The 57,671-nt window shown below is 46.1% G+C and carries 50 protein-coding genes (1 of these 50 running past the window's edge); 31 read left to right on the plus strand and 19 right to left on the minus strand.

Going from position 1 to position 57,671, the window contains the following annotated elements; all coding sequences use genetic code 11:
- Positions 1 to 96: 96 nt before the first annotated feature.
- Genes AC1RNB_RS17230 through AC1RNB_RS17240 form a run of 3 tightly spaced genes read right to left on the minus strand, consistent with a single transcriptional unit; the run spans position 97 to position 2,196 of the window.
- Complete coding sequence (locus tag AC1RNB_RS17230) at positions 97 to 1,098, minus strand: DUF4097 family beta strand repeat-containing protein (protein WP_493084848.1); 1,002 nt, start codon at positions 1,096 to 1,098, stop codon at positions 97 to 99.
- Positions 1,073 to 1,642, minus strand: coding sequence for a hypothetical protein (locus AC1RNB_RS17235; RefSeq protein WP_493084849.1), 570 nt, complete (start codon positions 1,640 to 1,642; stop codon positions 1,073 to 1,075). Before AC1RNB_RS17235 ends, AC1RNB_RS17230 begins: the two co-directional genes overlap by 26 nt.
- Complete coding sequence (locus AC1RNB_RS17240; protein WP_493084851.1) at positions 1,639 to 2,196, minus strand: RNA polymerase sigma factor; 558 nt, start codon at positions 2,194 to 2,196, stop codon at positions 1,639 to 1,641. The genes AC1RNB_RS17235 and AC1RNB_RS17240 overlap by 4 nt, the downstream gene beginning before the upstream one ends.
- A gap of 335 nt (positions 2,197 to 2,531) precedes the next feature.
- On the opposite strand from AC1RNB_RS17240, the gene AC1RNB_RS17245 reads away from it, so the two are divergent.
- From AC1RNB_RS17245 to AC1RNB_RS17275, 7 genes are all read left to right on the plus strand, one after another.
- Entirely contained in the window at positions 2,532 to 3,722 is a 1,191-nt protein-coding gene (locus AC1RNB_RS17245) for an acyl-CoA dehydrogenase family protein (RefSeq protein ID WP_493084853.1), read from the plus strand.
- Between the two features lie 2 nt (positions 3,723 to 3,724).
- Positions 3,725 to 4,213, plus strand: a complete 489-nt coding sequence (locus tag AC1RNB_RS17250; protein ID WP_493084855.1) for a GNAT family N-acetyltransferase — start codon at positions 3,725 to 3,727, stop codon at positions 4,211 to 4,213.
- Positions 4,210 to 4,719 (plus strand): shikimate kinase, encoded by a 510-nt coding sequence (locus AC1RNB_RS17255; RefSeq protein WP_493084856.1) that lies wholly within the window; start codon positions 4,210 to 4,212, stop codon positions 4,717 to 4,719. Before AC1RNB_RS17250 ends, AC1RNB_RS17255 begins: the two co-directional genes overlap by 4 nt.
- Entirely contained in the window at positions 4,712 to 5,110 is a 399-nt protein-coding gene (locus AC1RNB_RS17260) for a DUF423 domain-containing protein (RefSeq protein ID WP_493084858.1), read from the plus strand. The genes AC1RNB_RS17255 and AC1RNB_RS17260 overlap by 8 nt, the downstream gene beginning before the upstream one ends.
- Positions 5,111 to 5,182: 72 nt before the next feature.
- Complete coding sequence (locus tag AC1RNB_RS17265) at positions 5,183 to 7,762, plus strand: FtsK/SpoIIIE family DNA translocase (protein ID WP_493084860.1); 2,580 nt, start codon at positions 5,183 to 5,185, stop codon at positions 7,760 to 7,762.
- Positions 7,763 to 7,872: 110 nt separating this feature from the next.
- Positions 7,873 to 8,502 carry an outer membrane lipoprotein periplasmic chaperone LolA1 gene (gene lolA1, locus AC1RNB_RS17270; RefSeq protein ID WP_493084861.1) on the plus strand — a complete coding sequence of 210 codons (630 nt, stop codon included), beginning with the start codon at positions 7,873 to 7,875 and terminating at the stop codon, positions 8,500 to 8,502.
- A 74-nt stretch (positions 8,503 to 8,576) separates the two neighbouring features.
- On the plus strand, positions 8,577 to 9,704 hold the full coding sequence (locus AC1RNB_RS17275; RefSeq protein WP_493084862.1) for an alpha/beta hydrolase-fold protein: 1,128 nt from the start codon (positions 8,577 to 8,579) through the stop codon (positions 9,702 to 9,704).
- 28 nt (positions 9,705 to 9,732) lie between these two features.
- On the opposite strand, the gene AC1RNB_RS17280 is transcribed toward AC1RNB_RS17275, so the two are convergent.
- A complete protein-coding gene (locus AC1RNB_RS17280) occupies positions 9,733 to 10,635 on the minus strand; it encodes a ribonuclease Z (RefSeq protein WP_493084864.1) in 903 nt (300 codons plus the stop codon).
- Positions 10,636 to 10,876: 241 nt separating this feature from the next.
- Between AC1RNB_RS17280 and rpsO the strand changes: the two genes are divergently transcribed.
- The 8 genes from rpsO (at position 10,877) to AC1RNB_RS17320 (ending at position 18,209) form a co-directional block, all read left to right on the plus strand.
- Positions 10,877 to 11,149 carry a 30S ribosomal protein S15 gene (rpsO, locus tag AC1RNB_RS17285; protein WP_493084866.1) on the plus strand — a complete coding sequence of 91 codons (273 nt, stop codon included), beginning with the start codon at positions 10,877 to 10,879 and terminating at the stop codon, positions 11,147 to 11,149.
- A gap of 155 nt (positions 11,150 to 11,304) precedes the next feature.
- Positions 11,305 to 13,461 carry a polyribonucleotide nucleotidyltransferase gene (gene pnp, locus AC1RNB_RS17290; protein ID WP_493084868.1) on the plus strand — a complete coding sequence of 719 codons (2,157 nt, stop codon included), beginning with the start codon at positions 11,305 to 11,307 and terminating at the stop codon, positions 13,459 to 13,461.
- 59 nt (positions 13,462 to 13,520) lie between these two features.
- The gene (gene prmA / locus AC1RNB_RS17295; protein WP_493084870.1) at positions 13,521 to 14,333 is read left to right on the plus strand and encodes a 50S ribosomal protein L11 methyltransferase; all 813 of its coding nucleotides are present in this window, start codon (positions 13,521 to 13,523) and stop codon (positions 14,331 to 14,333) included.
- Positions 14,334 to 14,408: 75 nt separating this feature from the next.
- Positions 14,409 to 15,059 carry a glycerol-3-phosphate 1-O-acyltransferase PlsY gene (plsY, locus tag AC1RNB_RS17300; protein ID WP_493084872.1) on the plus strand — a complete coding sequence of 217 codons (651 nt, stop codon included), beginning with the start codon at positions 14,409 to 14,411 and terminating at the stop codon, positions 15,057 to 15,059.
- 161 nt (positions 15,060 to 15,220) lie between these two features.
- Positions 15,221 to 16,021, plus strand: coding sequence for a M48 family metallopeptidase (locus tag AC1RNB_RS17305; RefSeq protein WP_493084874.1), 801 nt, complete (start codon positions 15,221 to 15,223; stop codon positions 16,019 to 16,021).
- Between the two features lie 49 nt (positions 16,022 to 16,070).
- Positions 16,071 to 16,874 carry a M48 family metallopeptidase gene (locus tag AC1RNB_RS17310; protein ID WP_493084876.1) on the plus strand — a complete coding sequence of 268 codons (804 nt, stop codon included), beginning with the start codon at positions 16,071 to 16,073 and terminating at the stop codon, positions 16,872 to 16,874.
- Between the two features lie 139 nt (positions 16,875 to 17,013).
- Complete coding sequence (locus tag AC1RNB_RS17315) at positions 17,014 to 17,679, plus strand: YdeI/OmpD-associated family protein (RefSeq protein WP_493084878.1); 666 nt, start codon at positions 17,014 to 17,016, stop codon at positions 17,677 to 17,679.
- Positions 17,679 to 18,209, plus strand: a complete 531-nt coding sequence (locus AC1RNB_RS17320) for a class IV adenylate cyclase (RefSeq protein ID WP_493084879.1) — start codon at positions 17,679 to 17,681, stop codon at positions 18,207 to 18,209. Before AC1RNB_RS17315 ends, AC1RNB_RS17320 begins: the two co-directional genes overlap by 1 nt.
- Positions 18,210 to 18,239: 30 nt before the next feature.
- Here AC1RNB_RS17320 and dnaG read toward each other — a convergent pair whose 3' ends face one another.
- Positions 18,240 to 20,174, minus strand: a complete 1,935-nt coding sequence (gene dnaG, locus AC1RNB_RS17325) for a DNA primase (protein ID WP_493084881.1) — start codon at positions 20,172 to 20,174, stop codon at positions 18,240 to 18,242.
- Between the two features lie 211 nt (positions 20,175 to 20,385).
- Between dnaG and AC1RNB_RS17330 the strand changes: the two genes are divergently transcribed.
- The 4 genes from AC1RNB_RS17330 to AC1RNB_RS17345 all read left to right on the plus strand — a co-directional run bounded on the left by AC1RNB_RS17330 (position 20,386) and on the right by AC1RNB_RS17345 (position 27,080).
- Complete coding sequence (locus AC1RNB_RS17330) at positions 20,386 to 21,132, plus strand: DeoR/GlpR family DNA-binding transcription regulator (protein WP_493084883.1); 747 nt, start codon at positions 20,386 to 20,388, stop codon at positions 21,130 to 21,132.
- Between the two features lie 306 nt (positions 21,133 to 21,438).
- On the plus strand, positions 21,439 to 24,585 hold the full coding sequence (locus AC1RNB_RS17335; protein ID WP_493084884.1) for a SusC/RagA family TonB-linked outer membrane protein: 3,147 nt from the start codon (positions 21,439 to 21,441) through the stop codon (positions 24,583 to 24,585).
- A gap of 36 nt (positions 24,586 to 24,621) precedes the next feature.
- Entirely contained in the window at positions 24,622 to 26,265 is a 1,644-nt protein-coding gene (locus tag AC1RNB_RS17340; RefSeq protein WP_493084886.1) for a SusD/RagB family nutrient-binding outer membrane lipoprotein, read from the plus strand.
- 23 nt (positions 26,266 to 26,288) lie between these two features.
- The gene (locus AC1RNB_RS17345) at positions 26,289 to 27,080 is read left to right on the plus strand and encodes a DUF4397 domain-containing protein (protein ID WP_493084888.1); all 792 of its coding nucleotides are present in this window, start codon (positions 26,289 to 26,291) and stop codon (positions 27,078 to 27,080) included.
- Positions 27,081 to 27,124: 44 nt separating this feature from the next.
- On the opposite strand, the gene AC1RNB_RS17350 is transcribed toward AC1RNB_RS17345, so the two are convergent.
- Both AC1RNB_RS17350 and AC1RNB_RS17355 read right to left on the minus strand, forming a co-directional pair.
- On the minus strand, positions 27,125 to 27,784 hold the full coding sequence (locus AC1RNB_RS17350; protein ID WP_493084889.1) for a J domain-containing protein: 660 nt from the start codon (positions 27,782 to 27,784) through the stop codon (positions 27,125 to 27,127).
- Positions 27,785 to 27,789: 5 nt separating this feature from the next.
- A complete protein-coding gene (locus AC1RNB_RS17355; protein ID WP_493084891.1) occupies positions 27,790 to 28,188 on the minus strand; it encodes an STAS domain-containing protein in 399 nt (132 codons plus the stop codon).
- Positions 28,189 to 28,383: 195 nt separating this feature from the next.
- Between AC1RNB_RS17355 and AC1RNB_RS17360 the strand changes: the two genes are divergently transcribed.
- The gene (locus AC1RNB_RS17360) at positions 28,384 to 30,939 is read left to right on the plus strand and encodes an ATP-dependent Clp protease ATP-binding subunit (RefSeq protein ID WP_493084893.1); all 2,556 of its coding nucleotides are present in this window, start codon (positions 28,384 to 28,386) and stop codon (positions 30,937 to 30,939) included.
- Between the two features lie 351 nt (positions 30,940 to 31,290).
- On the opposite strand, the gene AC1RNB_RS17365 is transcribed toward AC1RNB_RS17360, so the two are convergent.
- The 3 genes from AC1RNB_RS17365 to AC1RNB_RS17375 all read right to left on the minus strand — a co-directional run bounded on the left by AC1RNB_RS17365 (position 31,291) and on the right by AC1RNB_RS17375 (position 34,715).
- The gene (locus AC1RNB_RS17365) at positions 31,291 to 31,854 is read right to left on the minus strand and encodes a UbiX family flavin prenyltransferase (RefSeq protein WP_493084895.1); all 564 of its coding nucleotides are present in this window, start codon (positions 31,852 to 31,854) and stop codon (positions 31,291 to 31,293) included.
- A 96-nt stretch (positions 31,855 to 31,950) separates the two neighbouring features.
- Positions 31,951 to 33,606, minus strand: coding sequence for an alpha-glucan family phosphorylase (gene glgP / locus AC1RNB_RS17370; RefSeq protein WP_493084897.1), 1,656 nt, complete (start codon positions 33,604 to 33,606; stop codon positions 31,951 to 31,953).
- A 149-nt stretch (positions 33,607 to 33,755) separates the two neighbouring features.
- Positions 33,756 to 34,715 (minus strand): hypothetical protein, encoded by a 960-nt coding sequence (locus AC1RNB_RS17375; protein ID WP_493084899.1) that lies wholly within the window; start codon positions 34,713 to 34,715, stop codon positions 33,756 to 33,758.
- Between the two features lie 106 nt (positions 34,716 to 34,821).
- Between AC1RNB_RS17375 and AC1RNB_RS17380 the strand changes: the two genes are divergently transcribed.
- The 3 genes from AC1RNB_RS17380 to AC1RNB_RS17390 all read left to right on the plus strand — a co-directional run bounded on the left by AC1RNB_RS17380 (position 34,822) and on the right by AC1RNB_RS17390 (position 38,702).
- The gene (locus tag AC1RNB_RS17380; RefSeq protein WP_493084901.1) at positions 34,822 to 35,481 is read left to right on the plus strand and encodes a metal-dependent transcriptional regulator; all 660 of its coding nucleotides are present in this window, start codon (positions 34,822 to 34,824) and stop codon (positions 35,479 to 35,481) included.
- A gap of 2 nt (positions 35,482 to 35,483) precedes the next feature.
- Positions 35,484 to 37,373 carry an Nramp family divalent metal transporter gene (locus AC1RNB_RS17385; protein WP_493084903.1) on the plus strand — a complete coding sequence of 630 codons (1,890 nt, stop codon included), beginning with the start codon at positions 35,484 to 35,486 and terminating at the stop codon, positions 37,371 to 37,373.
- A gap of 96 nt (positions 37,374 to 37,469) precedes the next feature.
- Positions 37,470 to 38,702: an NADP-dependent isocitrate dehydrogenase gene (locus AC1RNB_RS17390; RefSeq protein WP_493084904.1), complete on the plus strand. Its 1,233-nt coding sequence runs from the start codon at positions 37,470 to 37,472 to the stop codon at positions 38,700 to 38,702.
- A 160-nt stretch (positions 38,703 to 38,862) separates the two neighbouring features.
- Here AC1RNB_RS17390 and pafA read toward each other — a convergent pair whose 3' ends face one another.
- A complete protein-coding gene (gene pafA / locus AC1RNB_RS17395; RefSeq protein ID WP_493084906.1) occupies positions 38,863 to 40,521 on the minus strand; it encodes an alkaline phosphatase PafA in 1,659 nt (552 codons plus the stop codon).
- A 150-nt stretch (positions 40,522 to 40,671) separates the two neighbouring features.
- On the opposite strand from pafA, the gene AC1RNB_RS17400 reads away from it, so the two are divergent.
- Both AC1RNB_RS17400 and AC1RNB_RS17405 read left to right on the plus strand, forming a co-directional pair.
- Positions 40,672 to 41,925, plus strand: a complete 1,254-nt coding sequence (locus AC1RNB_RS17400; protein ID WP_493084908.1) for an aminotransferase class I/II-fold pyridoxal phosphate-dependent enzyme — start codon at positions 40,672 to 40,674, stop codon at positions 41,923 to 41,925.
- A 124-nt stretch (positions 41,926 to 42,049) separates the two neighbouring features.
- On the plus strand, positions 42,050 to 42,439 hold the full coding sequence (locus AC1RNB_RS17405; protein WP_493084909.1) for a VOC family protein: 390 nt from the start codon (positions 42,050 to 42,052) through the stop codon (positions 42,437 to 42,439).
- A gap of 52 nt (positions 42,440 to 42,491) precedes the next feature.
- On the opposite strand, the gene AC1RNB_RS17410 is transcribed toward AC1RNB_RS17405, so the two are convergent.
- Both AC1RNB_RS17410 and AC1RNB_RS17415 read right to left on the minus strand, forming a co-directional pair.
- Complete coding sequence (locus tag AC1RNB_RS17410) at positions 42,492 to 43,334, minus strand: DUF2911 domain-containing protein (protein WP_493084911.1); 843 nt, start codon at positions 43,332 to 43,334, stop codon at positions 42,492 to 42,494.
- A 78-nt stretch (positions 43,335 to 43,412) separates the two neighbouring features.
- Positions 43,413 to 44,324: a site-specific tyrosine recombinase gene (locus tag AC1RNB_RS17415; RefSeq protein ID WP_493084913.1), complete on the minus strand. Its 912-nt coding sequence runs from the start codon at positions 44,322 to 44,324 to the stop codon at positions 43,413 to 43,415.
- Positions 44,325 to 44,429: 105 nt separating this feature from the next.
- Here AC1RNB_RS17415 and AC1RNB_RS17420 point away from each other — a divergent pair, with 105 nt between their 5' ends.
- Complete coding sequence (locus AC1RNB_RS17420; protein ID WP_493084915.1) at positions 44,430 to 44,927, plus strand: YkgJ family cysteine cluster protein; 498 nt, start codon at positions 44,430 to 44,432, stop codon at positions 44,925 to 44,927.
- Between the two features lie 68 nt (positions 44,928 to 44,995).
- On the opposite strand, the gene AC1RNB_RS17425 is transcribed toward AC1RNB_RS17420, so the two are convergent.
- Entirely contained in the window at positions 44,996 to 45,418 is a 423-nt protein-coding gene (locus tag AC1RNB_RS17425) for a GNAT family N-acetyltransferase (protein WP_493084917.1), read from the minus strand.
- Between the two features lie 130 nt (positions 45,419 to 45,548).
- Between AC1RNB_RS17425 and AC1RNB_RS17430 the strand changes: the two genes are divergently transcribed.
- The gene (locus AC1RNB_RS17430) at positions 45,549 to 47,141 is read left to right on the plus strand and encodes a M1 family metallopeptidase (protein ID WP_493084919.1); all 1,593 of its coding nucleotides are present in this window, start codon (positions 45,549 to 45,551) and stop codon (positions 47,139 to 47,141) included.
- A gap of 12 nt (positions 47,142 to 47,153) precedes the next feature.
- On the opposite strand, the gene AC1RNB_RS17435 is transcribed toward AC1RNB_RS17430, so the two are convergent.
- Positions 47,154 to 47,549 (minus strand): YraN family protein, encoded by a 396-nt coding sequence (locus AC1RNB_RS17435; RefSeq protein ID WP_493084921.1) that lies wholly within the window; start codon positions 47,547 to 47,549, stop codon positions 47,154 to 47,156.
- Positions 47,550 to 47,598: 49 nt separating this feature from the next.
- Here AC1RNB_RS17435 and manA point away from each other — a divergent pair, with 49 nt between their 5' ends.
- Positions 47,599 to 48,807 (plus strand): mannose-6-phosphate isomerase, class I, encoded by a 1,209-nt coding sequence (gene manA, locus AC1RNB_RS17440; RefSeq protein ID WP_493084923.1) that lies wholly within the window; start codon positions 47,599 to 47,601, stop codon positions 48,805 to 48,807.
- A 77-nt stretch (positions 48,808 to 48,884) separates the two neighbouring features.
- The gene (locus AC1RNB_RS17445) at positions 48,885 to 49,454 is read left to right on the plus strand and encodes a DUF6580 family putative transport protein (protein ID WP_493084924.1); all 570 of its coding nucleotides are present in this window, start codon (positions 48,885 to 48,887) and stop codon (positions 49,452 to 49,454) included.
- A gap of 77 nt (positions 49,455 to 49,531) precedes the next feature.
- Here AC1RNB_RS17445 and AC1RNB_RS17450 read toward each other — a convergent pair whose 3' ends face one another.
- From AC1RNB_RS17450 to AC1RNB_RS17465, 4 genes are all read right to left on the minus strand, one after another.
- A complete protein-coding gene (locus AC1RNB_RS17450) occupies positions 49,532 to 50,188 on the minus strand; it encodes a Dph6-related ATP pyrophosphatase (RefSeq protein ID WP_493084925.1) in 657 nt (218 codons plus the stop codon).
- Between the two features lie 10 nt (positions 50,189 to 50,198).
- Positions 50,199 to 50,681, minus strand: a complete 483-nt coding sequence (rnhA, locus tag AC1RNB_RS17455) for a ribonuclease HI (protein ID WP_493084927.1) — start codon at positions 50,679 to 50,681, stop codon at positions 50,199 to 50,201.
- A gap of 151 nt (positions 50,682 to 50,832) precedes the next feature.
- Positions 50,833 to 51,618, minus strand: coding sequence for a PhzF family phenazine biosynthesis protein (locus AC1RNB_RS17460; protein WP_493084928.1), 786 nt, complete (start codon positions 51,616 to 51,618; stop codon positions 50,833 to 50,835).
- Between the two features lie 89 nt (positions 51,619 to 51,707).
- Positions 51,708 to 53,336, minus strand: a complete 1,629-nt coding sequence (locus tag AC1RNB_RS17465) for an acyl-CoA carboxylase subunit beta (RefSeq protein WP_493084930.1) — start codon at positions 53,334 to 53,336, stop codon at positions 51,708 to 51,710.
- Positions 53,337 to 53,495: 159 nt separating this feature from the next.
- On the opposite strand from AC1RNB_RS17465, the gene AC1RNB_RS17470 reads away from it, so the two are divergent.
- Together AC1RNB_RS17470 and AC1RNB_RS17475 are read left to right on the plus strand one after the other, a co-directional pair.
- Positions 53,496 to 55,100: a GMC family oxidoreductase gene (locus tag AC1RNB_RS17470; RefSeq protein ID WP_493084931.1), complete on the plus strand. Its 1,605-nt coding sequence runs from the start codon at positions 53,496 to 53,498 to the stop codon at positions 55,098 to 55,100.
- A gap of 108 nt (positions 55,101 to 55,208) precedes the next feature.
- A protein-coding gene (locus AC1RNB_RS17475) for a 4-alpha-glucanotransferase (protein ID WP_493084932.1) crosses the window boundary here: on the plus strand, positions 55,209 to 57,671 show its 5' portion. It continues 522 nt past the right edge of the window; 2,463 of the gene's 2,985 nt are visible here — the first part of the coding sequence; the start codon lies at positions 55,209 to 55,211; the stop codon falls past the right edge of the window.

Below are 57,671 nucleotides of genomic sequence, written 5' to 3' on the forward strand. Positions count from 1 at the left end.
TAGCAGGAAAATACCCACTACCGTTTAATTACCTATTTTTATTCTTTATAACCGTATCGGATTTTTAGGACGACACAGGGCTTATTGGCAGTTGGGTTACGCTTTTGATTTTTTGCTTTTGTCTTTTGAATTGTCGTTCACATCAAATGAAATAGCATGACCCAGTGTTACTGTTCCGAAATTATTCTTGATATCAATTGGTGTGGCACCGGATCCGGATTTACCGGCATAACGCTTGTTCTGGTCAAAGTGCTGCTGGTCTTCTTTATCCTGGCGGGGAATCGAAAACTCGGTATCGTTACGGAAGCTGCCAAAACTGCTATTGATGGTATAGGAGGCGGAGATATTTTTCTCAACATCAAGATACACTTTGCTGAAGTTTACTTTCAGGTCCATTTTTTTCAGACTGTTATCTGCACCCAGTTTTACGCCACCTGATTGTTCCAGATCGGCACTGATATCACCGCTCAGATGCAACACCTGCGCTTTGGAAAAACGGATATCCAGTTTGCCGCCATTCATGCTTTCTACTGTGGCTTTACCAAACTCAACCCGGATTTTCTGGGGCTGGCTCAGTTTGCCTGCGGTTAAACTACCGAACTTACTGGTTAAGGTAGCAGCACCGTCAAAATCGCTGATGCTCATAGGACCAAAATCGTTGTTCGCATCCAGGGTAACTGTAGCAGGCAGGTAAACGGTATAATTGATTTTAAAGCTGGTGTTTTTCCCTTCTCTTTTATCACCATCATCATCACGTTTATTTTTATTGTGATTGAGATGTGTTTTGAAAAAGATCTCAGATCCTGTTTTGCCATCTTCAATACTGATCACATCTATCAGTTTCTGCGCATATTCATCCGTGCTGGCTTTTACGGTAATGCTTACATCCACTTTAATTTCATTTTTGCTCCAGGTACTGATCTTCATCTCGCCAAAAGAATTGTCGAGCGAGATCCTGTCGCCACTGCCAACCGCGTACGACTTGCTGTAAGTTTTACTTTTTTCACTCTCCAGGTCAGGGTTCAATACCGCCGCATTGGCTGATAAGCCGATGGTAATAGCCACCAGGGCACTAAATATTCTTTTTGATGCTTTCATGTTTGTTTTGTTTGATGGTTTGAAAAATGGATAGCTGCTGATTCAAAAGCTCCTGCTGCAGGCTGAGGTTCTGGATCATGGCTTCTAATAGTTGTTCTTTATTTGGGTTATTGTTCAATTCTTTTTCCAGTTCCTGGTAACTGCTGCTCAGCTGGTCTAAGGCACTGACAAATGTTTTGTATAAAACCGGGTTGGCTTTTTCAATTTCTTTAAGCCGGGCCTGTTTAATGGTGACTACTTTACTGATCTCATCCAGTTGTTGCTCGTATACCGGTTCCGCATTTGGTACAGATTGTGTGGTGGCCGGCGATAATTGTATCGTATTTTGCTCCACTGACTTCCGTTGCACGAGAAAGAAAAGGATAGCGGCATTGGCCAGTACCAATAAACTGGCAGCAATCTGTGTTCTGGTAAACAGGCGGAATACTTTTCTGACAGGTGTGGCCGGTTGTTTCTCAATCTCCTTCCAGAGATTCCTTTGTGGTAATTCCGTATCAAATTCCTCCCGGTGCCGGCTCACAAAATCCTCTAATCTGTTTTTCATATAGTCTGTTGTTGACGGATGATCTCTAATAATTTCTTTTTGGCTCGCATATACTGGGTGCGCACGGTTGCATGCGAAATACCCAGTAACCCTGCTATTTCTTCCTGTTTCAATCCCTCTAACAGGTGAAGCGATAAAACGGTCCGGTAGCCATCCGGTAATTCGCCGATACCTCTTTTAATACTGTCTACGCGGTACGTAAAATCAGATTCGTCTATTTCCGGTTCGTCATAAATGGCATACCCCTCAATCGATTCCTGGTCTACTTCCACCCATTTTTTCCGGTCGCGTTTTACTTTGTTGATCGATTTATTGATCACGATCCGCTTTAACCATGCACCAAAACTGGCTTCCTGTTTGTACGTATTCAGTGAGTAAAACGCATCCGTAAACGCTTCCTGCAGAATATCTTCTGCATCCGCCGTATTATTTACGATCCGTAAAGCGGTATTATACATGGCCCTCGCATAATGATCATACAAAAGCCGGTATCCGCTCATGTCTCCCTGTACACATCTGTCTACCAGGTTATTTACTGTTATGTCCAGGCTCAATTGCAAAGGTTTGATACAGGTTTTATAATAAAGTCACCAAAAGGATCAGAATGTTGCATGCCCTTGCAACGTTTTTCAGGGAACTTCGTTACAGAAGAGGTTTTCATAGCGGCAGACTTGTTACAAAAGGTGATATAATACGATGAATGGTGCCCGGCCCGGGCTTGCCGGAACGGATGCTGCCTACAAGAGTGCCATTGCCGCCGTAAGTTGGAAATCCGGCCGGCTGCACTTTGTTAAATAATTGGGCTGAAAAAAAAGCTTCGCTCACCCCTTATCTTTAAATTTGCCGTATCGAAGCTTGGATAAATAACAAAAACTCCAAACCCAACCTCATGGCCGCCAGAACAGACTTATTTCAATCTCCCGATTATTACATGCTGGATGAATTGTTTACGGAAGAGCATAAACTCATCCGCGAATCGGTTCGTAACTATGTGAAGAAAGAGATCTCACCCATTATTGAAGACTATGCCCAGAAAGCAGAATTTCCGGTGCAGATTGTAAAACAACTGGGCGATCTGGGTTGTTTCGGACCTACCGTGCCTGAACAGTATGGGGGGGGCGGATTGGATTATATCAGCTACGGACTCATGATGCAGGAACTGGAACGCGGCGATAGTGGTGTAAGAAGTACTGCCAGTGTGCAAGGCAGCCTGGTCATGTTTCCTATCTATGCCTATGGAAGTGAAGCGCAACGGAATAAATACCTCCCCAAACTGGCCAGCGGCGAATGGTTGGGTTGTTTTGGTTTAACGGAGCCCAATCACGGCAGTAACCCTGCCGGCATGTTAACGACCATCAAAGATGGCGGAGACGGTGTCAATGTAATTGTGAACGGCGCTAAAATGTGGATCAGCAATGCTCCCTTTGCACAGGTAGCTGTTGTATGGGGCCGGAACGATGCCGGCGAAATCCAGGGCATCATCCTCGAACGCGGAATGGAAGGGTTTTCCACACCCACTACCCACGGTAAATGGAGCCTCCGTGCCAGTGCCACCGGCGAACTGGTGTTTGATAATGTAAAAGTGCCCAAAGAAAATATTTTACCCAATGTTACCGGCTTAAAGGGGCCATTAGGCTGTTTATCCAAAGCCCGCTACGGTATTGCCTGGGGCGCCTTGGGTGCGGCCATGGATTGTTATGATACAGCCCTGCGTTACAGCCAGGAAAGGATCCAGTTCGACCGTCCCATCGGCGGATTTCAGCTGCAGCAGAAAAAACTGGCAGAAATGATTACCGAGATCACCAAAGGACAATTACTGGTATGGCGCCTCGGTGTATTGATGAACGAAGGGAAAGCTACTCCTGCACAGATCAGTATGGCCAAAAGAAACAGTTGCGAAATAGCCACTAGTATTGCCCGCGAAGCCAGGCAGATGCTGGGCGGCATGGGCATCACCGGCGAATACAGTATCATGCGCCACATGATGAACCTCGAAAGTGTGATCACCTACGAAGGGACCCACGATATTCACCTCCTGATCACGGGAATGGATGTTACCGGGCTGAATGCCTTTAAATAGGAATGATGGAGATTACGGTGTACCGGGAGGAGTTTGAAAACAGCATGATCAACCTGATCCTGTCAATTCAGAACGTTGAATTCGGCATCCCGGTCACCATCGAAGAGCAACCTGATCTGAAAGCGGTCAGCAGTTTTTATCAGACAGGGAAAGGTAATTTCTGGGTAGCAGTAGCCGAAGGGGAGGTTGTAGGCACAATCGGCCTCAAAGATATCGGAGAGAAAAGGGCCGCATTGCGTAAGATGTTTGTTCATCCCGGTTGGCGTGGTAAACAGACCGGTGTAGCAAAGCAGTTATTACAAACCGTATTTGATTGGGGAGAAGGAAAATCTTTAACAGATATCTACCTCGGCACCACCGATAAGTTTCTGGCAGCACACCGGTTTTATGAGAAAAATGGATTTGTCCGTATTGATCCGACAAAATTGCCGGCAGCTTTCCCTGTTATGAAAGTGGATACTATTTTTTATCATTATACATTCGTAAAGTGAGTAAGTTATTCCTCATCGGCATGATGGGCACCGGTAAAACCTACTGGTGTAAAAAACTGGCTAAAAAGCTGAAAGTGGGGGGGTATGACCTCGACTTCCTGATCGAGTCGCACGAGGAAAGAACCATTGCCGAAATCTTTGCCGAAGAAGGGGAAGCCTATTTCCGACGTGCCGAATCCAGGATACTGCATTGGTTCAAAGAGAAAAAATCTTTTGTGCTGGCCACCGGTGGAGGTACCCCCTGTTTTCATGAAAATATGCAGTGGATGAATGAACAGGGTATTACTATCTGGATTGATGAACCGGTAGAAGTGTTGGTAGCAAGACTGCAACCCGAAAAAGAGCACCGCCCCCTCATCAAAAACCTGTCGGATGCGGAATTGAAACAATTCCTGACAGACAAGCTGGTACAGCGTTATCCTTTTTATCACCAGGCAACCTATCATTTACAGGGCAATGCCATCAGTGATGCCGGTTTTGCCAAAATCCTCAAACAACATGCATAAACGATTTCTGATCATTGCGGCTATCATCGGTGCAGCTTCGGTGGCCATGGGGGCTTTCGGGGCACACCTGTTAAAGGAGCTGGTAAGCGAAAAATCACTGGCTACTTTTGAAACAGCGGTACGTTACCAGTTTTATCATGTATTCGCCATTGCACTCACAGGCATACTCTACCAGTCTTTTCCCAATACTGCCATTGTCCGCGCCGGCTATTTCTTTATAACGGGCATCTTTTTATTCAGCGGCTCCCTGTATCTCATAACCGTTTCGCCTCCTGAATACAGGTGGTTAGGTGCCATTACGCCTTTTGGCGGACTCTGTTTTATTACCGGCTGGCTCTTTCTCGTAGCGGGGATCCGCAGGGGCAACAGCAGGGAAAGTGGAAAACTGTAAGGCCTGCGGCCAGTTTTGCACATAGGCGCCCGGCTGTATATCTGCTTGGTGGCTTAGCTTATATTTGTTTCCATGGCCAATAGTCTCAGAAAGAAAACGCCACCACCACCTGATCCCGAAAAACTGACGGCCGATAAACCGGCAGAAGTAACCGTGACCGAAGTGGTTAAAGACGAACGTACTTCCAAGATCATGGGAGCGGTTTCGCTATTGCTCACTGTTTTCCTTTTTGTGTCACTCACTTCCTATCTCTTCACCTGGCAGGAAGACCAGGATAAGGTTCACCAGTTCGGTATCAAAATCTTTGCAACAGACGATGTAAGGGTAACCAACCTGTTGGGTGTACTGGGGGCCTATGTAGCACATACCTTGATCTATAAAGGGTTTGGTCTCGCTTCTTTTCTGTTCTGTACCACTTTTTTTGTACTCGGTGTGAATCTGCTTTTCGGGAAAAAGTTATTCAGCCTGCTGCGTAACCTGAAATATGTACTGGTGGGTTTACTCGTAATGAGTATGACACTATCCTTCGCCACCGGCGCCAGCGATTTTTCCTGGGGTGGCGCTGTGGGAGAATTGCTAACAGACTGGTCGATAAAATGGATCGGCAAAGTAGGAACAGGCGCGGCTTTGTTCCTCGCCATGTTCAGTTATTTTATCTGGCGCTTTAATCCCGTATTCACCTTGCCCGAATGGAAATTCGGTTCACCGAAAGCTGCGCAAAAAGAAATGATTCCTTTAACGGAAGATGATGAACAACCCGTGTTCCAGGAATGGAACGAAGACGGAGAGCCCGCCCACAAAGAAGCCCCGGAGGATGAGGAAGAACCCGCATTGCCCCAGAGCCAGAATAAAATGAAGCAGGAAGGGAAAGGCGTAGTGGTAATCATGCCCCAGGAGGAAGGCCTCGTGAACCCAATGAATGAGTTCGGAGTAGTGGAAAAAGAAGAAGACCTGGAAGATGAAGAACTGGAGGATGAAATAGAGGAAGAAGAAGAATTGGAAGAGGAAGAGCCTGAAGAAGAACATATCACTGTTATACAACCACAACCCACGCGCCAGGCAGCACCCAACCTCGAATTGGAGATCAAAGAAACCCCTGCCATAGAAGAAACCGAGGTGGTAGTGGCCAAACCGGGCTCACTTAATTCCAAATACGATGTTACCCTTGATCTGAAGGATTATAAATACCCCTCCCTTGATCTGCTGGAAACACATGGCAGCGAAAAGATCGTACACGATCCACAGGAACTCGAAACACACAAGAACCAGATCATTGCCACACTCAAGAACTATGATATTGCTATCCAGCGTATCGCAGCAACTGTGGGGCCCACCGTTACGCTTTACGAGATCGTACCCGCTCCAGGTGTCCGCATCAGCCGGATCAAAAACCTGGAAGATGATATTGCCCTGAGCCTTGCCGCCCTCGGCATCCGTATCATAGCACCCATACCCGGTAAGGGAACCATCGGTATTGAAGTGCCTAATGTGCGTAAATCGGTGGTAAGCATGCGCACCCTGCTGGCTTCCGAGAAATTCCAGAACAGCAATTTCTCCCTGCCCATCGCCATCGGTAAGAAGATCGATAATGAGAACTTCATTGTAGACCTGGCCAGTATGCCACACCTGTTAATGGCGGGTGCTACGGGGCAGGGTAAGTCGGTTGGATTGAATGCCATCCTCGTGTCACTTCTCTATAAAAAACATCCTTCCCAACTCAAATTTGTACTGGTAGATCCGAAGAAAGTGGAGTTGAGCCTCTACCGTCGCATCGAAAAACATTTTCTTGCCAAATTACCCGGCGAAGAAGAGTCCATCATTACCGATACCAAAAAAGTGGTGCATACCCTCAATGCTTTATGTATTGAGATGGACAACCGCTACGACCTCCTGAAAGAAGCGCATTGCCGTAATATCAAAGAATACAACGAAAAGTTCACTGCGCGAAAACTCAATCCCGATAAAGGGCACCAATACCTGCCCTTTATCGTGTTGGTGGTGGATGAGTTTGCCGACCTGATCATGACGGCGGGCAAAGAAGTGGAAATGCCGATCGCCCGTCTGGCCCAGCTGGCCCGTGCCATCGGCATTCACCTGATCATTGCTACCCAACGACCTTCTGTTAATATCATCACCGGAACCATCAAAGCCAATTTCCCGGCCCGTATCGGTTTTAAAGTATCCAGTAAGATCGATAGCCGTACCATCCTGGATGCAGGTGGCGCCGAGCAGTTGATCGGTAAAGGGGATATGCTCGTGAGTTACAATGGCGAGATCACCCGTTTACAGTGTGCGTTTGTAGATACACCCGAAGTAGAGCGTGTCTGCGAATTCATCGGCGACCAGCGGGGGTATCCGCAGGCATTCCTCTTACCGGAATATGTGGATGAAAAAGACCTGGAAGGAAAAGATTTTGACGCATCCAACCGCGATCCGCTGTTCGAAGATGCTGCCCGACTCATCGTACAAAGCCAGATGGGTTCCACTTCGCTGATTCAGCGCCGCATGAAACTGGGCTATAACCGGGCCGGCCGCCTCATGGACCAGCTGGAAGACGCCGGGGTAGTGGGCCCCAACCAGGGAAGCAAGGCCCGTGAAGTATTATTCAAAACCGATATGGAGCTGCAGGAATTCCTCGATTCTATGGTATAACCTGGTTTTACCGGGTAGGAGGAACTAAAAACCGATAATTTTAAACTTCAGAGCCCTACGGGAGTCATAAACAGGTGTAAGAACTATATTTGCGCCCTCAATTGATACTGATGAATAAATTCTATGCTTGCTTTCTCTCTATAGTACTGTTCTCTACCCTGGCCACGGCCCAGAACGATCCGGCTGCCAAAAAAGTGCTGGATGCGGTGGGTGCCAAAGTAAAAGCCTCCAAAGGCATTTCTGCTACCTGCACACTGAACTCTTTTACCAGCAAAGGCAAACCCAACGGCACCCAGAATATCACCCTGCAGATGAAAGGGGAGAAATACCAGCTCAAACAGGGGAAAACGGAGATCATCTGCGATGGAAGTAATGTGTACCGTTATGATGGAGAAAAAACGATCACCAAATCAGCCGTGGAAGAAGGTGCCCAGACTCTGAGTCCGCAAAAATTACTCTCGGGTGCCTACGACAAAGATTTTACGTATAAACTCGTATCCTCCAAAACGGCTTTTTACGAGATCGAAATGAAACCGATCGATAACCGAAAAAACTTCCAGCGTGTAAACCTGTTCATTGATAAGGTCAAAAACACTTTCTCCCGCGCCCGCATCCTCGACAAGAGCAACAATGTAACCGAGGTGAAAATTGCTAACCTGAACCTGAACGCAGTAGTGACAGATAAAATGTTTGTATTCAATAAAGCGAAATATCCGAAGGATGTAGAGATCCTGGATTAAGCTGCTGATAAAATTTAACAGGCCGGACCCGCAAAGTCCGGCTTTTTTGTGTCTACACTTTGTAATTTCAGCCTATGAAAGCAATCTTCTTTTTTTTGGGTTTGATGGCAGGCCTTACTGTATCTGCGCAGTTCACCGTTCGCCTCGTGGTTACCGATGTGGCCACAAAGAAGAACGATGACATTTATGTGTCGGGTAACTTCAATAACTGGAATCCCAAAGACGAAAAATTCAAACTGAAACCTTTTGGCGGAAACCGGAAAAGCCTCGTCATCAAAGACCTCGCTGCAGGCACTTATGCTTTCAAATTTACCCGCGGTGCTACAGATAAGTTTGAAACCACCGCCGATGGCCGCGACCTGGCCGACCGGGTGCTGGAAGTGAACGAAGACCTCTCGCAGGAATTCACCATCGCCGGCTGGAAGGATGATTATCCGGAAGTTCCTAAAAAGTATACGGCCAGTCCGCAGGTACGCATCATGGATACCGCTTTTTTGATCCCGCAACTCAACCGCACCAGACGGATCTGGGTGTATCTGCCTAAAGGATATGCCGGCTCTTCTAAAATCTATCCCGTATTATACCTGCAGGACGGCCAGAATCTTTTCAACGAAAAAACGGCCGCTTTTGGCGAGTGGGGCGTAGATGAATGTCTCGACAGCCTGCAGCAGAAAACCGGTAAAGAATGTATCGTGGTGGGCATCGATCATGGGGGCGATAAAAGGCTGACAGAATACAACCCCTACGACCACCCACAGTTCGGAAAAGGAGAGGGGGCAGCTTACGCGGCGTTTCTGGCCAAAACACTTAAACCCTATATCGATGCAAAATACCGTACCAAAAAAGGTCCGGAAAATACCTTTGTAGCAGGCAGTAGTATGGGTGCTTTGATCAGTCTGTACGCGGCTATCCAGTATCCCACTGTATTCAGCACAGCCGGTGTGTTTTCTCCTTCCATGGCACAGGCGCCGATGTTGTATACAGATGTCGAAAAGTTCACCACCGAATCTCAACCCAGATTTTACCTGTATGCCGGTGGAAAAGAATCCGCCACCATGGTCAGCGATCTGAAGAAACTCGGAGATATCCTCCAGAAGAAACAACGATTCAATATCCGAACCGTAGTAAGTCCCCTCGGCCAGCACAACGAAGCATCCTGGCGGCAGGAGTTTGCAGCGTTTTATCTGTGGCTCATGAATTAATTAGTAGTTAGAAATAATTAATTACTAATTATAACCTGTAGGTAACTCCTTCAATCGCCAGGTCCGTCTCCGCAAACACGGCCTGGGCTTCGTTTCTGAACTCGTCCAGTTTCTCGTATTTGCTGCTGAAATGGCCGATCAGTAATTTGCCTACACCTGCCCGCAATGCGATTGTTGCGGCCTGAACGGTGGTGGAATGGAAACGGGCTAACGCCCTTTCTGCGAGGTCTTTCAGGTAAGTGGCTTCATGGTACAATAGGGTTACGCCCTTTGTTTTATCAATCAGCGATTCGTCGAAACGGGTATCGGCACAAAACGCATAACTGCGTGCGGGTTTATTGGCAAGGGTAACCCATTCATTGCGGATCAGTTCGCCCTCCTTGGTTTCATAATCATCCCCGTCTTTCAGTCTTTCATAAAAAGCAGCCGGGATATCGTATTGCAATACTTTCACCTTATCAATCTTCCGGGGTTTTCTTTTTTCACGGATGATAAACCCCCAGCAGGGCACCCGGTGCTGGGTGGCAAAACATGCGACGCTGAATTTAGGGGTATCTACCAGCATACCTTCTGCTTCCAGCGGATGAAAGACCAGCGGGAAGGGCAGGTTGGTATCGGCTACTTTCAGTTGCAGATCAATAATGTCCTTTAATCCTGCCGGCGCATACAGATGCAGTTCCTGTTCGCGCCCAAGCAAACCCATACTGGTGATGAGACCGATGAGTCCGAAATAATGGTCGCCATGCAGGTGTGAAATGAAAATATGATGGATCTTGCTCCGCCTGATGCGGTACCGGGCTATCTGCATCTGGGTACCCTCACCGCAATCGATCAGGAATACCTGGTCGTTCAGGGTAACTACCTGCGCCGTAGGGTGCCGGTCATAGGCCGGGATGGCTGAATTATTGCCTAAAATGGTAACGCCGAACATGGATCAGATGAATTGGCTACAACATTAAGCAAATTAGCCTGTTATGCTCTGAAAATTGAGCAGATTTTGGTGGCAAGGCGGCAGGCTGTTGGGGGCAGTATGGGTTGTATAAGACACCGCGGTCCCCCCATTTCGCTAAAAACCCGCGCTGAAATGTATGATTTCCCATTTATTGTACTACTTTTGCACCCGATAAAAAAATAGAAGAAAACCATTCCGGAGTCTTTTTAAACATTTTGAGATGCCTTATTTAACAACAGAAAAGAAAGCAAGCATTTTTGCTGAATTCGGTGGCAACGCCACTAACACAGGTTCAATCGAAGGCCAGGTTGCCTTGCTGACTGAACGTATTTCACAGATTTCCAAGCATTTACAAGCCAACAAACACGACCACTCTACCCAGCGCGGACTGATGCAGATGGTAGGTAAACGCAAACGTTTACTCGCTTACATGCAAAAGCACAACCTGCAAGGTTACCGTGCTTTGATCGAGAAATTAGGCTTAAGAAAATAATTGTCTGGTATGACAAGTGCTATTCCCAACTGGTCTTTCTAAGCGGTTGGGAATAGTCATTTCTATTCATACCTGTTTCTGCTGGCCATTTCCTTAACCGGGAGGCTGAAACTGCGGTGTGTGCCGTGCGCTCTCCCTACTTACAAAATCAGATTATGTTATCACAACCAATCAGTGTTAGTTTCGATTTGGGTGGAGGCCGTGAGGTATTCATCGAAACCGGAAAATTAGCCCGTCAGGCCGATGGTGCTGTTACCGTACGCCAGGGCAACTGCGTTATCCTTGCTACCGTTGTAGCCAATAAAGAACCAAAAGAAGGACAGGATTTTTTCCCTTTAAGTGTTGATTACCAGGAAAAATTCGCTTCTGCGGGTCGTATTCCGGGTTCTTTCTTCAAAAGAGAAGCCCGTTTAAATGATTATGAGATCTTAACCAGCCGTTTGATAGACCGCGCCCTGCGCCCTTTGTTTCCGGAAGATTATCTCTGCGATGTGCAGGTGCTGATCAGCCTGATCTCCAGCGATGCGGAAGTATTGCCTGATTCACTGGCTTGTTTAGCCGCTTCAGCCGCCCTCGCGGTGTCTGATATTCCTATCAAGGAAATCATCAGTGAAGTAAGAATTGCCCGTCTGAATGGCAAATTCATTGTTAACCCAACCCGCTCTGAGCTGAAAGCCTCTGATCTGGAATTCCTGATCGCCGCTACCGAGAAGAACCTGATGATGGTGGAAGGGGAAGCCAAAGAATGTGCCGAAGCCGACCTCGTAAACGCACTGCAACTGGCTCACGATGCCATCCGCATCCAGATCAAAGCCCAGGCTGAATTACGTGCCAAAAAAGGCGTTACCACTAAGAGAGATTATAAAAAACCTGCCCAGGACGAAGCCGTTCGCGAAAAAGTGAATGCTTTTGCCAAAGACAGGGTATACGAAATTTCCAAAAAGGGTTCTTCCAAGAACGAGCGCTCTGAAGCTTACAGCCTGCTGAAAGACGAAGTAATTGCCAGTCTGGGAGAAGAAGCTACCGACCTGGAAAAGAAATTAGCCAAGAAATACTACGAAGACCTGAAATGGGAAGTGGTAAGAAATATGATGATTGATGACCGGATCCGTCTCGACGGCCGTCAGCTGGATCAGGTTCGTCCTTTGGCGATGGAAGTAGAACCCCTGCCTACTCCGCACGGTTCTGCTTTATTCACAAGAGGTGAAACTCAATCACTTACAACGGTTACTTTCGGAACTAAATTAGATGAACTGCTGGTAGAATCAGCCGCAAAATCAGAATACACCAAGTTCTTACTGCACTATAACTTCCCTCCATTCTCTACCGGTGAGGTAAAGATGATGCGTGGTGTGGGTCGTAGAGAAGTAGGTCATGGTAACCTGGCTATGCGCAGTCTGAAGCAGATGATGCCCGATACCAGTACTTATGCCTACACGGTACGTGTGGTAAGTGATATTCTCGAAAGTAACGGTTCTTCTTCGATGGCTACCGTTTGTGCCGGTTCACTGGCGCTGATGGATGCAGGTGTGCCTATACCTAAGCACGTAAGTGGTGTTGCTATGGGACTGGTTACCCGCGAAGATGGTAAATACGCGATCCTGACCGATATCCTGGGTGATGAAGATCATCTGGGTGATATGGACTTCAAAGTAACCGGTACCCGCGATGGTATCTGTGGCGTGCAGATGGACATTAAAGTGGATGGCCTGAGCATGGAAGTAATGATGGAAGCACTGGAACAGGCCCGTAAAGGCCGTTTACATATCCTGGATGCCATGTACGAGTGTATGCCGGCTGCCCGCTCTGAAGTGAAGCCACATGCCCCACGTATGATCAAACTGATCATCGATAAGGAGTTTATCGGTGCGGTGATCGGACCAGGTGGTAAAGTGATCCAGGAGATCCAGCGCGAAACAGGAGCTACGGTGAATATTGAAGAAGTAGGCAATACCGGAGAAGTAAGTATTTTCTCTGCCTCCAAAGAAAGCCTGGATAAGGCCGTAAGCTGGATCAAGGGTATTACTGCTACACCTGAAGTAGGCGATGTGTATGAAGGACCGGTAAAAGGCATCAAGGAATTCGGTGCTTTTGTTGAGTTCATGCCCGGCAAACAGGGCTTACTGCATATCAGTGAGATCAGCTGGAAGCGCCTCGAAACTATGGATGGCCTCTTCAAAGAAGGCGATATGGTGAAAGTGAAACTGGTAGGAGTGGATCCTAAGACCGGTAAATTTAAATTAAGCCGCAAGGCATTGATGCCAAAACCTGAGTTCAAACCGAAGGAAGGTGGCGAAAATGCGGAAGGATAAAATACACTGAATGGCCCCAACCGGGGCCATTCGCTTTTAATACCCCTGATAAAAAGCGTATGAGTAATTATTGTGAGATCAGTATTCCTGCAGAACCCGCCGTGCAGGAACTGCTGGTGGCCGAACTGGCCGAACTGGGCTTTGATGGTTTTGAGGAATCGGCCGATAACCTGAAAGCCTATATCCCGGAAGCTGGGTTACAGCAAGATGAGTTAAATATTTTATTGAATAAATATTCATTAAAATATTCTAAATCAATTATTAATAAACAAAATTGGAACCAGTTGTGGGAGTCTAATTTTGAGCCGGTACAGGTGGATGATTTTGTGGGTATACGGGCCGATTTTCACCCGCCCTTTACCGGTGTGGCGCATGAGATCGTGATCACCCCTAAAATGAGCTTCGGTACAGGTCACCACGCCACTACCTGGCAGGTGATGAAACTGATGCAGGAGCTGGACTTTAGCGGCAAAACCGTATTTGATTTCGGCACAGGCACAGGTATCCTCGCCATACTGGCCGAAAAACTGGGAGCTAAGGAGGTGCTGGCCGTAGATAATGACGACTGGTGTATCGAAAATACTTCAGAAAATATTTTAGTTAACTATTGTCAACATATTGATATTCAAAAAGTTGATATTTTAAAATTGGATCGACGGTTTGATATCATTCTCGCCAATATCAACCGCAACATTATCCTTGATAATATTGCGGAACTGGTAAAAGCCACCGTAGTTGGCGGAGAGGTTTTACTGAGTGGGTTGCTGGTATCGGACGAGGCCGATATCCGCGAAGCCTGCGGGGCACTCGGGCTGGCTCACCGTAAAACCGTGGAGAGGAATGGCTGGATCGCTCTATGGTTTTCGCGATAAGATTGTGATTTCTGATGTTAAAAAATCATTATCTTCAATTTCGTTATCTTTGTACCCCCAAACTTCAACCACCCAATGAACGAATTGTTGCTCATTGTTTTAGCTTATTGTATAGGATCGGTGCCAACGGCTGTCTGGATCAGCAAATCCCGCTTTGGTATTGATATCCGTGATTATGGCAGCGGTAACGCCGGCGCCACCAATACTTTCCGCGTACTGGGTTCCAAATGGGGAACCATTGTGATGATGGTAGATATCCTGAAAGGGGTGATCGCTACTTCGCTATATATCCTGTTACCTGTTTACCTGACCGACGAACTGCACCGTACCAACCTCATGATCGGCTTAGGTCTGGCGGCCGTTTTGGGCCATATCTTCCCGCTCTGGGCCGGATTCAAAGGCGGTAAGGGTGTAGCCACCCTGCTCGGAATGGCCGTAGCCATCCAGCCCATTGTGGCAGTATGTTGTATCGGTGTATTCCTCCTTGTATTATACCTGACCCGTTTCGTATCTTTAAGTTCTATCCTGGCCGGTGTGGCATTTATGGTGTTCATCCTCTTCATTTTCAACGAAAAGGAAACCCTCTACCGCATTTTTGCTGTGCTGGTGGCTTTAATGGTGGTATTGACCCATCAAAAGAATATCAGCCGCATACTGAAAGGGACCGAAAGTAAGATCCCTATTCTGAAGCACCGCGACAAACGCCGGCAAAGACGGCAGGACTGATCACCACACTTGTGTTGATAAGTTATTCCCTCCCAATTTTACGGAAGCATACCCGTTAACCGGGTACTGTGTATATTGTAAACACTAACTGCTTTGCTGTAACTCTGCAAGAAGAGATACCGTTATTTTTGGGGCATTAATCGAAGTAAAAGACCAATGATATGAAAAGAATGATAGTGCTTTTTGCAGGAGTGATTTTTTTTAATCTCTCCTGTGTTACCAATGCCATTACCGGAAGAAGCCAGCTAAGCCTGGTATCTGATGCTGAATTGCAGAGTCTGGCCGTTACCCAATACAAAGCATTCCTGACCACCAATAAGATGGTGCCTGCCGGTAACAGGGATGCCGAGATGGTGAAAAGAGTAGGTAACCGGGTGGCGGTAGCATTAAGAGACTATTATGCCCAGAAAGGATTACCCAATGCATTGGATGGTTATAACTGGGAGTTTAACCTTGTTGAAAGCAAGGAAGTAAATGCCTGGTGTATGCCGGGTGGTAAAGTGGTCTGTTATACCGGACTGCTTCCTGTAACCCAGAATGAAACAGCCCTTGCCATTGTAATGGGACATGAAATTGCCCACGCAATTCTGGGGCATGGAAAAGAAAGAATGAGTCAGCAGATGGCTGCACAGGGTATTGGTGCCCTGGGTGGAGCTGCTATGGGTACCAACGCCAAGGCGGTCAATATTTTTGGTCAGGTATATGGCATCGGTGCCCAGTATGGTGCTTTATTGCCCAATTCCCGTAAACAGGAGTTGGAAGCTGACCATTATGGATTGATCTTTGCCGCAGCAGCGGGATACGATCCCAGGCAGGCTGTTGATTTCTGGACCCGGATGGCGGCCATGAGCAATGGCCAGCAACCACCGGTGTTTATGAGCAGTCACCCGAGCGATGAAGAGCGGATCAGGAAAGTGAGTGAAGTGATGCCGGAAGCATTACAATACTATCGTCCCAAATAAACCGGTTTTCCTGTAAAAGGGAGTTGCCGGGCCGCGGTTGGTTGAACCTATGAAAAACAAATGTTTCGTACCCTGTATCCTGCTTGGCTGTTGTTTGGCCGGATTTGTTTTCCCGGTGGCGGGACAGGGTGGGGCGTCTGCTATACTCTCAACTGCCGCAGAGATCTACAACGAATTCAAAACTACCCATCCGGTGGCGGATAGTACCCAACACATAGAAGCGGAAACGGTACAACGGGTAAGTAACCGGTTGATCAAAGCAGTGACGGATTATTATACCCGGAAAAAAACTACTAAGGAACTATCCTCCTTTCAGTGGGACGTACAACTCTTTCAACTCAAAAAAGAAGATGCCTGGTGTTTGCCCGGGGGGAAAATAGCGGTGTATGATGCCCTGATCCGGGTAACCCAGAGCGATGGCTCACTGGCAGCCGTACTGGCCCATGAAATAGCGCATGTGTTGCTGAAACATGGGGATGACCGCATGAAACATATTCTCAAAGAATTTCTGGGCGGCAAAGAACTGGCAGCGGCTTTATCGGCCAAACCGGCTGAAACCAAAGATTTTTACCGCATGGCTTATGGCAATGGCGATTATGTGGGGGTGATTCGGGGATTTAGTGCAGCAGATGAACGCGAAGCTGACAGACTGGGGGCCATTTTATGCGGACTGGCCGGCTATAAACCGGAAGAAGCCTTGGTTTTCTGGGAACGTATGATGCATCTGCGTGGTACGGGCCGTCAACCAGAACTGCTTAGTACCCATCCGTTAGATGAAGCAAGACTGTCGGCTTTACGGGGGATGATGGACGAGATCATTGCGAAATACTATATACCCAGTAAAAAAAATTGATATATAATAGCTGAGTTGGCTGTTTTAGCCCGGATTTTAACGCCGGGAACACAAATAGGGCATGATTTGTTCGATAGTTCTGGTAACAATTTTTTAACTTTGCCCTCCTTAATTACATCACCTAAATTCTCTTTTAGGCATGTCAAATCAGACCTTGTTCGAAAAGTTACAGTTAAAGGATGAAAAGAACCTCTTGATCCAGGGACTCCCATCCGCGATAGAAAAGCAGTTTGCCAAGCTTACGTATGCTAAAAACGTAACGCCTCTGTTAAAGAGCAAAAAATTAGACTTTGCCCTGGTTTTTGCGTTGAGTCAGAACCAGTTAAATAATGTACTGAAAGAAGTATTCCCTGCCCTGCACGATGACACCAAATTGTGGGTGGCTTATCCTAAAACCGCGAGTAAGATTGTGAGCGACCTGAACCGTGACTGCAGCTGGGAATTTCTGACCAGCCGGGAGTATGAGTGTGTGCGCCAGGTTACCCTTGACCATGTATGGAGCGCCATGCGTTTCAAGAAATCGGATAAGATCCCTAACCGCAGCCGTGCATTTTCAGAAATCAAAAGCAGTGAGCTGAACGGGATCGATTTTGAGAAAAGGCTGGTTGTGCCCCCGGTAGAACTCGGTAAACTATTTACCAAACACAAAGAAGCGCAGGAATTCTTCAGTTCCTTATCCTTCACCAACCAGAAAGAATATGTGAGCTGGATTGAGGGAGCTAAAAAAGATGAGACACGCAAGCGTCGTTTGGAAACTGCACTCGAAAAATTATTGGCCGGTAAAAAGAACCCCTCTGAAAAATAATGAGTTTTATCAATATTGAGATCAAAGCGAAATGCTTTCACCCTGAAAAAGTGGAAGCATTTTTATTGTCGAATGGTGCCGGTTTCGTAGGGCTGGATCACCAGAAAGACACGTATTTCCAGGTTCCTTCCGGCCGTTTGAAACTACGCCAGGGAAACATTGAGAACAGCCTCATTTTTTATAACCGTCCCGATCAGGAAGGTCCCAAACAATCTGATTTCTCGCTCAGTAAAATCAGTGATGGCGTTGCAACCGAAGCGGTGCTGGAGAAAGCATTGGGTGTAAAAGTGGTGGTAGATAAATACCGGAAGATCTTTTATATCGATAACGTGAAATTTCACCTGGATGAAGTGCCCGGTCTGGGGTCCTTTGTTGAGATCGAAGCGGGTAACCTGGCAGATCCTTCCAAAACCATTGAAGCGTTGAAAAGACAGTGCGATCAGTATATGAAGGCTTTTGAAATTGCAGAACAGGACCTGATACACCATAGCTACAGTGATATGATACTGGCTATGCAGAAAGCAGATTGATTTCTGCTGAACGTGATCTGTGAGTAAGGTTTATTTAATGATCACGGTACCCAGTTGTTTGGTCAGTTCCTTCTCCATGTCTTTGAGGTGTTTGTGTACCTCGTGCAGTAATTTAAAATCCTCGTAAGCCGCTTTTTCAATATCGCGCTGGTTCTCTTCGATCATTTTTTTCACTTTGCGCAGTTTGTAATAGTTCACGCTCATCTGCACATCCTGTTTGCTGGTATCGCGGTTTACGATGTTCATGCTCTCCATCACTTCGTCCCATTTCTGACTTAACTCATAGGGGTTTACACTGATGCTGACCACGAGGTTGCGTAGCGTTTCATTTTCGTGATAGAGCATGGTTTTGGTAGTGGGTTCCAGCCCGCGTACATACCATGTTTTGTATTCTTCGTATAATTTTTCCAGGTCCGGATTATCGAAATGAAATTCTTCCAGCTCTTCAAAAATAAAATCTGCCATGCTGCGGCTCTCGTCCCACACACGCAAACCGTATTCTAATAATACACGAAGTATATTTCTCTCATAAGCTTCATCCTGGTTAAAGAGGAGGGCGCTGTCATCCAGTACATCTTCCGGCTGGCCGGCAGCTTCCTGTAGCAGAAAATTGGCTTCTTCCTGCGAGAGTTTTTTTTCGTCTTTGACGATCTTGTCGCGTTTGTATTTATTAACGAGATTGGTCAACCCCGTTTCATCAATCCGCAACAGCGATGCGCACTGCCGGATATAATCCTGCTGTTTCGTAAAATCTTCTGCTTTGTTGATGCGGCTCAGTGTTTCGGCTATCTGGTTTACTACGGTACTTTTACGGCTCACATCATTTCCCGCTTCCTGTAACATCACTTCCAACTGAAAAATGATAAAGTCTTTTTTGGAAGCCGCTACAAATTCATTGAAGGCTTTTGCACCAACTTTGTTTACATAACTGTCAGGGTCTTCATTGTCCGGAATCAGTACCAGTTTCACGTTCAATCCTTCTTCCAAAGCCATGTCCAGTCCGCGCAATGCCGCTTTTACACCCGCACTGTCGCCATCATAAATAATGGTCAGGTTATTGGTGTATTTCCGGATCAGTCTCAGTTGGTCTGTGGTTAAAGAAGTACCGCCACTGGCTACCACATTTTCGATACCTGCCTGGTGCAGACTTACCACGTCGGTATAGCCTTCTACCAGCAAACATTCATCGGCTTTATCAACCGCCATCCTTGCCTGGTACATACCGTACAGGATCTTGCTCTTGCTGTAGATCTCATTCTCCGGTGTATTGATGTATTTGGGACCACGATCGCTTTTGCCGATCACGCGTGCACCAAAACCGATGATCTTTCCGTTGATGCCGTGAATGGGGAAGATGATGCGACCGCGGTAATTATCTACCAGTTCCTCTCCATTGCGTAAGGATACGAGTCCGGTTTTCGGAAGTAGTTCCCGGTTAAACTGGTTCGAGAGTAAAGCTTTGGTTAAACTATCGCGGGCATCGGGGTTATAACCGATCTGGAATTTTTCGATGATCTCGTTGCGGAAACCCCGTTCATGCAGATAGGAGAGGGCAATGGCTTTTCCTTCATCACTTGTCAGCAGGGCATCGGTAAAAAACTGTTTCGCAAAATTATTGATAATGTAGAGGCTATCGGCTGTTAGGATCAGTTGCTTCTGTTCGGGGCTGGTCTCGGTTTCTTCTACCTCAATATGGTACCTGGCAGCGAGCCAGCGTAAGGCTTCTACATAACTGTATTTCTCATGCTCCATCAAAAAAGTGATGGTATTACCACTTTTGCCGCAGCCAAAACATTTATAGATCTCTTTGGCGGGTGATACAGTAAAGGAAGGTCCTTTCTCGTTATGAAAAGGGCAGAGTCCGATATAATTGGTGCCTCGTTTTTTCAGCTTCACAAATTCACCCACCACATCAATGATGTCGATGCGGCTGGTAATCTGTTGGATGGTATTGGGACTGATCATATTTGCGGGCTGCTAAGGTAGGATAATGGAGGTAATGGGCCGAGGGGGAGGGAGGAAATAGTTACAGGTTACAGGTTGCAGGTTTCCAGTAACCAGTAACCAGTAACCAGTAACCTGTAACCTGTAACCAGTAACCTGCAACCGGAAACCTGCCAACACCCGCCTTTCCAATTTTCTACGCTTTATTTCAATACTCTCCTTAATTTTAACCATGCTTAAGAAGGAACGACAGGCCTATATCATACAGCAGATCAATGTTCATAACAAAGTGCTCTCCTCTGATCTGAGTGAGCAGTTGGATGTGTCGGAAGACACGGTCCGGCGCGATCTGCAGGAGTTGGCGGAAGATGGTAAACTCATCAAAGTACATGGGGGCGCCCTGTCAAAATCCTTCCATTTTACGCTGGAAAGCCCAACGATTTATTCTCTGCCCGAAAAGAAAAGCATTGCTTATAAAGCCATTCAGCTCATACAGGATGGCATGATGGTGTTATTATCCGGCGGAACCACCATCCGTGAGCTGGTAAAATCGCTGCCGCCCGATCTGAATGCCACTTTTATCACAGTGAGTGTGCCCATTGCCCTGGAATTACTCGAACATCCTACCTGCGAAGTCATTTTTGTAGGGAATAAGCTGTTGAAGAATGCCCAGATGTCGGTAGGGGCCGAGGTAGTGCAGCGGCTGGGCCAGATCAAAGCCGATCTCTGTTTTCTGGGAACCAACAGTATCGATGCTGGTTTCGGCATTACAGACCTGGAATGGGAGATCATAGAAGTAAAAAGGGCCATGATTAACTGCGCCAATAAAACCATTTCGCTCGCTATCTCCGAAAAACTCAATACGATCCAGCGCTTACAGGTATGTACGCCCGAAGAGATCGATATGCTGATCACTGAACTGGATCCGGAAGACCCTTTGCTGATCCCTTACCGGGAGAAAGGTATCACTGTTCTATAATGATCCCCACTTTTACTGAAATTGCCGGTTTTTGCGTTTTTTGCAGATCCACTCCAACCCTTTACCGTTCATCCATGTGGAAAGAAATGGTGACTAAATAAATTCGTTTATATGATAGACAAATTTTAACATTGCTATAGAATTCTGGCAAGCGTGTTTCAACATTGATTTTTTTGCAGCTTTTTGCGTAAAAAAAAATGTTAAATGATGCAATGTTTTGCAGGGTTCTACTGTCTTAAGGGATTAAACAGGAATGTTTGATTTCCGGAACATGTACTCACAGAATAAGAAACCAAAAAACTAGTTATGAGAAAAGTCGCTTCATTGATGAAGGTGGTAGTTCTACTGCTTTTCATTTTCTCGTTGCCTGCTTTCGGGCAAAGTCAGACCGTATCCGGTACTATACAGGATGCAGACAAAAGAGCACCTTTGGCAGGTGTAACCGTTCGTGTGGTGGGAACATCCAGTGTTACCCAGACCAACGATAAGGGTGTATTTACTATCAAAGCTTCCAATGGACAAACCCTGCTGATTACATCAGTTGGTTTTGAAACCAGACGTGTAACAGTAACCGGTTCCAAAATGGATCTGGTGCTGAGAGCCGAGGTGGCGGAGCTCGAAGAAGTGGTAGTAGCCATGGACATCAAACGTAAACCAAGAGAGCTGGGTTACTCAACCCAAACCGTAAAGGGAAAAGAGATTGCTGAAACCCAGCGTGAGAACTTCCTGAACAGTTTGCAGGGTAGGGTATCCGGTTTAACCATTACACCTACTACAGGTGCTGCGGGTGCATCATCTCAGATTGTACTGCGTGGATTTAACTCTCTCTCATTGAGTAACTCACCTTTATTTGTAGTAGACGGTATCATCATGGATAACTCTACGGTGGATGAAACTTCGAATGGAGGTTCTTCACTGGGTCTGGCATCTGACCGGCCTAACCGTAACAATGACTATACCAACCGTATTGCGGATATCAACCCTAACGATATCGAATCGGTAACAGTGCTGAAAGGACCAGAAGCCACTGCCTTGTATGGTAGCCAGGCAAGTTCCGGTGCGATTGTGATCACTACCAAAAAAGCGAGAATTGAAGTTGGTCGTAAGATTAATGTGAGCTACGATAATAGTTTCCGTTTGCAAAAAGTGAACCGTTTCCTGGAAACCAATGATAATTACAGTACAGGTACCAACGGTGTTTCCCAGAATATCTTCAACAGTGGTTCCGGTACGTACTTCGGACCAGCTTATCCTGCTGATACCAGAAAGTATGATAACCTGCATAATTTCTTCAGAACAGGCTTTACACAAACGCATAACCTGGGTCTGGATTTTGGTACACAGAAATCTTCTTACCGCGTATCTGTATCTTATTTAGATCAGGCCGGTGTGATTCCAACCAATGATTTCAAAAGGTTCACCCTGCGTGTATCCAACTCTACCAAATTTGGTAAGTTCATGGATATCACCCCATCTGTTACATATACCAATTCTATCAATGAAAAGCCCTTACGTGGAGCCGGTGGTTACCTGCTGAACCTGTATGTATGGCCTTCTGATAATAATATGCAGGATTACCAGGATGCATCTGGTAACAAACAGACCATTTATGCAGCAAGTCCGAATTCAGAAACGGATAATCCGCTGTTCAGTGTTTACAGAAACCATAGCCAGGATAAGACCAACCAGTATAACCTGAACCTGGGTGTAAATATTTATCCTACCAATTGGTTAACCCTTGCCGGACGTTTTGGTTACAATACCTATAATACAACCGGTTATACAAGATACCATCCTCAGTCCAGTCAGTATAGTCTTGCAACCGGTGGTGCTTTGGATAATTACTGGGTGAAATATTATGGTTACAACCATACCATTACAGCTACTGCCCGTAAAACAGTGGGCGACTTTTCTTTACGTGGTATGGCCGGAACGATGTGGCAGGATTATGAAAGACAGATGTTCGCCATTTTCGGAACAGGTCTGACAGATCCTTACGGAAATGACAGTAGCAATACAAAAACCAATACCCGGGTTCGTTTGCTGCGTAACAATGCAGGTGGGTATAACCTGTCTATCTCCAGGCAGATGGCTTATTTCGGTGAAGCAGCTATCAGTTATAAAAACGTGATCTTCTTCAACTATACACACCGTTTCGAAGCAGCTTCGATTTTTACTGCTGCCAATCGTAACTACAACTATCCCGGTGGTAGTTTGAGTGTGATTGTTACCGATATCTTCCCTGGTTTGAAGAAAAGCGGTTTGCTGAACTACGCCAAATTAAGAACTTCTCTGGCGAGCACAGCCCGTTTGTCTGATCCTTACCGTAACCAGTCTGTATTTGTGAACAACTTTGCCAGTTCGCCGATCACAGCCTATTCCTATGGATTTGATAACAACAACCCTGATCTGAAACCAGAGCGTCAGAATACCTATGAAATAGGTGCAGAACTGAAAATGTTTGATAATAAATTATCAATCGACGCGGCTTACTATAATACGTTGGCTTACGATCAGATCAGCCAGGGATTCCGTGCCAGTTATGGTACCGGTTTTATCCTGAACACACAGAATGCAGCTACTACCCGTAACCAGGGTGTTGAGTTGAGCCTGGACTTTACCCCGATCAGGAAAAAAGACCTGAACTGGAATATCCGTTTCAACTTTGCGCATATGTGGAGTAAAGTGATGAAACTGCCCGAGTCTATTGCGTATGAATACTATATTGCTGATACCTGGTTATATGGTAATGCAAGAGGTGGTTTGATCCGTGAATCTTCTACAGGAACCATTACTTCATTTGGTTATGCAAGAAATGACAGAGGTGATATCCTGATCAACCCGGCTACCGGTTTACCGGTGATCGATGGTACTTTTAAAGTACGAGGCGACAGAACGCCTGACTTTACATTGGGTACCAGCAATAATATCCGATACAAGAACTGGAACCTGAGTTTCCTCTGGGATCTGAAAGTAGGTGGAGATATCTTTAATGCCACTGAAATGTACCTGACCTATCAGGGCAGAAGCGCAAAACATACGGCAGACCGTACCACTCCAAGAGTTGTGCAGGGTGTGTTGAATGATGGTTACCAGAATACAGCCAATCCAACCAAGAACACCATTGCTATTATTCCTTACTACAACCAGACTTATTACACTACCATGCCTGAAGAAGAATTTATCGAGCGTGATGTGAACTGGCTGCGTTTAAGGGATGTGACCCTGAGTTACCAGTTACCTGCATCAGCGATCCGTAGAATCAGAGGTCTGAAGTCGTTGAGTGTATTCTTTACCGGAAATGACCTGTTACTGTTCACCAACTATACAGGTGCTGATCCTGCATCCAATGGTAATACTGCAGCATCAAAAGGTATTGGTGGTTTTGGTTTCGATTATGGAAACCTGCCAACACCGATCGGTATGAACTTTGGATTGAGGGCTAATTTCTAAACTGTTATTTCAGATCAACACAATAAATACGTTTGTATGAAAAATAAATTAATAAAATCTATTCTTACCCTTACAGCTGTCAGCGCTATCGCGTTTACATCCTGTAAGAAAAAATTAGATGATGCATATGCCAACCCGAATGCCACTACGCGTGTTCCGGTTGAATCTATCCTGCCGGGCCTGATCGGTAACTTCGTAGGTAGTTCTGCTGCTGCAGGAAGTGCTTATGGTTTGGCCAATGATGGTTTGCTCGTAGGTCGTTATATCCAGTTCTGGGAAACCAATACCACGCTGAATACTTTTGATCAGATGGCGGGTGCTACCGGTGCCAGTGATAACATGGGGTCTATCTGGGCCATGCATTATTTTGGTCAGGGACAGAACCTGAACAGAATGGTTGAATGGGCTGCCGAAGAGCAGAAATGGGATTATGTGGGTGTGGGTACCGCTATCCGTGCCTGGTCATGGCTGATGTTAACCAACCAGTATGGAGAAGTGATTCTGAAGCAGGCTTTCAATACACAACTGCAGCAGTTCCTGTACGATAACCAGGATGAAGTATATGATACGGTAAGAGCTCAGTGTTTCCGTGCATTAAATTACCTGAACATGACTGGCGGTGCAGTAAGTGCAGCCAATCTGGCTATCGGTGATCAGTACTTCAACGGCGGGGATGTAAACAAGTGGAAAAAATTTGTCTATGGAGTGTTGGCCCGTTCTTATGGTTACCTCTCTAACAAAACCACCTATAACGCCGATTCAGTGGTTAAATATGCCAACCTGGCTATGACAACCAATGCGGATAACGCAACAGCCAAATTTGCTAATACCGGTATTACAGGAACTTCTAACTACTATGGTATCTTAAGAGGTAACGTTGGTACCATCCGCCAGTCTGCCTTTATTGCCAACCTGATGAGCGGTGCCAATCCGGATGCTTTCTCCGGAGTAGAAGATCCCCGTAACTGGTATATCCTTCGTGAAAATCCGAATGGAACTTTCAAAGGAATCAATCCGAATAAAGGAACTTCCGGGTTAACCACCAACGACCAGCCTTCTAATTTCTGGGGAGGTACTTTTGCCACTACTGCGGGTCCCGCCAATGAAAATAACTGTCGTTATATCTTCAGAAATGCGGCAGAGTTTCCGATCATGACAGCTGCTGAAATGCAGTTCCTGAAAGCAGAAGCTTTATTACGGAAAGGAGACAGGGCAGGAGCTTTAGACGCCTATAAGAATGGGATCAGCCTGAACTTTGATATGCTGACCACTAAATATGCCACTAATGTGCCGGCTGCGAAAGTGATTACACCGACTATTAAAGCCGATTACATGGCCAAGCCGAATGTTGTGCCATCAGATGCCGGACTTACCCTCACGCATATCATGCTGCAGAAATACATAGCACTATATGGTTTCGGTATTCATGAAACATGGGCTGATATGCGCAGGTTCCATTACAACAAAGACCTGGATCCGGCCACTGGAAAACCTGTATACGCAGGTTTCACACCTCCTTCCGGTTCTGATCTGCATCCGGATAATAATGGTAACCTGGTGTACCGTGCAAGACCCAGATACAATTCTGAGTACCTGTACAATATCCCTGAGTTAACCAGGATCGGTGCTTTTCCTGGATTGCAGTACCATACCAAAGAACCATGGTTCACTCAAAAATAATTGTTAAGCTAAAAGATATTATGATGAAAAAGATCACTCTTTATACAAGCCTTTTTGCAGCTGCCATCATGTTGTTCTCAGCGTGTAAAAAGGAAGCCGATAAAACGGCCAATTTTGTTGCTTCGGATGAGTCTACTGCTTATGTGCGTGTGATTCATGCAGCCCCCTCTTTCCGGAGCATTTTTAATGCACCTGATTCGTTCAATGTATATGTGAACGATATCAAGATGAATGCACCTTTCCTGACCTATGCTTCTGTATTTCCAGCATCAACTACTGCTTTCGGATATGTAGCTGTGCAGCCGGGATTGAACCAGTTCCGGGTGAATATTCATGGATTTGCTTCTGCTTCTCCGGATTCTACCCGTCTGATCAACTTTTCCAAAGTATTTCAGGCAGGTGAGTATTATACATTGTTGCTGACAGATTCTGTTAAGTCGCAGCGCGATTCCAGCCAGATGTTCCTGAAGGATGCTTATTCCAAACCATTAAATGGTAACTATGGTCTTCGTTTTGTACATGCCGTATGGAATGATACTGTTGGAAAAACCATTGATGTGTTCTCGGCCAGAAGGAATGCGAACATCTACACCAATATTAAACCCGGTCAGATTACCACTTTTAATACACTGGCCGCCAACACACAGTTGAGCGATACCCTGTATGTGAGAAGGTCTGGTACCCTGATCAATCTTACCCAGTTAAATGGTGTTTCTTTTGCCAATCAACGTTCATATACGTTGTTTTACAGAGGCAATGGAGATCTGGCAACCGGTACCAAAGCAAGAACATTGGCTACTTACCTGCATAACTAATCAAATTCTTTTGATACAAGGGCCGTCAGAAATGACGGCCTTTTTTATTTTCTGACCGACAGGTACAACACCAGGCAGAACAGCAGGGCAAGGGAGAGGGCAACCACTATTTTGTACCGGTTCCAGTAATGATACCTTTTGTTCTCCTTAAAAAAGCGTGTTAGTTCGGTAGAAGCCTGTTTATCGTGCAGGGTCAGCGTTGCCAATCTATCCTCGATAGCTGCCAGTTGGGCCAGCGTTAAATGACGCAGACTACCCGACAGTAACTGCCAGATATCCCGGTTAATCAGTGGGTCAGCCTGTTCCTGTAAAAGATGCAGGTGCTGATCTGATAAGAGGTCCATTACCTGCAGATAAAGCAGATCTCGGTTGATCCGGAATGGATCCAGGTGGCGGGTAGTATTGTGCAGTTTCTGTGCCAGTGCCCTTACTTCTATAGCTGAAGCTGCCAGCGGCCGGGAAATGGTTTGGGGATGTAACACATGCCGGGCATACTGGTATTGCGCCCGTAAACGGGCATCGGAAAGTACTTTGTAGGCTTCCTGTATGGCAGAAAATCTTTCTGTGGACAACAGGGTCTGGCGGCCGGGGTTCCTGTCGGGATGGTATAACAGCGCCAGTTTCCGGAATGCTTTTTTAACTTCCTGTGTAGTGGCTGCGGGGGAGATGCCGAGTATTTTGTAATAGTCTTTGGATGGGTTCATACGGCCTATCCGTTATTGTCAAATTCCATATCATCGCCATCCAGCAGTTCCCGTTCAATCTCTTCCATCTGTACAATATCCCATGCTTCACTTTCGGTGGGGGTGATATTCAGCAGCTCCAGCAGTTCCATTTTCTCAAAAGCGGCTTCTACAGCGGGTTGCAGGCAGCAGATCACAAAAGAAGCATTATTGTCATAGAACTTTTGTTGAAGATCCGACAGGATATCTGCCGCAGCATCCTGTACAATCGCTACTTGACTGAGGTTTAGCACAACATTTTTCACCTCTTTCTGTAGCTGGGCGGTACAGGTTTCGGCCAGTTTTGCTGCTATATTGTCAGAGAGTTCCGGCCGAATCGGCGTTACAACGGCAAATTTCTCCTTGGTATCAATTTTGACTTCCATATCGGGTGGATAAAGCTGGTTTTTGGCTACGAGCCATGAGCTCCGAGCTCCGAGCGAATAGAATTAATTTCTTTCCAGCTCGCAGCTCATGGCTCATAGCTCACAGCTTCCTAAATTAGATTAACAGTTGTGCATAAGTGCCACACAACTTCACTCAAAAATATTCGTTATAATTGTATAAATCCAAATTACGCCATGGATAATAATTTTTCAGCACAGGTTAAAGAGATCATCTCCTTTAGCAGGGAAGAGGCGCTTAGGTTGGGTAATGATTTTATAGGTACAGAACATTTGTTGCTGGGCTTGATACGCGATGGAGATAATACGGCGATCAAGGTGCTGAAACAGCTGAATGTTGACCTATATGAGTTACGCAAAGAAGTAGAACTTGCCGTTAAGGATAAGACAGGTAAAAATATTGCCAATATCAACAGTCTGCCACTCACCAAACAGGCAGAGAAAGTGATTCGTGTAACCGTTCTGGAAGCGAAGGCACTGAAGAGCCCACTGGTAGAAACAGAGCATCTGATGCTGAGTATTCTCAAGAACAAGGAGAATATTGCTACGCAGATCCTGAACCAGTTTGATGTAGACTACGACCTGTTCCGCAATGAATTGGGTATGGTGGGCACTACCAACCCGCCACCACCGCCCCGCGGTGAGTTTTCTGATGAAGAGAACGATGAGTTTGATGAAGAAAAACGCGGAGCCGGTTACCAGCAGCAGCGCGCCGGTAAACAGGCGGGTGCTACCAAAAGCAAAACACCCGTTCTCGATAATTTCGGCCGGGATATTACCAAACTGGCAGAATCCGGAACCCTGGACCCCATTGTAGGCCGCGAAGCCGAAATTGAACGTGTAAGCCAGATCCTGAGCCGTCGTAAAAAGAATAACCCGATCCTGATCGGTGAACCCGGTGTGGGTAAGACCGCCATTGTGGAAGGACTTGCTTTGCGCATCGTACAAAGAAAAGTAAGCCGTGTATTATTTGATAAAAGAGTGATCTCGCTGGATCTGGCTGCCCTGGTGGCCGGTACCAAATACCGCGGTCAGTTCGAAGAAAGGATGAAAGCCATCATGAACGAACTGGAAAAAAACCGTGACGTGATCCTGTTCATTGATGAGATACATACCATTGTGGGTGCCGGTGGTGCCAGTGGTTCACTGGATGCTTCCAATATCTTTAAACCGGCATTGGCCAGGGGAGAACTGCAATGCATTGGTGCTTCTACGCTGGACGAGTATCGCATGTACATTGAAAAAGATGGTGCATTAGACCGTCGTTTTCAGAAAGTACTGATTGAACCGCCAAGTGTGGAAGAGACTATTCTGATTCTCAATAATATCAAATCCAAATACGAAGATTTCCATAATGTAAGTTATGGTGATGATGCGATCGATGCCTGTGTAAAACTGAGCGATCGCTATATGACAGACAGGCTGCTGCCCGATAAAGCCATTGATGTACTGGATGAAGTAGGGGCCCGTGTGCACCTGAAAAACATCAATGTACCACAGGATATTGTAGAACTGGAGAAGAAAATAGAAGACGTTAAGAACGAAAAGAATAAAGTAGTCAAGAGCCAGCGTTTTGAAGAAGCGGCATCACTGCGCGATACGGAAAAACGTTTGGGCGAAGAGCTGGAGAAAGCCAAGGCACAGTGGGAGGAGGAAAGTAAACACAAACGTTACCCGATCAGCGAAGAGAATATTGCAGAAGTGGTGAGTATGATGACCGGTATCCCCGTAAAACGGATGGTACAGGCCGAAACCGAGAAACTGCGCCGCATGAACGAAGACATGAAGGGTATGGTAGTGGGGCAGGATGAAGCGATTCAGAAAGTGGTGAAAGCCATTCAGCGTAACCGTGTGGGACTGAAAGATCCAAAGAAACCCATTGGTACATTTATTTTCTTAGGCCCGACCGGTGTGGGTAAAACCGAGCTGGCAAGGGCTTTGGCGAGATATATGTTTGATTCGGAAGATTCGCTGATCCGTATCGACATGAGTGAGTATATGGAGAAATTCACGGTAAGCCGTTTGATCGGTGCACCTCCCGGTTATGTGGGCTATGAGGAAGGCGGGCAGCTGACAGAAAAAGTACGCCGTAAACCTTACTGTGTGATCCTGCTGGATGAGATCGAGAAAGCGCACCCGGATATTTACAATATTCTGCTGCAGGTGCTGGACGATGGTCAGTTGACAGATGGATTGGGCAGAAAAGTGGATTTCAAAAATACCATGATCATCATGACATCCAATATCGGCGTACGCCAGTTGAAGGAGTTTGGTGATGGCGTAGGATTTGCCACTGCCACCCGTATGCAGAATGCAGAGGAGAACAGCAAAGCAGTGATCGAGAAAGCCCTGAAGCGCACGTTTGCGCCGGAGTTTCTGAACAGGATCGATGATGTGGTGGTGTTTAACTCACTCACCAAAGACAATATCTTCAACATCATTGATATCCTGATGAAAGGAGTGAGCAAACGCTTGCTGAACCTCGGATTCTCTTTAGAGCTTACACTGGAAGCCAAAGAATTCATTGCGGAGAAAGGATATGATGTACAATTTGGCGCCAGACCCCTGCACAGGGCAATCCAGAAATACCTGGAAGATCCATTGGCAGAAGAGATCCTGAACTTTACCATTAAAGACGGAGATCTGCTGATCGCTGATCTGGATAAGGAGCAGGGTAAACTGGTCTTCCGCTTTCAGAAAAAAGTAGAAGAAGGCGCCAGCGCCAACGCATAAGAAATTGGTAAGTATAGTACAATAAAAAGCCTCTGTTTTCACAGAGGCTTTTGAATATCGAATATCGAATCCCGCTAGGGCGGGAAATATCGAATATCGAACAAGGAATTTCGAACACCGAAGTAAATGAATGGGGTATGGGGTATATTGGATCGAAAAGCCTCTGTGATTCTCTGTTACTCCCGGTCTCTGTGTTGAAAATTAATACGGATGCTGCTGGTGGCTGGTGGTTAGTAGAGTTGTTTTACAGCATAGCCCCTTTTGAATATCGAATGCAAAATCGCGCCAGGGTGGAAAATGTCGAAATCATATTACTTCAGCGTTCGGTATTCCCTGTTCGATATGCGATATTCATTTCCTCCCCCAACGATAGGTAGTCAGTTCCAGTCCAGCAAGGTCCAGTACCCTGTCCACAACCGTGGCTGCTACTTCTTCAATCGTTGTTGGGTTGCTGTAAAAAGAAGGGGTAGCCGGGCAGATAATGCCTCCTGCCAGTGTGATCAGTTCCATGTTTTTGATATGGATCAGGCTATAGGGTGTATCTCTCGCAACAAGAATCAGTTTTCTTCTTTCTTTCAGGATCACATCTGCTGCGCGGGTTACCAGGTCATCGCTTACGCCGTGGGCAATCCTGCCCAGTGTACCCATACTGCAGGGCACTACGATCATGATATTGTATTTCGCCGATCCGGAAGCGAAGGGCGCAGAAAAATCGTACTTGTCAAAATAACGAAAGGGGTAATCCTGGTAGGCATGGTTACCCAGTTCAGCGGTCCAGATTTCTTTGGCGTTATTGCTCATCACAATGCCCACTTCTTCATACTGGTCTTTCAGTAACACCAGTTTATCCAGCAATACTTTTGCATATACTGCACCACTGGCACCGGTAATGGCTACTGCGATCTTGTTGGGCATGCGGGAATTAAAAATTAAAAAGTCAAAACTCAAAAGACAAAGTTACCGATTCACTTTTGACTTTTGATTTTTGACTTTTTACTTAATCCGTTTTGTTTAACCTTTATACATGATTTCGTAGTATTCGTGTGCCATCCGGTTACTGTCGAACTGGAAACGTACGTCGCGCATACCATTTTTCTGGATCTGGCGCCAGGTATCGTAGTTGTCGTAGTATAAGGGTAATACCTGTTGTTCCAGAATTTCGTACAGTTTATTCAGGTCGTATTCATCCTGTTCGTGAACGGTCATATTAGCGTAATCTGCTTTGGGAACCACAAACCCATTGTTGCCGTGGTTGATGAATTCGGGGATCCAGCCATCATCGGTAGAGAAGTTCACGGCACCGTTCATAGCGGCCGTCATACCACTGGTTCCGGATGCTTCGCGGGGAACCCTTGGGTTGTTGAGCCAGATATCGGAAGCTTGTTTCAGGCGTTTACTGAGTCCCAGTTCATACCCGATCATCACCGCCACATTCTTGTATTTTTTACTGAGGTGCACCAGGTTGTTGAATTGAGAAATGGCCGGAAAATCCAGCGGATAAGGTTTGCCTGCCCAGATAATCTGTACAGGGTATTTGGCATTGCTGAGCAGTTTTTCAAAGCGGTCCATATCATAGGTTAACATATCGGCACGCTTATAGCCTGCAAAACGGCGGGCCCAGACAATGGTCAATACATTGGGATCGAAAATTTTTCCGGTCTGATCGGCCACTACTTCGAACGCACGTTTCTTCAGGTATTTTTTGCGGTCGTCGAAAGCATAATCATTGCCTTCTTCCATGGCGCGATAGATCTGCTTATCTGCCCAGTAGCGCCAGTTCTGTGCGTTGGTGATAGAGGCAATCGGGCAGATGCCTTCGTAATGCGACCACATCTCCCTGCTTACCACACCATGCAGTGCAGATACGCCATTGGCTTTACGGGCAAAACGCAGTGCAGTGAGAGAGTGGTTGAACTGGTCATCTTTCAGACCGGTTAATTTGCGAACCTCATCAATACTGAGGCCGCAGAAATAACTCATTTTATGACAGAGATAAATATCGTGCTTTTCGTTGCCGGCTTCTTCGGGTGTATGGGTGGTGAATACCAGTTTCTCTTTCACTTTTGCCAGGCTCTTGTATTTGTTCAGCAGGTAAAAAGCAGCAGAAATGCCGTGTGCTTCGTTCAGGTGATATACGTCGGGATTGAATCCCAGTTCATCTACCAGTTTGGCACCACCTACTCCGAGCAGGATAAACTGCGCTACTTTGGTAGCCACGTTGGCATCGTATAGACGGTGTGTGATGGTTTGCGAAACGTAATCGTTCTCAGGCAGGTCGGTGCTTAACAGAAACAGAGGGGCACTGCAGAAAGTATCTGGATTCAGATACCATGCTTTTACCCATACCGGGTGCTCATGAATCAGGATCTGGAATTTGATGCCGGTATCTTCCAGGAAACTGTAATTTTTCTCCATGAAAGTAACTTCCAGTGTCTGGTCCTGGTTACGTGTCTGGTCATAATAACCATATTTCCATAAGATGCCGATACCGATCATATTCTGCCTTAATTCAAAGGCGCTGCGCAGGTGAGAGCCAGCGAGGAAACCAAGTCCACCGCTGTAAATCTTCAGCGGTTGATGAATAGCAAATTCCATCGAAAAATAAGCGGCCTTTTTGGCATATTCATCGTTGAGCTGGTAAGGGACCTGGTAATTACGAAAGTTCATTTAATAGGGGTTTTGTGATTATATAGCGTTGCAAGATAGGCGTATTTTCCTAAAATGTATTTCATACACATTGGTATGTGGGAAACCTGTTTTGTGGGGGATCGCCGCCAGTATCTGGTGAATAAAAAGAAACAAACTCATGATGATCGTCAGGCGGATTTTTTCTTTTTAGCTGTGCGGGGTTCTCTTTTTTTAATGAAGGTATCATCAAAATAACATTTGATTCCGCGGTGGTTACCGCAGCTTCCCTGTTCTTTCAGCGTAATTTCATTTCCATCAAAACGAAAATCGATAATGCAGGGATCTCCATTTTCTTTGAATACAGCTGTATTGACAGATTGCATCGTCATTTCGCCCTTCAATTCGCCCGTACAATTGCCGCCGTTTTTTTCAAAATGAATGAAGAACTGGTACACGTTTGTTTTTTTGGTATCGCGGATGGAGATATAATTCTTTTTATCCTGTATATAGTCTCCGCTGAATTTGTTCTTTCTGGGCAGTGTATCAATCGGGTTAATGACATCAGAGCGGGAAGGATCTTCGTTGGAATCATTCACAACGATCATGAACTCGCCGGTACTGGTATATACCCAACCGGTGCGGGAGAATTTCAGGCTGTTATCCTTGCCCATTTTCTCTTTGCTGATAAGGAAGGTGGGCTCCCTGTTTATAGAAACAGAGTGCAGGTAATCGTCGTTATTCTTTTCGTTGAGCAGGGATTTGAAAGCCAGGTATTTGTTTTTTTTATCCAGCACAAAAACTGTGAGATGCGTATTTTTTCTGGGTACGGTCAGGTTTACCAGCAGGTAATTCTCTTTTTCTTTTTCGATAATACCCACCGGATGGATCACCAGTTTTTTAGCATTGTTGGTTACCTGTTTAATGGTGCTATCCGGCACAAACTGGATCAGGGCTTTGTAGCCGATGGTAACGGTATCCGCTGCTTTGAGCAGGTTCGTATCTGCCACCGTATAAGCTGGGGTGATTTTTGGAAAAGCGGCTATAAAGTCGCTGATCTTTACCGGCGCCTCGCCGGAAAGGTCCACTTTTTTATCCTTGCAACCCCAGCCGATCAACAGGAGCAGGAGCCATGGCAGGCATTTCTTCATAACCGAATATTTCGATAAAAATACAGTTTTCGGGATAAGTGGCTGAATTGATACTGCTATAATCAAGAATTATTTTTAGATTTACCTAAAAATAATTTTAGACATTATGAGTTTCTCCATTACAGAAGAGAATTATATCAAGGCCATTTTTCACCTGCAGCAGGGAGAAGGTACGGTATCTACCAACGAACTGGCGGCCGAACTGCATACCAAAGCCGCATCGGTAACGGATATGCTGAAAAAATTGAAAACCAAAAAACTGCTCAGCTACGAAAAATACAAAGGGGTACGCCTCAGCGGCGAGGGAAAGAAACTGGCCCTGGCCATTGTACGCAAGCACCGTTTGTGGGAATATTTTCTGGTAGATACCCTGCAGTTTGGCTGGGATGAAGTGCATGAAGTGGCGGAGGAACTGGAGCATATCAGCAGTAAAAAACTGGTGGAGAAACTGGATGCTTTTCTCGGGTATCCCAAATTTGATCCGCACGGAGATCCTATCCCCGATAGTCATGGTAAGATGGCGGTGCAGCAACATATCAACCTCATTGATCTTCCGGTAAATAAACCGGCAGAAGTAAGTGGCGTGGGCAGCCAGTCTACCGAATTACTCGAATTACTCAAACACAAACATATCGGTATCGGCACCCGTTTGGAGATCAAACGGAAATTCAGTTTTGATAACTCTATCGAGATCAAACTCAAAAACCAGAATGCCTTCACCATCAGCCAGCAACTGGCGCAGGCATTGTTTGTAAAACTTATGTAGTTATGATGAATCGTTATCATGGTGACCAGTCTTTGAGTGAAGTGCACGAATCTGTAGACACCACCGCACCGCGGAAAGGCTGGCGGAGAATACTGGCGTATATCGGTCCGGCTTACCTCGTTAGTGTGGGTTATATGGACCCGGGCAACTGGGCCACCGATCTGCAGGGTGGTGCCAAGTTCGGTTACCAGCTGATCTGGGTACTGCTGATGAGTAACCTGATGGCTTTATTGCTGCAAAGCCTGAGTGCCAGGCTCGGTATTGTGCGTAGAAGGGATCTTGCACAGGCCAACCGCGAAGTGTATCCGCCACTGGTTAATTTCTGTTTATACATACTCGCAGAATTGGCTATTGCAGCCTGCGATCTTGCGGAAGTGCTGGGGATGGCCATCGGGATTCATCTGTTAACCGGTTTGCCCTTGATCTGGGGTACGGCCATTACGGTACTGGATACTTTTCTATTCCTGCTGCTGCAACGTTGGGGCATCCGTAAAATGGAAGCGTTTATCATTTGCCTCGTAGCCATTATCGGCGGATCTTTCCTGGTAGAGATTCTGCTGGCCAAACCGCAGATGGGAGCAGTGATGAAGGGATTCATTCCAACAGCATTAAATCACGAAGCTTTATACATTGCCGTAGGTATTATCGGAGCCACGGTAATGCCACATAATCTTTATTTACACTCGGCCCTGGTGCAAACCCGGAAAATAAGTAATGATGCCAAAGGGATCCGGCGGGCGTTGAAATACAACCTGATCGATAGTACCATTGCCCTTAATGCCGCTTTTTTTGTGAATGCGGCGATACTGGTATTGGCCGCCAGCGTGTTTTTTGCCAGCGGTAATACGCAGGTAGCGCAGATCCAGGATGCACACCAACTGCTGGCTCCTTTGCTGGGAAGTAAACTGGCGCCGATCCTGTTTGCAGTGGCATTGATTGCAGCGGGACAGAGTTCTACCTTAACAGGTACACTGGCCGGACAGATTGTGATGGAAGGATACCTGCAGCTGCGGATCAATCCCTGGCTGCGCAGGCTGCTGACGCGTTTGATAGCTATTGTACCGGCGGTTATTGTCATTCTTCTATATGGCGAATCCAAAGTGGATGACCTGCTGGTGTTCAGTCAGGTGATCCTGAGTTTGCAGTTGGGTTTTGCCGTGATACCCCTGATCCATTTTGTAAGTGACAAAAAAACGATGGGGCAATACGCCATCAAAAACTATGTAAAAGCAGCTGCCTGGCTCGTAGCCATCGTGCTGGTATTTCTGAATGTACGGTTGGTAGGGGAGGAAATGTATAAAGTACTGGAATCTTCTGCCGCCTGGTATTGGAAAGTGCTGTTGGTGCTGGCTATACTCGCGTTTATCTGGCTCTTCCTTACCATGACTTTTTTGCCCCTGATACAACAACGCAAGCAACGGAAAAAAGAAGGTTTGCATGGTGCGGAAATCCGCCTCGATAATCTACAGGTAAAAGAAACCAGCCGGATTGCGGTGGCGCTTGATTTTTCTGCATCGGATGAAAAACTGATTGCGCATGCACTGGCGCAGGGAAATAAGACTGTTTCATTTGTGCTCCTGCATATTGTAGAGAGTGCTTCTGCCGGTTATCTTGGCGAGGCCACAGATGATGATGAAACCCGGCGCGATAAACAACGACTCGAAAACTATGTACAGCAATTACAACAGAAAGGATACCAGGCTGAGGGCATGATCGGTTACCGGAGCAGGGTAAAAGAAATCATCCGGATCGTTACCGAATGCAGGGCCGATATGCTGGTGATGGGGGCACACAGGCACTCCGGATTAAAAGATTATATTTTTGGCGAGACCATTGAGGATGTAAGGCATAAACTGCCGATTCCTGTGCTGATTGTAAATGTGGAGCACTGACCAGGTTACCCTGAAAGTAGGGGGCAGGGACTTGTTTCCCAAAACTGATAAAGTCTTACCTTTGGCATCGTTTTACATTAACCTAAAGGAATTATTATGGCACAAAAAATCAAAGTGACCAATCCGGTGGTAGAGCTGGATGGTGACGAAATGACCCGGATTATCTGGAAATTCATTAAAGACAAACTGATCCTTCCTTACCTGGAAGTAGATATCAAATACTATGATCTCGGAATGGAGTACCGTGATGAAACCAACGATCAGGTTACGGTTGATGCGGCCAATGCCATCAAACAATATGGTGTAGGCATTAAGTGTGCTACCATTACACCCGATGAGCAACGTGTAGAAGAATTCAAACTGAAACAGATGTGGAAAAGCCCGAACGGAACCATCCGTAATATTCTGGATGGAACAGTGTTCCGCGAGCCCATCGTTTGTGCCAATGTGCCCCGACTGGTACCTAACTGGACAGCACCGATCTGTATCGGCCGTCATGCATTTGGCGACCAGTACCGTGCTACCGACTTTGTAACCAAAGGCAAAGGTAAACTGACCATCAAATTTGAAGGAGAAGATGGTACTGTGCAGGAATATGAAGTGTTTAACTATAAAGGCGATGGCGTTGCATTGGCCATGTATAATACCGATGAAAGTATCAAAGGTTTTGCCCGCAGCTGTTTTAATACGGCACTGGCTAAAAAATGGCCTTTGTATCTCTCTACCAAGAACACGATCCTGAAGAAATATGATGGTCGTTTCAAAGATATTTTTGAAGAGATCTACCAGAACGAATTCAAAGCCGCATACGATGCAGCCGGTATCACGTATGAGCACCGCCTCATTGATGACATGGTTGCCAGCGCGCTGAAATGGAACGGTAATTTTGTATGGGCCTGTAAGAACTACGATGGCGATGTACAGAGCGATACCGTTGCACAGGGATTTGGTTCACTGGGTCTGATGACTTCCACCCTCATTACCCCAGATGGTAAAGTGATGGAAGCAGAAGCCGCACACGGAACCGTAACCCGCCACTACCGCGAGCACCAGAAAGGAAAACCTACATCAACCAACCCGATCGCTTCTATTTTTGCCTGGACAAGAGGTCTCGAATTCCGTGGTAAACTGGATGGTAACCAGGAACTGATCGATTTCTGTCATGCATTGGAAGCAGTCTGTGTAGAAACCGTAGAAAGCGGTAAAATGACCAAAGACCTTGCTGTATGTATTCACGGAAACAAAGTAAACCATGGCGAGCATTATCTGTATACAGAAGAGTTCCTGGATGCGTTGGATCAGAACCTGCAGGTGAAGCTGGCGAAATAGTGAGTGGTCAGTAGTGAGTAGTGAGTGAAGAATAGACACTCGATAATTTCACAAGTCTAAATACCTAATAAAAAAGCATCTGCTTTCGGCAGATGCTTTTTTATTCACTATTCACTATTCACTATTCACTATTCACTATTCACTACTGACTACTCACCACTCACTTCAACACTTCCTCGATCACTTTGCCCACAGAGCCGCTGGGCATTTGGATGTTGAGCAGTGCGGCAACGGTGGCTGCGATATCGGTCATATAGGTTTCGCGGTGGGTTTTGCCTTTTTTGATGCCCCATCCATAAAATAGCAAAGGGATATGCGCATCGTAGGCATACCATAAACCATGCGTGGTGCCTGTGGCACCTCCTTCTATATAGCCAGACTTTAAAATAATCTGGATATCGCCGCTGCGGCGCGGGTTAAAACCATTGGCCAGCATTTCGCGGAGGGTTTTGTTGATGGGGGTGGTCATGATCTCATCCGTAGGGAAAGCATTGGCAACAGCGTCATTTTTCTTTACGTACTGAATGATCCATTTTTTGATAGGCGCATCATCCAGTTTGGCTGAATCGATCCGGGGATGATTCAGGTAAACCTGGTAGTTGTACATGCTCACGATCGCATTATCGATCCCGAATTTTTCTTTCAGTTGTGTGTTCATGGTTTTCATCATGCCCATGTCATCTACCACACCACCGGGTAATTTATTCTCCTTCATAAAACCGGGTACATGCGCCACGGCATGGTCGGCGGTTAAGAAAGCCGTGTATTGGTTTTTACCTACGGTGGCATCCAGAAAAGCAAAGAGTTTTCCGAGTTCCTCATCCAGTCTGGCATAACCATCCACTGTTTCCCATGAGTTGGGGCCGAAAGAGTGGCCTACATAGTCCGGAGAAGAAAAACTCACAGCCAGAAAATCAGTGGCTTCGCCTTTGCCTAATTTTTCTGCCAATACAGCGGCTTTTGCCATTTCGGCTGTAAGGGTATTGCCATACGGTGTAGAAGAAATTTTGCTGAAGTCTTTCCCAATATATTTGCTTAAATCATATGGGAAACCGGTAGCATCTTTTCCGAAAGGTTTGCTTTCGTAGTCTTTCACATCAGCGGTGGCGTATTGTGGGTAGACATCTTTGGGTAAAGAAGTATTCCAGCCAAGCGCGTAGAGCGAGTCTGCGAGTTTCCGGTTATTGAACTTGTTCACCCATTCAGGTAACTGGTTCATGTAATAGGTGCTCGTGATAAAATTACCCGATTTGCCCTCGTACCAATAAGCGGCATTGGCCGAATGGCCGGCTGGTAAAATTGAACCCCTGTCTTTCAATGCCACCCCAATTACTTTGCTTTTGAAGTTGGTAGCCAAACGCAGTTCATCGCAGATAGAAGTGGTGAGCATATTTTTAGGACTCATCTGCCCGTCTTCTTCACTTTTCCCGCCCACACCTTTCACGGTTTTATCTTCACTGCAGTAAACACTCCGCATTAGCTGGTTATCCCACCAGGCATTGCCTGTAATGCCATGTATGGAAGGAACACTGCCGGTATACACAGCGGTATGACCGCAGGCTGTTACGGTAGGTGTATAAGGGATCAGGGTGTTCTCGCAGGAATAACCTTCGCCCATCATCCTTTTAAAACCGCCATTGGCTTTAAAGATCGGTTGAAAACGATAGAGATAATCCCAACGCATCTGGTCTATCACAATACCGATTACCAGTTTTGGGCGCTGTAAACCCTCCTCAGCGGCAGGTTTGGTGGTTTTCTGCGCTTGTGCTGATATGGACAAAGCCAGACTGGCCACAAGGGGTAAAAAGAGTCTTTTCATGGGTTTCTGTTTGCTATTTTGAGGGTGATTCGTTGATGAACATTGAAAATCAGGGGTGAAGATACAATATGGTGAATAATTGCCCTTGCCCTTTAGGGCCTAAAAGTTTACCTTTGCACCGATTTTTCACCAAAGTAATGATTTGATAATATGGCAGACATCTTTGAAAAACTGTTAAAGAATTACGGTCCGCTGGGTCAGCACCGTGAGCGGGCGCATGGTTATTTCGCTTTTCCTAAACTGGAAGGTGAGATCGGTAACCGCATGGTATTCCGTGGAAAGGAAATGATTGTGTGGAGCCTGAATAACTACCTCGGACTGGCCAATCACCCCGAAATCCGTAAAACCGATGCCGATGCTGCCGCACAGTTTGGTCTGGCTTTGCCTATGGGTGCAAGGATGATGAGCGGAAACAGTAATTACCATGAACAACTGGAAAAAGAACTGGCCGCCTTTGAGCAGAAAGAAGATGCGATACTGATGAACTTTGGTTACCAGGGTATCATGAGTGCCATTGATGCCATATGTGGCCGTCATGATGTGATTGTGTATGATGCAGAAAGTCATGCCTGTATCATTGATGGGTTACGCTTACACCCCGGACACCGTTATGTGTTCAAACACAATGACCTGGAAGATTTTGAGAAACAGATGGAAAGAGCCACGGCATTGATTGAAAAGCAGAAAGCCGGTGGTATTCTGGTGATCACCGAAGGCGTGTTTGGCATGGCAGGTGATCAGGGTAAACTGAAAGAGATCGTTGCACTTAAAAATAAGTTTCAATTCCGTTTACTGGTGGATGATGCACACGGTTTTGGTACCCTCGGTAAAAAAGGAGCGGGAGCAGGAGAAGAGCAGGATTGCCAGGCCGGGATCGATCTGTATTTTTCCACTTTTGCCAAATCCATGGCTTCTATCGGTGCTTTTATGGCGGGAGATAAAGCAATTATTGATTTTATCCGGTACAATATCCGTTCGCAGATCTTCGCCAAGAGTTTACCGATGCCGATCGTGATCGGAAACCTGAAAAGACTGGAACTACTGCAAACCCAGCCCGAACTCAAAGAACGTTTATGGAAGAATGCGTTGAAACTGCAGGCCGGACTGAAAGAAAGAGGGTTTGATATCGGTAACACCAATACCATGGTTACGCCGGTGTATATGAAAGGCGGCGTAGAAGAAGCTACTGCGATGGTGATGGATCTGCGGGAGAACTATAAGATTTTCTGTTCCATTGTGGTGTATCCGGTTATACCGAAAGGACATATCATTTATCGTCTGATCCCTACTGCTTCGCATACTGATGCAGATATCGAAGAAACCCTGAAAGCTTTCAGCGAAACCAAGGCCAAGCTGGATGCCGGAGCGTATAAAGTGGAGAAGATCCCTGATATGGCAGAATAAGCCTGGTTCAGGATCTGTTATAACAATTAATTGAGAAGCCTTCTCTTACGAGAGGGCTTCTCTTTTTTATGAATGGCTTGTCGGCAAAACGGATTCTTTGTTCTTTTGAAGATAAATGAAATGTATGTATATAGAACATCTGGCCATCTGGTGCAAGGATCTGGAAGCGATGAAAGATTTTTACGTGAAGTATTTTGCTGCGAAGCCCAATGAGAAATACCACAATCCGCGAAATCAATTCTCCTCTTATTTTTTGAGTTTCGAAAAAGGCCCCAGACTGGAATTGATGCAGATGCCGGAGATTCCGGATAATGTAAATGATGTAATGGCACAGTTTTCCGGACTGATTCATTTTGCGGTGTCGGTTGGAAGTGAAGAAACCGTGAATAGCTTAACGGAACAGTTGCGGAAGGATGGGGTTACCATAGTGGGGGAACCGCGTAAAACAGGCGATGGTTATTATGAAAGTGCCGTATTGGATCCGGAGGGAAACCGGATCGAGATCACGGTATAAAAAAAACGAGTGCAGCTGTTGAAATAGCTGCACTCGTTTTTTAAGAGATAGATTACAATTTTTTGATCAGGTCGGTCGCCATTCTCACATAATCGTCATTCTTGGCTTCTGCAGCCAGTGCTATACATTTTTCTGCACTGGTTTTAGCAGCAGTTTTATCACCCAGGCCCTGCTGAATTCTTGCCTGTAACAGGAACAACCAATAAGCTTTGGGGTTAGCCTGTGTGGCTTTGGTAGCATTCACCAGGGCTTTGTTCAGGTCTTTGTCCCACTCAAAATAGAAATTGGCAGCCGCCTGATATGCACCCGGATTAGGTGTTTCGGCAGACAATGCTTTTTCTACCTGTGCACGAATGCGGTCTTTCACATTCACACTCATCGGTACTTTCACCATTGTGGTTCCCCACATGATTATCAGGTCGCAACTTTCAGGAAGGATATTATCGAACTGGATGGTAAAGGATTCAACTGACGTGCCGTTTTTCTCTGCTTTTACTTTAAAGCGGTTCACATCTTCGCTTTCTTTATAACCATCTGTACCCGAATTTTTCAGGCCTTTGTTGATGATAATTTCCCAGTATTCTTTACCGGGAATCGTATACAGTACATAGGCGCCTGTATCCAATAATTTTCCACCCATCATTACTCTATCTGTAAAACTGATCCGGGTAGCGGCATTGGCACCGGTACGCCATAATTTACCCAAAGGAGCCAGGTCGCTGTTGTCTTTAAACAGGCTACGGCCTTTCAGTACTGGGCGTGAATAGGTTACTTCTATCGAACCGAGCCCGAATTCCTGGGTCAGTTTCTGTAATGGACTGGGGGCGGGCATTCTCACCTGCGCAAAGCCGGAGATACTGCAGGCAAGCGCAGCCATCAGGATGATTTTTTTCATACTTGTTTCGTTTTTTATAGTGACAAACATAAGTGATTTTACCGCATTTTCACCCTGCCTTTCAGGGGGCAGGCCGCTTTAGCGTCCCGACCCCTGAAAGGCAGGGTGAAACCGTTGCAGGGTATCGCGCAGGAAATCACGATCGAGGTGGGTGTAGATCTCGGTAGTGGTAATACTTTCATGCCCCAGCATTTCCTGAACGGCACGCAGATCAGCACCACCTTCCACCAGGTGTGTGGCAAAAGAATGGCGAAAGGTATGCGGGGAGATATGTTTGGTGATACCTGCTTTTTTGGCCAGATCGCGGATGATGTAAAAGATCATAACACGGCTAAGCATTCTGCCATGTTTATTGAGAAAAAGAATGTCTTCAAACCCTGGCTGCAAGGGCTGGTGTACACGGATATTCTCTTTGTAGATCCGGATATATTTACTGGCATCGCTGCCGATCGGCACCAGCCTTTCTTTATCGCCTTTTCCTATCACCCGAATAAAACCTACATCGAGATACAGGCAGGAGATCTTCAGGTTCACTACTTCACTTACCCGAAGTCCGCAACTGTACATGGTTTCCAGGATGGCTTTGTTGCGACCGCCTTCCGGGGTGCTCTGGTCCAGTTCGGCCATCACAGATTCGATCTCTTCAAAAGTTAACACATCTGGTAGTTTCCTTTTGGTTTTGGGTGCTTCCAGTAGTGTAGAGGGGTCGGTGGCAGAGATCTGCTCCAACAGGCAATATTTATAAAAGGCCCTGATGCCCGATATGATCCTTGCCTGCGAAGTGGCGGTCATGCCCAGTTCCCCGATCCATTTTACAAACAGTTGAAGGTCTTTCAGCGTAATGTCGGCCGGGGCCACCAGTTTATTGACGGATTGAAGGAAATTCGTCAGTTTCTCTACATCATGCAGGTAAGCCTCTACCGAGTGATCACTCAGCGATTTTTCCAGCCGTAACCAGGCTTTGTATCCTTTTTTATAGGCGTCCCACATGTGAAATCAATGATTAGGGAATAGGTAAATTTTGGAATTGAAGCTAAGGTAGACGATATTGCCCTTTTAATTAAAACTGATAACCGGTAACCCGTAAATTCTACAATGCAAGTTAATCTCCGTTCGTTCAAACAGAAGGTTCGTCATAACCAGAAAGCATTCAAACGTTATTTAGGAAAGATTGAAAAAAATCCGCCCCGGCATCTTGATAAGATAGCGGAAGAGATCGACGCGGAAGTATGGAAAGAAATAGATTGTTTAAGCTGCGCCAATTGCTGTAAAAGCATGACGCCTACTTTTACCAATAAAGATATCAAACGTATCGCGGCACATTTTGCCATCACACCCAAAGAATTCAAAGAAAAATGGCTGGAATTTGATAAGGAAGCCGGTGACTGGGTAAATGTGAAGCAACCCTGCCAGTTTCTGAATATGGACAATCATATGTGCAGTATTTATGAAGTGCGTCCGGAAGACTGTGCAGGATTCCCGCACCTGAAGAAAAAGAAAATGGTGGAATATATACATGTACATCAGCAGAATATTGAATACTGCCCGGCAACGTATAAGATGGTGGAGAAGATGATGGAGCGTTTTAATTAAAAATTAAAAATTAAAAATTGGGGCGCCTTTGCAGCAGATTCTTTGGTTCTGTTGCAAAGGCGCTTTTTTTATAGGGTTTTGGAAAAATGGTGGGAGCTGATGGTGAAGCCTTTGTTGAGGTATAGGCGATGGGCGGTAAAACGGTGATGACCGGAGTCGAGGGTAACTACCTGGTAGCCTTTTTGTCTGGCCAGATCACACACATAGTCGAGTAAGGCACCGCCCTGGCCCTGGCCTCTTGCTTCGGGCAGGGTGGAGAGGTCGTCGATATAAAAATGTTTTCCATTGAATGTGAATTGCAGGTAGCGGAAACCGATGATGGATTCGGCGTATCCATTGGGGCCTTCAATGAAGGCCAGCTGGTATCCTTCTGCCAGCATTTCTTTGATTAAGTCAACAAAATCAGCCTCCACCAAATGGGGTCTCAATGCTTGTAAAGCTTTCCAGCACTTGCGGATATCGGTGTCTGTTGCAGCCAGTTGTATGTTCATTATGTGATTGAATTAGTTTGATAAGTTGCCTTTAACTGCCGGGATTTGGTTATTTTTAAAGTAACCAGAGACGTAAATGTAAAAAGCAGGTCTATTGCCTGCGGAACTTTTACACGAATGGAAATTGCTTATGAAAAAACTACTGCTTTTAGCCCTCTTATTTTCACTGAACAGATCCCATGCACAGCAGATGAGTTCGGGGGGTAAACTGCATCCGCTGCAGGCCATCATGAACATCCGGCATTATACGATTGCACTGGAGGTTGATCCGCAGCAACAAAAGCTGAACGGATTTACAGAAGTAGATTTGTTACTGAGCCAACCTTCCGATACCATCTTACTGGATCTGGTTAACCTGTTTACGATAGCAAAAATTACCGTGAATAATGTGGCGGCTTCTTTTACGCACCGGGATAACCGGATATACATTACCCGGTCAGGTGGATTTACCCAAGGAAAACAACTGGTGAAAGTGATGTATGCCGGCAGTCCGGCCGTGGCTGCCAGACCACCCTGGCAGGGCGGTTTTACCTGGGGTAAAGATGGGCAGGGTAATCCATGGGTAGTGATCAACTGCCAGTTTGAGGGGGGAAAGATCTATTATGTCTGTAAAGATCATCCCTCCGATGAACCGGATGATGGGGTGGATTTTATGATCAATGTTCCCAAAGGGTTGGTAGTGGCAGGGCCGGGATTGTTACAGAAAGTAACCCCAATAAAGAACAATACTGTTACTTATCACTGGAAAACCCGTTATCCGATCAGTAATTACTGCACGCTGTTTAATATTGGTAACTACAAAGTATTTACCCGTGAGTATACGAGCATTGATGGAAACAAAGTGCCGGTGCAGTTTTATGTACTGGAGCAGGATACGGCCCATGCCAATGAAGTGATTGATATCCGGATCCGCGATACGAAGATCCTCGAAAAATATTTTGGCGAATATCCCTGGATAAAAGAGAAGATCGGTATTGCACAGGTATCTAACCCGGGTATGGAGCACCAGACCATGATAACGTATGGCGACAAATTTAATTATGCCAAAGTGGGCGGGCAGAATTACTCGGCCAACCTGTACCATGAATATGCACATGAGTGGTGGGCCAATAAAGTGACCAACAAAGACTGGGCGCATATGTGGATCCAGGAGGGCATTGCCACTTATGCCGAAGCACTGGGATTCCGTGAGCTGGCGGGAGAAGATGCTTACCAGGAACAGCTCTTTAAACACTGGAGCCGGATCAAAAATGAAAAGCCGTTGGTGCAGGGTAAAGAGATCAATAGTGTGGATACCTATAGCAGCGACCTGTATTTCAAGGGGTCTTTTTTCATGCACAGTCTCTGTTACCTGATGGGCGATAGTTTGTTTTTTCCAACCCTGAAGAAACTGGCCACTGATCCCCGGTACACTTATCACAACCTGGTGATCACAGACGACGTGGAAGAACTCTTCAGCCGCGAATCTGGGAGGAACCTGCAACCTTTATTTGATCTGTACCTGCGCACTACGCAAAAACTCGATTTTACCATACAACAAACCCAGTTCAATAGTTACCAGATCAAACTTAAGAACCTGTCTATGCCTTTGCCGGTAGACATTACCACTTCTAACGGAACCCAGCGCCTGATTGTAACAGGGGAGGGGTTGCTATTGAAGAGCAATACGCCACCCATTGTTGATGCGAAAGGATTTTATTTCAAAAAAGTTACCTGGGAATAATCCGGCAAAGATCTAGAAGTATACATCTTCGATCATAAATACTTCTTTCACTTTTTCATCTACCACCGTAATGGCCAATACATCAAACTGGAGGTATTGCCATTCCGGGTGCAGGTACTGGTATTCTTCGGCAGCATTGCGGAGATTACTCATTTTGTTGCGCGTAATGCTTTCTTCCGGCCGGCCATAACGCAGGGAATGGCGGGTTTTGACCTCAATAAAGTGGAGAAACCGGTCTTTGGAGGCAATAATATCTACTTCCCAGTGCCTGAAGCGCCAGTTTCTTTCGAGCAGGGTATAGCCTTGTTTTTCGAGGTAGGCGGCAGCGAAATCTTCGCCCTGGTTGCCTTTTTGCTGGTTGGTGTTCATCTGGTAGGGATAAGACAATAAAGTTATCCACCCATACAAGATGTGACCATTTTGAACGTTATAGGAAAATACGGGTAATTTATACGCAATGAGTACACCAGAAAGAATCTGTAAACTGAAGGGTAAAATAATGCATTATGCCTGGGGAGGCACTGATTTCCTGCCGGCATTATTGGGTATAGATAACCCGCAGCACCAACCTTTTGCCGAATACTGGATGGGGGCGCATCCGGCCGCTCCATCGGAACTGCTTACACGGGAGGGTAACCTGTCATTATATGCGATCTGTCAGCAGGATCCTGCATCCGTCCTTTCCGAAAATGTATTTAAGCGTTTTGGCGAATTGCCCTACCTGTTCAAGATCCAGGATGTAAACGAAATTTTATCCATACAGGTACATCCTTCCAAAGCGGAAGCAGAAAAGGGGTTCGACAGGGAAGAAGCGGAAGGCATACCTATCAATGCTCCCCACCGCAACTACAAAGACCGCAACCACAAACCCGAAGTAATGGTTGCATTGAGTGAGTTCTGGTTATTACACGGGTTTAAACAGCTGGCGGATATCGAAAAAACGCTGGAAGATGTTCCAGCGTTCAATGTGCTGCTACCTTATTTCCGTAAAGAGGGATTGAAAGCCCTGTACCAGTTTGTGATGGAGATGCAGCAACCAGAGATCAATGCCATGCTTACGCAATTGATCAAAAGGGAAATACGCAGAAAGAATGATGGTGAACTGACAAAGCAACAGCCAGGCTGGTGGGTAGCTAAGATTTTTCAGGGTAAAACAGAGATCGGGGATATTGATAGAGCCATATTCTCCCTTTACCTTTTCAATATTGTACAAGTTAATCCGGGCGAAGCCGTGTTCCAGGCGGCGGGCGTGCCTCATGCGTATATGGAAGGACAGTGCATGGAGCTGATGGCCAATAGCGACAATGTATTAAGGGCCGGTTTAACCCCTAAACATATTGATGTGCCGGAATTGATGAAACATACTGTTTTTGAAAGCATACAGCCGCAGGTAATGCCAGGAAATCCGGTGCAACCCGGCGAGCGGGTATATCCCTGCCCGGTGGCTGATTTCGGCATTGCCAGGGTAGACCTTACTGCTGGCTTATCTTATACCGGAACTTCCGCTTCGCTGGAGATCTGGGCTGTAACCGCAGGGGGGGCAGTAGTAAATAATAGCCTGGTATTGAAGCGGGGTGAGGCTTTCACTGTTTTTGCCAATGAAACCTATACGATAGAAGCTTCGGGCAATTGTACTTTATTCAGGGCCTTTGTTCCGGCCATATAAAGATTATACACAGTATGAGGAAAAATGCGCGGGGCATAATCCCCAGAACGCCTATTTTTGTGTTGAAATAATCACCGATGAAAATTAACCGTTCTCTTGTTCTATCCCTTTCTATAATGATATTGGTAAGTGCCTTATACCGCATCATGCCAAACCGTCCCATGGGCTTTGCTCCACAGATCGCTATTGGTTTATTCAGTGGCGCCCTGTTTGTAAAAAATAAGAAATGGGCTTTTGCGTTGCCTTTGCTGTCAATGTTCCTTTCGGATCTGTTGTACCAGGCTTTATATGTAAACGGGCTTACCGATTATATGGGCTTTTATGAAGGCCAGTGGATCAATTACCTGTTGTTTGCGGGCATGACCTGTTTCGGGTTCCTGGTAAAAACCAACCGGATCAGTAATGTGATCGTAGCTGCTTTGTCTGCTCCCACTGCATATTTTCTGACATCCAATTTCCTGGTATGGATCAGCGATCGCGGATTTGGCCTGAATCGCCCCAAAACTTTCCAGGGTTTACTGCTTACTTATGGCGATGCACTGCCTTTTTATACCAATAGCCTGATGGCTACCGTGGTATTTTCGGCTGTATTGTTTGGAACCTACTATCTCGCTAAAAACTATCTTGCCAGCGAAAAACTGGCATAATATTTTGCTATTCAGTAAAAAGCTCCTTCCTATGGATGGAGCTTTTTTGTTTTGGCAGGGTCTGTTTTCCGCTAAGGTTATTTTGCTACCAGTTCCAGTTCTGTGAACCAGTATTCGCCATGCTGTAATTTTTTTCCGGTGTTTACTTCGATGCGATGGCTGAACAGTGGGCAGTTCAATACCAGTGTGTGAAACTCTCCGTTTTCGCCGCATACATCTACACCCAGTTTTTCCAGTTCTGTTACCAGTTGCCGTGTAAGCATCCGGCCCAGAAAAGCTTCGCCCATTACCGTGTTACAACTGACGATCATGGTTTCGATGCCCGCATCCAGCATCTGTTCTACCAATACCTTCCGGTTTTGCTGCCAGAGGGGTAATACGGCGGTCAGGTTTGCTGATGCACAAACTTTTTCTTCCCAATCGCGATGTGCCTGCAGGTCAATATCACCAAATACGGCATGGGATAGCTGGTACTGTTCCGTTAATTGCTGAAGGGCGTGGATGAAATGTTTTTCATATTCTTCCCAACTGCTGCTGATCAGGTGAACAGGTAACTGCATGGCAGCTGCCTGTGCGGAAAGAATGGCGGAGGGTATACCATGACTGCGGGAAATTTTCCCCGCTTCATTCAATACATTCAGTAAAACAGCAGGAGTGTAGCCGGAGTGGATGGCCTGCATCAGTGCAAAGCAACTGTCTTTTCCGCCACTCCAGCTGCACAGAATTCGTGACATGTTACAGGATTTAAGTATTTTCTGCTTCATAGCCTTCATCTACCAGCAAATGTTTTCCATCAGCGGCAGATGTGGCCAGTTCATCACAACGGTTGTTCATGGCATTACTCGCATGTCCCTTCACCCAATGAAAACGCACCCGGAAATTTTTGGCGATCTCGTGGTATAACATCCACAGGTCGCGGTTTTTTTTACCGCCTTTAAAGTCGGTACGGATCCAGTTATCCAGCCATTTTTTTTCAACGGTATTCACCACATACTGGCTATCGGTATAAATGGTAACGGGAATATGTTTTTTGGTTAAGGATTGCAAAGCCACTATCACCGCCATCAGCTCCATCCGGTTATTGGTGGTATACCGGTAACCGCCCGAGAGCTCTTTTCTTTTTTCACCCCACATCAATACTACTCCATAACCTCCGGGGCCCGGATTACCGCGAGAGGCGCCGTCTGTGTAGATGATTAATTGGTGGGAGTGGGAGGATGCGGTCATCTTATTGGGGGGGAGAATTAGTAGTTAAAAGTTAAAAGTCAAAAGTTAAAGGTCAAAAATGATGGGGTTGTAAATATACAGAATTCGATTTCTGTAATTAACTCCCTACTCACTACTGACCACTCACGATTCACGTCTGACGATTGCCGCCTCAGGATAAAAAATATTCTCCCTTCATGTACAATACCGCTTTTCCTGCAATGGTAACCCTGTCGCCGAGTGCAGCGCACCAGAGATGGCCTTTTCTTTGGGAGAGTTGGATGGCGGTCATTGCTGTTTTATTGAGATGGGAGGCCCAATAGGGAATGAGGGTGGCGTGGGCGGAACCAGTAACGGGGTCTTCGCCTATTACTGAATTGGGAACAAAAAAGCGGGATACAAAATCAGCTTCTTTTCCTTTGGCTGTAACAATGATGCCGAGGGTTTCTACCTGATTGAGGTAGTTGAAATCGGGAACCAGTTGTTCTATTTCTTCCTGCGTATTGTAAATGAGAAAATAATCCCTTGATCGGAGAATTTCTGCAGGTGGCAGGTTGAATGCTTTGTATAATTCAACCGGAGGTTCGCAGGTAACCGGCATTCTTGCCGGGAAATTCATTTCCAGCATATCCCCCTTCTGCATAACCGTGAGTACCCCGCTCTTGCTATGAAAAGTGATGGTGTCTGATGCATGTTTCAATTCAGTAAAAATAACAAAGGCGGTAGCCAGGGTGGGATGGCCGGCGAGGTCTATTTCGAGCTCCGGTGTAAACCAGCGGAGATCATAACTGCCATCGGTCCGTTTAACAAAAAATGCGGTCTCGGATAAATTATTTTCATTGGCCAGCTGCTGCATGGTTTCAGTGGGCAGCCATTCCTGCAGCGGACAAACAGCCGCCGGATTGCCACCAAACACATGGTCTGTAAATGCATCAACCGTATAAATCGGGTACACCATAAAATCTCATTTCACCACAAATAAAACCATCCTACCATCCTCCTCCAAATAAAACATTCTATCATTCACTCACTCACTCATTGCTTCCCCTACACCTGAAACACCCCCATCTTAAAAATCTCCTTATCAGGATTCTGGTTGGCCGCGTAAATTCCTTCTGCAATTACCCTGCGTGTGTCTATGGGATCAATGATGCCATCTACCCATAACCTCGCCGCTGCATAATAAGGCGAGGTTTGTTTTTCATAGCTCGCTTTAATACGGTCAAGCAATTCATTCTCCACTTCTGCACTTACTTCTTTGCCCTGTGCTTTCAGGTTGGCCACCTGGATCTGTAACAAGGTTTTGGCTGCCTGTTCACCACCCATTACCGCAATTTTGGCCGAGGGCCATGCGTAAATAAATCTGGGATCGTAAGCTTTGCCACACATGGCATAGTTACCTGCCCCATAACTGTTACCTACAATGATGGTAATCTTGGGTACCACCGAATTGGCCACTGCATTCACCAGTTTGGCGCCGTCTTTAATGATGCCGCTATGTTCGCTGCGGCTGCCCACCATAAAACCAGTCACATCCTGCAGAAATACCAGTGGAATTTTTTTCTGGTTACAGTTCATGATAAAACGCGCGGCTTTATCGGCACTGTCGTTATAGATCACCCCACCGATCTGCATTTCTCCTTTTTTGTTCCTGCTTACCAGTCGCTGGTTAGCTACAATACCTACGGCCCAGCCTTCAATACGGGCATAACCGCAGAGTATAGTTTTACCATAATCCTGTTTAAACTGGTCAAACGCACTGTTATCAACCATGCGTTCAATGATCTCCAGCATATCATAGGGTTTCAGGTTGCCTTCATGCATAATGCCATATATCTCTCCGGGATCTTTTTGGGGAGCCACCGGCGCTATCCGGTCAAAGCCAGCCTGTTCCGGTTGGCCCAGTTTGTTCATGATCTTTTTGATATGATCCAGGCATTCCTGTTCTGTTTTGAATTTGTAATCAGCGATACCGCTGATCTCTGTATGGGTAGTGGCACCGCCCAGTGTTTCATTATCGGTTTCTTCGCCGATAGCCGCTTTTACGAGGTAGGGGCCCGCTAAAAAAATACTGCCGTTGCCTTCTACCATCAGGGTTTCATCGCTCATAATGGGCAGGTAGGCACCACCGGCCACACAGGCACCCATTACGGCAGCTATCTGGGTAATACCCATGGCACTCATGCGGGCATTGTTGCGGAAGATGCGGCCAAAATGTTCTTTGTCGGGAAAGATCTCATCCTGCATGGGCAGGAATACGCCCGCACTGTCTACCAGATAAATAACAGGAAGTTTATTCTCCATGGCAATCTCCTGCATACGAAGATTCTTTTTGCCGGTAATGGGAAACCATGCACCGGCTTTTACGGTCTGGTCGTTGGCAATAATCATGCATTGCCGGCCGCTCACATAACCCAGTCCGGCTACTGTGCCACCTGCCGGACAGCCACCTTGCTCCGTATACATTTCAAACCCCGCAAAAGCGCCCAGTTCCACAAACGGAGTATCTGCATCGCAGAGATAAGCGATACGTTCACGCGCCGTTAACTTGTTTCGTTCCTTTTGTTTTTCGATCGATTTTTTACCCCCCCCCAGTTTGATTTTCTCCAAATGCTGTAGGGTCTGGCTTACGGACATTTTCATCCAGTCTTCATTACGGTTCTGCGCAAGATTCATATACGAACAATTGTTAGTATTGCAAATATAAGTGCTGTTTGGTAAGTTACAGGATTAATGCGTGTAGGTAGATGAATATGGATAAGTATTAACGAACAGGTTATTGCTTCTTTCGGTTTTGTTAATTTACCCGGTATTGATAATTCTTTATATTTAAGCATGGCATACGACTACATTATTATCGGGGCAGGTTCTGCGGGTTGTGTATTGGCCAACCGTTTAACAGAAGATCCCACATGCCAGGTTTTATTATTGGAAGCAGGATCGCCCGATAAAAAACCGGAGATCCATATTCCGGGCGCGTATACAAAGCTGAATAACACGGCGGTTGACTGGTCGTTCTGGACCGAACCTCAATCAGCCATCAGCAACAGGCGTTTATACATTCCCCGCGGCAAAACCCTGGGAGGCTGTAGTTCTACCAATGCCATGGCCTATGTAAGGGGCAATAAAGAAGATTTTAACGAGTGGGAGGCATTGGGTAACCAGGGCTGGGGGTATGAGGATGTATTACCTTATTTCAAAAAATCCGAAAATAACGAACAGTTTGGGGAGCCGTATCATGGGGAGGGTGGTCCGCTGAATGTTACCCTCAGCAAACAACCGAGTGTATTGGGTACTGTTTTTGTGGATGCCTGCACCGAATCCGGCATTCCTGCCAACACCGATTATAATGGCGGAAAGCAGGAGGGGGCCAGCATGCTGCAGTTTACCATCCGTAAAAACAAACGGCATAGTACCGCTGCTGCTTTTTTAAAACCGGTGATGCGCAGGTCCAATCTTACGGTAAGAACCCATACCCATGTTCGTTGTATCCTCATCGAAGATGGAAGGGCCGTGGGGGTAGAAGTAATGACGGCTCATTCCGATACCGAACGCATCAATTGTGCCAGAGAAGTGATTTTATCTGCAGGTGCCATCCAATCGCCGCATATACTGATGTTATCGGGCATTGGCGATCCTGTTGAATTAAGCAAACAGGGGGTAGATATTAAATTTCCTTTGCCCGGTGTGGGCAAAAATCTGCAGGACCATGTGTGGTCGGGAGTAAGCGGTTTGGCCACCATCGAAACAGGCAATGCCTTACTCAAACCCCTTCGTATGGCCCAGGCCCTGGTACAGCACCTGTTGCTGAAGAGTGGCCCACTGGGCAACAGTCCGCTGGAAGCCAATGCTTTTTTGAAAACGGATGGATCGCTTAAAAGGCCCGATATCCAGTTTCATTTTATCCCGCTGGGCATTAAAGATGATTACAGCACTGATATCTACAATATCAAAACATTCTCAACGCAAAGTGGCTTCAGTATCATGGCCATTCTGATCAGGCCGGAAAGCAGGGGTTATGTAGGATTGAGAAGTTCCAAGCCTAAAGATCCGCCCGTAATACAGCCACAAGTGTTAACACATCCCAAAGACCGGCAAACCCTGTTAGCCGGATTGAAAAAAGCGATCGAAGTAATGCAAGCGCCGGCATTCAGCGGATACCTGGCCGATGGGATCAGTTTACCCAAGGATTTGTCTGATGAGGCCCTGCTGGCACATATCGATAAAAGCCTGGAAACGCTTTATCATCCCGTAGGTACCTGTAAAATGGGAAATGATCCGATGGCGGTGGTGGATGACCAACTGCGGGTGCATGGCGTAAAATGTTTACGGGTAATAGATGCCTCCATTATGCCCACGATTATTTCGGGTAATACCAATGCCGCAGCTATCATGATTGGGGAGAAAGGGGCGGACCTGATCCGCTCAGCCGGAAAGTAGTTCTGTAAGGGCTTTTTCTATCCTAACAGCTTAATTTTCATTTTCTTATCGGTTGTGTTTGATTTACACATTAGTTTTGCTATTTTAGCGATTCTAAAACCTTGCATCTTGGCCATTGAGAAAATTAAGGGAGCAGCTGCTCCTGCTGGAAAAAAACAGCCCACAGGTAAGATAAAAAAAGCAGCAGCTACCATTACGGCTGCCAAAACTATTACTGTAACCGAAGAACCAGTAGCTGCCAAAGCAACGGTGAAGCCATCAACGGCCAAAACAAAGAAAGCCGCCGCTCCTCCCAAAAAAAAGGCCTCTAAAAAAGCAGAGAAGCCCGGAACCAAAAAAGCTGCTGCTGCTGCCAAAACAACAATACAAAAAACAAAAACCGGATTACATAAAATCATATTCCAGATCCGTTTTCATACAGCATTTGGGCAATCATTATTTATCACGGGCAATCATCCTTTATTAGGGAATGGTGATCCGGAAAAAGCGGTTCCGCTTCAGTATTTTAATGATGAATACTGGTATTGGGTGCTTGAATTATCGGCAAAAGATATCACAGACAGCGAGATCACCTATCATTATATCCTACGCAATGCAGATGGCATTGTAAACTACGATTGGGGTAATGATAAAACCATTCATCTCTCAGCTATCACTGCCACGGAATTACTCATAGTCGATTCATGGAATTATGCGGGCTATTTTGAAAATACTTTTTACACAGAGCCTTTTGCAGAAGTATTACTGAAAGCCAATCATACGGTCATTCAAACCCAACCTCCAAAGAATACCACACACCTGCTCAAAGTAAAAACACCGTTACTCGCAAAAGGACAAACCCTTTGTGTATTGGGTAGTTGCGATAGTCTGGGAAACTGGGACCAGACCCAACCTGTGTTAATGAAGTGTGAAGCGGGCCAACATTTTTATACTGTAGCACTGGATCTTTCACAGGAATCTTTTCCGGTGGCTTACAAATATGGGGTGTACGATACCCACACCGATACCTTTCTTCGTTTTGAAGATGGGAATAACCGCGTACTGCATGATCCCGGAAAACCGGGCAGACAAACCATCTTAAACGATGGGTTCGCCGTATTACCCAACAATACCTGGAAGGGCGCAGGTATGGCCATACCGGTATTCAGTCTGCGCAGTAAAGATAGTTTTGGGATCGGAGAGTTTACCGATCTGCGTTTGCTGGTAGACTGGGCCAAAAAAACGGGTCTGAAAATGATCCAGTTATTACCGATCAATGATACTACTGCTACGCATGGCTGGACGGATTCCTATCCCTATGCGGCCATCTCTGCTTTTGCCCTGCACCCGATGTATCTGAACCTGGCTGCGATTGCTGGTGCAGCAAACCGCAAACGATTGCAGCAGCTCGAAGGAGAGCGGCAAAGATTGAATGCATTACCCGTAGTGGATTATGAAGCGGTGAATCAACTGAAATGGGATTTCATCAAAGAAGTATATGCCGGCAGCAAAGACAAAGTGTTGCAGAGTAAAGAATATGCTGCGTATTTTGATCGTAACCGTCATTGGCTGGTGCCGTATGCGGCTTTCTGTTACCTGCGTGATCAGTATGGAACCGTAGATTTCAGTCAATGGCCGGCTTTCAAACAATTCAAAGCAGCCGATATAGAGAAGCTGGCCGATAAAAAATCGGAAGCCTACGATGCCATTGCCTTGCATTATTTCATCCAGTTTCAGTTACACAAACAATTGCAGGAAGCCACTGCCTATGCCCATGCCAATGGCATTATTGTGAAAGGAGATATTGCCATTGGTGTGTACCGCCATGGAGCAGATGCCTGGCAGAATCCGGAATTATATCATCTCGATTTTCAGGCAGGTGCACCACCCGATGATTTTGCCGTAACCGGTCAGAACTGGGGTTTTCCTACCTATAACTGGCAGCGCATGCGCGAAGATGGTTTTGCCTGGTGGAAACAGCGCTTTGAACAGATGAGCGATTATTTCGATGCTTTCCGCATCGATCATATTCTTGGTTTCTTCCGCATCTGGAGTATTCCGATGCATGCGGTAGAAGGTATCATGGGACATTTTGTGCCGGCTATCCCCGTTCATATCAATGAATTCAACAGCCAGGGCATCTGGTTCGATCTGGCACGATATACCCAACCCTTTATTACCGAAGCTGTTTTATGGGAAGTGTTCGGCTATGATAATGAACTCGTAAAAAGTCTGTTCCTGAAACAGGAGGGTGGAGGTAGTTACTCACTCAGGCCTGATTTTGCTACGCAAAGAAAAGTGGAACAGCATTTTGCCACACTGGAGCAGGATGAACAGCATAAAAAAATTCAACAGGGTTTATATACCTTAATCAGCAATGTAATTCTGTTTGAAGAAGAGAACAGCCAGGGACAGCAATTCCATTTCCGCTTTGGCATGGAAGGCACTTCTTCTTTCCGTAACCTGGAGTGGAATACCCAACAGCAGTTACGTGCCTTGTATGTAAACTATTTCTTCCGCCGCCAGGATGATTTCTGGATGAAGGAAGCTTTACAGAAATTGCCCGCCCTGAAAAGGGTTACCAATATGCTG

This window comes from Sediminibacterium sp. GW821-FHT12F12 (assembly GCF_058806635.1).

Excerpts from the sequence above, each read along its gene's own strand:
- AC1RNB_RS17230 (WP_493084848.1), bottom strand. The coding sequence starts at position 1,098 with ATGAAAGCATCAAAAAGAATATTTAGTGCCCTGGTGGCTATTACCATC.
- AC1RNB_RS17235 (WP_493084849.1), bottom strand. The coding sequence starts at position 1,642 with ATGAAAAACAGATTAGAGGATTTTGTGAGCCGGCACCGGGAGGAATTT.
- AC1RNB_RS17245 (WP_493084853.1), top strand. The coding sequence starts at position 2,532 with ATGGCCGCCAGAACAGACTTATTTCAATCTCCCGATTATTACATGCTG.
- AC1RNB_RS17250 (WP_493084855.1), top strand. The coding sequence starts at position 3,725 with ATGATGGAGATTACGGTGTACCGGGAGGAGTTTGAAAACAGCATGATC.
- AC1RNB_RS17260 (WP_493084858.1), top strand. The coding sequence starts at position 4,712 with ATGCATAAACGATTTCTGATCATTGCGGCTATCATCGGTGCAGCTTCG.
- AC1RNB_RS17265 (WP_493084860.1), top strand. The coding sequence starts at position 5,183 with ATGGCCAATAGTCTCAGAAAGAAAACGCCACCACCACCTGATCCCGAA.
- lolA1 (WP_493084861.1), top strand. The coding sequence starts at position 7,873 with ATGAATAAATTCTATGCTTGCTTTCTCTCTATAGTACTGTTCTCTACC.
- AC1RNB_RS17275 (WP_493084862.1), top strand. The coding sequence starts at position 8,577 with ATGAAAGCAATCTTCTTTTTTTTGGGTTTGATGGCAGGCCTTACTGTA.
- AC1RNB_RS17280 (WP_493084864.1), bottom strand. The coding sequence starts at position 10,635 with ATGTTCGGCGTTACCATTTTAGGCAATAATTCAGCCATCCCGGCCTAT.
- rpsO (WP_493084866.1), top strand. The coding sequence starts at position 10,877 with ATGCCTTATTTAACAACAGAAAAGAAAGCAAGCATTTTTGCTGAATTC.
- pnp (WP_493084868.1), top strand. The coding sequence starts at position 11,305 with ATGTTATCACAACCAATCAGTGTTAGTTTCGATTTGGGTGGAGGCCGT.
- prmA (WP_493084870.1), top strand. The coding sequence starts at position 13,521 with ATGAGTAATTATTGTGAGATCAGTATTCCTGCAGAACCCGCCGTGCAG.
- plsY (WP_493084872.1), top strand. The coding sequence starts at position 14,409 with ATGAACGAATTGTTGCTCATTGTTTTAGCTTATTGTATAGGATCGGTG.
- AC1RNB_RS17305 (WP_493084874.1), top strand. The coding sequence starts at position 15,221 with ATGAAAAGAATGATAGTGCTTTTTGCAGGAGTGATTTTTTTTAATCTC.
- AC1RNB_RS17310 (WP_493084876.1), top strand. The coding sequence starts at position 16,071 with ATGAAAAACAAATGTTTCGTACCCTGTATCCTGCTTGGCTGTTGTTTG.
- AC1RNB_RS17315 (WP_493084878.1), top strand. The coding sequence starts at position 17,014 with ATGTCAAATCAGACCTTGTTCGAAAAGTTACAGTTAAAGGATGAAAAG.
- AC1RNB_RS17320 (WP_493084879.1), top strand. The coding sequence starts at position 17,679 with ATGAGTTTTATCAATATTGAGATCAAAGCGAAATGCTTTCACCCTGAA.
- dnaG (WP_493084881.1), bottom strand. The coding sequence starts at position 20,174 with ATGATCAGTCCCAATACCATCCAACAGATTACCAGCCGCATCGACATC.
- AC1RNB_RS17330 (WP_493084883.1), top strand. The coding sequence starts at position 20,386 with ATGCTTAAGAAGGAACGACAGGCCTATATCATACAGCAGATCAATGTT.
- AC1RNB_RS17335 (WP_493084884.1), top strand. The coding sequence starts at position 21,439 with ATGAGAAAAGTCGCTTCATTGATGAAGGTGGTAGTTCTACTGCTTTTC.
- AC1RNB_RS17340 (WP_493084886.1), top strand. The coding sequence starts at position 24,622 with ATGAAAAATAAATTAATAAAATCTATTCTTACCCTTACAGCTGTCAGC.
- AC1RNB_RS17345 (WP_493084888.1), top strand. The coding sequence starts at position 26,289 with ATGAAAAAGATCACTCTTTATACAAGCCTTTTTGCAGCTGCCATCATG.
- AC1RNB_RS17350 (WP_493084889.1), bottom strand. The coding sequence starts at position 27,784 with ATGAACCCATCCAAAGACTATTACAAAATACTCGGCATCTCCCCCGCA.
- AC1RNB_RS17355 (WP_493084891.1), bottom strand. The coding sequence starts at position 28,188 with ATGGAAGTCAAAATTGATACCAAGGAGAAATTTGCCGTTGTAACGCCG.
- AC1RNB_RS17360 (WP_493084893.1), top strand. The coding sequence starts at position 28,384 with ATGGATAATAATTTTTCAGCACAGGTTAAAGAGATCATCTCCTTTAGC.
- AC1RNB_RS17365 (WP_493084895.1), bottom strand. The coding sequence starts at position 31,854 with ATGCCCAACAAGATCGCAGTAGCCATTACCGGTGCCAGTGGTGCAGTA.
- glgP (WP_493084897.1), bottom strand. The coding sequence starts at position 33,606 with ATGAACTTTCGTAATTACCAGGTCCCTTACCAGCTCAACGATGAATAT.
- AC1RNB_RS17375 (WP_493084899.1), bottom strand. The coding sequence starts at position 34,715 with ATGAAGAAATGCCTGCCATGGCTCCTGCTCCTGTTGATCGGCTGGGGT.
- AC1RNB_RS17380 (WP_493084901.1), top strand. The coding sequence starts at position 34,822 with ATGAGTTTCTCCATTACAGAAGAGAATTATATCAAGGCCATTTTTCAC.
- AC1RNB_RS17385 (WP_493084903.1), top strand. The coding sequence starts at position 35,484 with ATGATGAATCGTTATCATGGTGACCAGTCTTTGAGTGAAGTGCACGAA.
- AC1RNB_RS17390 (WP_493084904.1), top strand. The coding sequence starts at position 37,470 with ATGGCACAAAAAATCAAAGTGACCAATCCGGTGGTAGAGCTGGATGGT.
- pafA (WP_493084906.1), bottom strand. The coding sequence starts at position 40,521 with ATGAAAAGACTCTTTTTACCCCTTGTGGCCAGTCTGGCTTTGTCCATA.
- AC1RNB_RS17400 (WP_493084908.1), top strand. The coding sequence starts at position 40,672 with ATGGCAGACATCTTTGAAAAACTGTTAAAGAATTACGGTCCGCTGGGT.
- AC1RNB_RS17405 (WP_493084909.1), top strand. The coding sequence starts at position 42,050 with ATGTATATAGAACATCTGGCCATCTGGTGCAAGGATCTGGAAGCGATG.
- AC1RNB_RS17410 (WP_493084911.1), bottom strand. The coding sequence starts at position 43,334 with ATGAAAAAAATCATCCTGATGGCTGCGCTTGCCTGCAGTATCTCCGGC.
- AC1RNB_RS17415 (WP_493084913.1), bottom strand. The coding sequence starts at position 44,324 with ATGTGGGACGCCTATAAAAAAGGATACAAAGCCTGGTTACGGCTGGAA.
- AC1RNB_RS17420 (WP_493084915.1), top strand. The coding sequence starts at position 44,430 with ATGCAAGTTAATCTCCGTTCGTTCAAACAGAAGGTTCGTCATAACCAG.
- AC1RNB_RS17425 (WP_493084917.1), bottom strand. The coding sequence starts at position 45,418 with ATGAACATACAACTGGCTGCAACAGACACCGATATCCGCAAGTGCTGG.
- AC1RNB_RS17430 (WP_493084919.1), top strand. The coding sequence starts at position 45,549 with ATGAAAAAACTACTGCTTTTAGCCCTCTTATTTTCACTGAACAGATCC.
- manA (WP_493084923.1), top strand. The coding sequence starts at position 47,599 with ATGAGTACACCAGAAAGAATCTGTAAACTGAAGGGTAAAATAATGCAT.
- AC1RNB_RS17445 (WP_493084924.1), top strand. The coding sequence starts at position 48,885 with ATGAAAATTAACCGTTCTCTTGTTCTATCCCTTTCTATAATGATATTG.
- AC1RNB_RS17450 (WP_493084925.1), bottom strand. The coding sequence starts at position 50,188 with ATGTCACGAATTCTGTGCAGCTGGAGTGGCGGAAAAGACAGTTGCTTT.
- rnhA (WP_493084927.1), bottom strand. The coding sequence starts at position 50,681 with ATGACCGCATCCTCCCACTCCCACCAATTAATCATCTACACAGACGGC.
- AC1RNB_RS17460 (WP_493084928.1), bottom strand. The coding sequence starts at position 51,618 with ATGGTGTACCCGATTTATACGGTTGATGCATTTACAGACCATGTGTTT.
- AC1RNB_RS17465 (WP_493084930.1), bottom strand. The coding sequence starts at position 53,336 with ATGAATCTTGCGCAGAACCGTAATGAAGACTGGATGAAAATGTCCGTA.
- AC1RNB_RS17470 (WP_493084931.1), top strand. The coding sequence starts at position 53,496 with ATGGCATACGACTACATTATTATCGGGGCAGGTTCTGCGGGTTGTGTA.